Source organism: Pseudomonas entomophila, assembly GCF_029478665.1.
Lineage (GTDB): Bacteria > Pseudomonadota > Gammaproteobacteria > Pseudomonadales > Pseudomonadaceae > Aquipseudomonas > Aquipseudomonas entomophila_F.
The window spans coordinates 224098-279170 of record NZ_JARPQB010000001.1 but is presented as its reverse complement, the minus strand read 5'-3'; the positions used below and the strand labels follow the sequence as shown (position 1 = coordinate 279170).

The following is a 55073-nucleotide window of genomic DNA, read 5'->3' as shown; positions in this document are numbered from 1 at the left end:
ACAACCAGCGGTACAGCGCGTAGGCGACCACCACCGCCAACACCGGCCGCAGCACGCGGTAGGCCTTGGGGTTGGCGCGCTTGAACTGCTTGACGCGGGTGCTGATGACATTGCTGAAGCGTTTGCTCCAGGCGTAGGCCTGGTTGATCCCGCCGACGCGTTCGTCATCGGTGTTCTGCGGCGCGGTAGCGCGGCCGAGGAAGGCGCTGACCTTGCGGTTGATGCGGGTCATCAGCGGGCTGTTGAGCGGGCGCTCGACGTCGCAGAACAGGATCACGCGGGTGACCTCGGTCTCGTTCTTGACCCAATGCACGAACGTTTCGTCGAACATCACGTCCTCGCCGTCACGCCAGGCGTACGGCTGACCGTCGACGTAGATGCGGCAATTATCCGAGTTGGGGGTGGACAGGCCCAGGTGGTAGCGCAGCGAGCCTGCGAACGGGTCGCGATGCGGGTTCAGGTGGCTGCCACCGGGCAGCAGGGCGAACATCGCGCCCTTGACGTTGGGGATGCCGCTGACCAGTTCGACGGTCTTGGGGCAGAGCGCCTCCGCCGATGGTAGCGGCTTGTCGTACCACTTCAGGTAGAAACGCTTCCAGCCCTTCTTGAAGAAGGAGCCGAAACCGGCGTCGTTGTCTTTCTCCGCGGCGCGGATGTAACCCTCGTCGAACAGGCGCATGGCCTCCTCGCGGATCACCTCCCAGTTGTCCTTGAGCACGTCCAGCTCCGGGAAGCGCTGGCGGTCCAGGTAGGGTTTGGAGGGCACGCCGGAGAACAGGTACATCAGGCTGTTGTAGGGGGCGAACAGCGCCGAGTGGTTGACGAACTGGCGCAGCACCGGCAGGCGCGCCTTGCCGCGCAGGTGCACGAACAGCACACTGCCGAAGAACACCAGCAGGACACCTGCCTTGGCGACAAAGGAAAAGGTCATGCAACACTCCTTGGAGGGGAAATCTGGCCATCCCCGGATAGCCGGACATCATAAACCCATCCTGCCCGGGTAAAAACAACCGGGGCAGGATCGCAGTGTTAAGGATTGTGCAACAAAGGTCTGGATCCGGTATTGCGCCGGATCATCGGTGACGCGGAAATCCCAGGGGCGCCTTGCGCCCCTTTCGCGGCGCAAGGCCGCTCCTACAGGTGATCGCGACCTCCCTGTAGGAGAGGCCTTGTGCCGCGATGGGTTGCGCAGCAGCCCCAGGCTTACTGCTGGTTTTCCTGTTCGGTGAACAGGTCGCTGAACAACATGCTCGACAGGTAGCGCTCGCCCGAGTCCGGCAGGATCACCACGATGGTCTTGCCCTGCATCTCGGGCTTCTCGGCCAGGCGCACCGCCGCCGCCATGGCCGCGCCGCAGGAGATGCCGCAGAGGATGCCCTCCTCCTGCATCAGGCGGAGGGCCATGGCCTTGGACTCTTCCTCGGTGACGGTCTCGACCTGGTCGACGATCGACAGGTCGAGGTTCTTCGGCACGAAACCGGCACCGATGCCCTGGATCTTGTGCGGGCTGGGCTTGAGTTCCTCGCCGGCCAGGGTCTGGCTGATCAGCGGCGAGTTCACCGGCTCCACCGCCACCGACAGGATCGACTTGCCCTGGGTGTGCTTGATGTAGCGCGACACACCGGTGATGGTACCGCCAGTGCCGACACCGGCCACCAGCACGTCGACCGCGCCATCGGTGTCGTTCCAGATTTCCGGGCCGGTGGTCTTTTCGTGGATGGCGGGGTTGGCCGGGTTGTCGAACTGGCCTGGCAGGAAATGCTGGGCCGGGTCAGAGGCGACGATCTCGTTGGCCTTCTCGATGGCGCCTTTCATGCCCTTGGCCTTGTCCGTCAGGACCAGCTCGGCACCCAGCGCTTTCAATACCTTGCGTCGCTCCAGGCTCATCGAGTCCGGCATGGTCAGCACCAGCCGGTAGCCACGGGCGGCGGCGACGAAGGCCAGGCCGATGCCGGTGTTGCCCGAGGTGGGTTCGACGATGGTCATGCCCGGCTTGAGCTTGCCGCTGCTCTCGGCGTCCCAGATCATGCTGGCGCCGATCCGGCACTTGACCGAATAACCCGGGTTGCGCCCCTCGATCTTGGCCAGGATGGTCACCCCACGCGGGGCGATGCGGTTGATCTGCACCAGCGGCGTGTTGCCGATGGAGTGGGCATTGTCGGCGTAGATACGGCTCATGGCGGGGGTCCTTGAATGCTTGGGCGGACAGATGGACCTAAAAGGGTAAGCCTGACACGCGGGAGCGTAAAGCCCGTTCGAACTCGCCCGGCGCCGCCGTGGTCAACCGCACAACCCGCCCTGGAGCAGCGTCGATGAGAGCCCGCTACCGTTGGCCGTTGGTCATGCTGATCAGCTTGCTCACACTGCTGGTGGCCCTGCACCTGGCGCTGCCCTACCTGGTACGCGACTACCTCAACGACAAACTGGCCGACATGGGTGAATACCGCGGCCAGGTGGCCGACGTCGACCTGGCCTGGTGGCGTGGCGCCTACCAGATCAACGACCTGAAGATCGTCAAGGTCAGCGGCAAGGTGCCGGTACCCCTGCTCGATGCGCCGCTGATCGACCTGTCGGTGAGCTGGCATGCGCTGTGGTACGACCGTGCCGTGGTCGCCGAAGTGACCTTCGTGCGCCCCGAACTGAACTTCGTCGATGGCGGCAACAAGCAGAACTCGCAAACTGGCCGGGGTACCAACTGGCGTCAACAGCTGGAGAAACTGCTGCCCATCACCCTCAACGACGTACGCATCGAACAGGGCACTCTCTCTTTTCGCAACTTCAACGCCAAACCACCGGTCGACCTCAAGGCCACCCGGCTCGACGCCAGCATCCGCAACCTGACCAACGTGCGCGATGAAAAGGGCAGGCGCGACGCGCGCTTCGAAGGGACGGCGTTGCTGCTGGGCAACGCCAGGGTGGAGAGCCTCGCCACCTTCGACCCGTTCAGCGACTTCGATGATTTCCAGTTTCGCCTGCGCGCCACCGGCATCGAACTGCGCCGGCTCAACGACTTCGCCGGCGCCTATGGCAAGTTCGACTTCAATGCCGGGCACGGCGACCTGGTGATCGAGGCTGAAGCGCAGAAGGGTCGGCTGCACGGCTATATCAAGCCGCTGCTGCACGATGTCGACGTGTTCAGCTGGCAACAGGATGTGCAAGACAAGGATAAGGGCTTCCTGCGTTCGGTGTGGGAGGCGCTGGTTGGCGCCACCGAGACCGTTCTGAAGAACCAGCCGAAGAACCAGTTCGCCACCCGCGTGGAGATCAGCGGCAGCGTGCACCAGCAGGACATCAGCGCATTCGAGGCGTTCCTGCAGATCCTGCGCAACGGTTTCATCCAGGCGTTCAACGCACGCTACGAACAGCCGCCACCCAAATCCGACTGAGCGAGCGGTGACGGACCATTCAGGGACTGAATACCCAGTCTGCGTTTGCAGGCGCCGGGCGCGGGGTTATAGTCGCTGACAAATTACCAACATGTGTTGCCCGCACCGGTTCTTTCGCCGGCAAGCCGACTCCAGGTAGGAGCCGGCTTGCCGGCGAAAGGGCCCGCGCAGCCCCCGCAGAGGATCGGTTCATGAAGTTCGAAGGCACCCGCGACTACGTCGCCACAGACGACCTGAAGCTGGCGGTCAACGCGGCCATCACCCTGGAGCGCCCGCTGCTGGTCAAGGGCGAGCCGGGCACTGGCAAAACGATGCTCGCCGAGCAGCTTGCCGCCTCCTTCGGTGCGCGCCTGATCACCTGGCACATCAAGTCGACCACCAAGGCCCACCAGGGCCTGTACGAGTATGACGCGGTCAGCCGCCTGCGCGATTCGCAGTTGGGCGTGGACAAGGTCCACGACGTGCGCAACTACCTGAAGAAAGGCAAGCTGTGGGAAGCCTTCGAGGCCGACGAGCGGGTGATCCTGCTGATCGACGAGATCGACAAGGCCGACATCGAGTTCCCCAACGACCTGTTGCAAGAGCTCGACAAGATGGAGTTCTACGTCTACGAGATCGATGAAACCATCAAGGCCAAGCAGCGCCCGATCATCATCATCACCTCCAACAACGAGAAAGAACTGCCCGACGCCTTCCTGCGCCGCTGCTTCTTCCACTACATCGCCTTCCCCGACCGCGCCACGCTGCAGCAGATCGTCGACGTGCACTACCCGAACATCAGCCAGTCGCTGGTCAGCGAGGCGCTGGACGTGTTCTTCGACGTGCGCAAGGTCCCGGGCCTGAAGAAAAAGCCCTCCACCTCCGAGCTGGTCGACTGGCTCAAGCTGCTGATGGCCGACAACATCGGCGAGGCGGTGCTGCGCGAACGCGACCCGACCAAGGCCATCCCGCCGCTGGCCGGCGCCCTGGTCAAGAACGAGCAGGACGTGCAACTGCTCGAGCGCCTGGCCTTCATGAGCCGGCGCGGCAACCGCTGACAGGAGCCGGGCCATGCTGCTCAACCTGTTCAATGAAATGCGCGCGGCCAAGGTGCCGGTGTCGGTGCGCGAGCTGCTCGACCTGCACCATGCCCTGCAGAAGGGCGTGGTGTTCGCTGACATGGACGCGTTCTACTACCTCGCCCGGGCCATCCTGGTGAAGGACGAACGCCATTTCGACAAGTTCGACCGGGCGTTCGCCGCCTACTTCAAGGGCCTGGAGAACCTCGACCGGCATATCGAGGCCTTGATCCCCGACGAGTGGCTGCGCAAGGAGTTCGAACGCTCGCTGACCGACGAGGAGCGCGCGCAGATCCAATCCCTCGGTGGCCTGGACAAGCTGATCGAAGAGTTCAAGAAACGCCTTGAGGAGCAGAAGGAACGCCACGCTGGCGGCAACAAGTGGATCGGCACCGGTGGCACCAGCCCGTTCGGCTCCGGGGGTTTCAACCCCGAAGGCATCCGCGTCGGCGAGGCCGGCAAGCGCCAGGGCAAGGCCGTGAAGGTATGGGACCAGCGCGAGTACAAGAACCTCGACGACCAGGTCGAGCTGGGCACCCGCAACATCAAGCTGGCGCTGCGCCGCCTGCGCAAGTTTGCCCGCGAGGGTGCCGCCGAAGAGCTCGACATCGACGGCACCATCGACCACACCGCGCGCGATGCCGGGCTACTGAACATCCAGATGCGCCCCGAGCGGCGCAATACGGTGAAACTGCTGTTGCTGTTCGACATCGGCGGCTCGATGGATGCCCACATCAAGGTGTGCGAGGAGCTGTTCTCGGCCTGCAAGACCGAGTTCAAGCACCTGGAGTACTACTACTTCCACAACTTCATCTACGAGTCGGTGTGGAAGAACAACATGCGCCGCACCTCGGAGCGCTTCGCCACCTTCGACCTGCTGCACAAGTACGGCGACGACTACAAGGTGGTGTTCGTCGGCGACGCGGCCATGGCGCCCTACGAGATCACCCAGCCGGGTGGCAGCGTCGAGCACTGGAACGAAGAAGCCGGGTACGTGTGGATGCAGCGCTTCATGGAGAAGTTCAGGAAGATCATCTGGATCAACCCGTACCCGAAGCAGGCCTGGGACTATACCGCCTCGACCCACCTGGTGCGGGACCTGATCGAGGACAGGATGTTTCCACTGACCTTGCAGGGCCTGGAAGACGGGATGCGTTACCTGTCCAAGTGACAGTGCCTGTAATGGCCTCTTCGCCNCGCCAACGTTGCAGAAAGACCTGCTGCTCCCGCCACGCCGCCTCCTGCACCACCGCCCTGAACCGCACCACCGCCCCCGGCATGCACTGCGCCAGCCTAGCCAAGGCCAACGGCGTCAATGCTCCCAGCCGTGGATAGCCACCAATAGTCTGCCGGTCATTGAGCAATACGATCGGCTGCCCGTCTGGCGGCACCTGCACCGCCCCCAACGGGATGCCCTCGGAGATCATCGGCGCACCCTGGTACACCAGCCGTGGCCCGAGCAGGCGAATGCCCATGCGGTCGCCCCGGCTGTCCAGCGTCCAGTCACTGTTGAACGCCTCGAACAGGCTGGTGCCGCTGAAGTCGCCGATCTGCGCGCCCATCACCAGGTCCAGCAGTGGCTTGTCTGCATACACCGGGCGTAGCGCTTCAGGCACTTCCCGCAGCGCTGGCAAAGCTGCGCCGAAGGCCAGCACCTGCTCCTTGGCCAACGCCCTGCCCTGCCCATCGATGCCTCCCAGTTCTTCGCGTACCACCGTTGCGCAACTGCCCAGCACTGCCTCGCCCTGGAAGCCGCCCGGCGCCGCCAGGTAGGCGCGCACGCCGTGCCGTGGCTGGCGCAGGCTCAGGCATTGGCCCTTGCCCAGGCGGAAACTGCGCCATGGCGCCAGTGGCTGGTCATCGATGCGTGCGTCCAGGTCGGCACCGGCCAGCGCCAGCACACAATCCTGTTCGGCGATCACACTGAACCCACCCAGGGTGATTTCGACCACAGGGCAGCCCTGGTCGTTGCCCAGCAACCCATTGGCCCACCCCATCGCCACCCAATCCAGCGCGCCGCCCTGGGTCACTCCCAGGTGCCGCACACCAAAACGTCCGGCATCCTGCAACAGGCACAGCGCGGTGCTGGCCTGGATCCTCAACTGGCTCATGCCTGGGCCTCCAGCGGGCTGTCGTCACCGCCCAGGTTGATGAACTGCGCATGCTCGACCGCCACGAAACGCACCCGGTCGCCCGGCTGCAACAGGCTGTGCCCCTTCCTGTCGAACAGGCGCACCGGGGTACGGCCGATCAGGTTCCAGCCACCCGGCGACACTGCCGGGTAGGCGGCGGTCTGGCGCTCGGCAATACCAATGCTGCCCGCCGCCACGCGCTTGCGTGGCGTGCTCAGGCGCGGCGTGGCGAGGCGTTCGTCGACCAGGCCCATGAAGCCGAAACCAGGTGCGAAACCCAAGGCGAACACGGGGTAGTCACGCCCACTGTGCAGGCGGATCACCTCGGCTTCGCTCAGGCCTTCGCGGGCGGCCAGCAGCGGCAGTTCGGGGCCGACGCTGGCGTGGTACCACACCGGAATCTCATGCCGGCGCCCACCCTCGCCGGTATCCGGTCGCAAACCTTCAAGCGCTTGCAAGATCAATTGGCGCGCCTCACTCGGCGCCAGCTCGAACTGCACCATCAATGTGGTGTAGGACGGCACCAGGTCGATCAAGCGCTCGCCGAACACCGCCCGCAGGCGCTGGCTGGCGGCAAGGATCCACGGCATGTTGGCTTCGTCGATGGTGTCGAACAGCCGCACCATCACGCTGTCGATGGCGACCACTTCGAGGCGTGCTTTCATGGCTGCCCCAGGGCATCGAGCGCCTGGCGAATCTGGCGCACCGCGGCCACGGAGCTGTCGTTGTCACCGTGGACACACAACGTGCGAGCCTGCAGACGCACGGCACTGCCATCGTCGGCCACCAGCGTTTCGCCACGGGCCAGGCGCACGGCCTGCTCGACCACCAAGGCCGGGTCGTGATGCACCGCGCCGGGCAGACGCCGGGATACCAGGTGGCCGCTGGCGGTATAGGCACGGTCGGCGAACGCTTCGAACCACAGCGGTACTCCAATCTCGTCGCCCAGGGCCTGGGCCGCACGGTCATCGGCGGTGGCCATCAGCATCAACGGCAGGCTGGCATCGTAGGCCGCCACGGCCTCGAGCACCGTACGCAGCTTCTGCGGGTCGGCCATCATGTCGTTGTACAACGCGCCATGGGGCTTGATGTAGGCCACCCGGCTCCCGAGCACCTTGCAGATGCCGTCCAGCGCGCCGATCTGGTAGTGCAGCAGGTCGCGGATCTCGTCGTTGCTGCATGCCATGGAGCGGCGCCCGAAGCCGACCAGGTCCGGGTAGGCCGGGTGAGCGCCGATGGTCACGCCGTGCTCCAGCGCCAGGGCCACGGTGCGGCGCATGGTGCCGGGATCGCCGGCATGGTAGCCACAGGCGATGTTGGCGCAGTCGATGTAGGGCATCACCTCGGCATCCAGGCCCATGCGCCAGCTGCCGAAGCTTTCACCCATGTCGCAATTGAGTAGCAGGCGTTTCACCTGGCGGATTCCCCTATCGATGTTCATGTGGCCTACCTTAACGCGCCTGGAGTTCTTTGCCGCAGGTTTCCGGCAGGCTCAGCGCCGCCAGGATCACCACGCCGTAGGAGACTGCGGCAAACGCGCCGATACCCAGCCCCAGCGGCACTTTCTCGCCCATCAGGCCGATCAGCAGCGGGAACAGCGCCGCGATGACTTTGCCGATGTTGTAGCAGAAGCCCTGTCCCGAACCGCGGATGCGGGTGGGGAACAGTTCGGTGAGAAACGACCCCATGCCACTGAAGATGCCCGAGGCGAAGAAGCCCAACGGGAACCCCAGCCACAGCATCACGCCATCGCTGACCGGCACCTGCGTGTACAGCAGCACGATGACGAACGAGCCCACGGCGAACAGGATGAAATTCTTGCGCCGCCCCAGCAGGTCGCTGAGGTAGGCGCTGACCACATAGCCGATGTAGGAACCGACGATCACCATGGCCAAGTAGCCGCCGGTACCCAACACGCTCAGGCCACGCTCGTTCTTGAGGAAGGTGGGTAGCCACGAGGTGATGGCGTAGTAGCCGCCCAGCGCACCGGTGGTCAGCAGCGAGGCGCGCACGGTGATCCAGAGCATGCCCGGGGCGAAGATCTCGTAGAAGTGCGACGGGGTTTCGGCGGCCTTGGCTTCGCGGTAGACCTCCGGGTCCTTGACCAGGCGGCGGACGAAGATCACGAAGATCGCCGGCAGCAAGCCCAGCAGGAACAGCGCGCGCCAGGCCTGTTCGGCCGGCAGCCAGGAGAACAACAAGGCGTAGAGGATCGCCGTCAGGCCCCAACCGATAGCCCAGCCCGATTGCACCATGCCCACCGCCTTGCCACGGTCCTGGGCGCGGATCACCTCGCCGATCAGCACCGCGCCGGCGGTCCACTCGCCGCCGAAACCGAAGCCCATCAGGGTGCGGGCGATCAGCAGTTGTTCGTAGCTCTGGGCAAAACCGCAGAGGAAGGTGAAGAAGGCGAACCACAGCACCGTCAGCTGCAGGGTGCGCACCCGGCCAATGCGGTCGGAGAGGATACCGGCGACCCAGCCGCCCAGGGCCGAGGCGATCAGGGTGCTGGTGTGGATCAGCCCGGCCTCGGCGGTGGTGATGCCCCAGAGCATGATCAACGTGGGGATGACGAAGCTGAGCATCTGGGTGTCCATGCCGTCCAGGCCGTAGCCGATCTTGCAGCTCCAGAAGGTGCGTCGTTGCTGGGAGTCGATGTCGCGGTACCAGGCGAAGGGGCCGCTCGAAGAACGGGCGGGGGCCTGCTGCTGCACGCCGGTCGGGTTCATGGATGCCTCGGCTTGTTGGTATTGTTCTATGGGCGACGTCGGGCGTCGCGGCCTGCGTATCATGTTCGAAGGCCGCGCCACCTGCGTCCAACGAGAAAAACCGCCGGTCTGGAACAAGAAAAACTGATCATGAACCTACGTTTCCTCGAAACCTTCGTCTGGGTCGCCCGGCTCAAGAGCTTTCGCCTCACCGCCGAGAAGCTGTTCACCACCCAGGCCTCGGTGTCCAGCCGCATCGCCGCGCTGGAGGCCGACCTGGGGGTGAAACTGCTGCTGCGCGACTCGCGCGGGGTCAGCCTGACGCCCGAGGGCGGCAAAGTGCTGGAATACGCCGAGCGCATGCTGGAGACGGCCAAGGCGATGAAGCAGTCGCTGGACAGCGACCGGGCCAAGACCGGGCGCATCCGCCTGGGGGTGATGGACACGGTGATCCACACCTGGATGAGCGCCCTGGTGGCGGAGCTGACCGAGCGCTACCCGCAAGTGGAGATCGAACTGGTGGCCGACACCGCGCTGAACCTGCGCGAGCAGCTGCAGAAGGGCTTTCTCGACGTGATCCTGCAAACCGACCTGCTGCGCGAACAGTCCATCCGCAGCCTGGACCTGGCGCGCTACCCGATGGGCTGGATCGTCGCCGCTGGCTCGGCGCACCATCGCACTTACGCGTCGCTGGCGGAGTTGGCTCGCGAAAGGGTCGTCACTTTTTCCAAGAACTCGCGACCGCACCAGGAGGTGCTCAGCCTGTTGCAAGGCGCCGGGGCCGAGGCGCCGCGGTTGAACTGCGTGAACTCGGTGGCGGCCATCACCCGGCTGCTGCGTGACGGCTTTGGTATCGGCGCCCTGCCGCCGGCGCTGGTCGATGGCGAGTTGAACCGGGGCGAGCTGGTGTTGCTGGAAGGCTTGCAACCACCGCCGAGCCTGGAGCTGGTGGTGGCCTGGCAGACCGGGGTGGCGTTGGTGGACGAGGTGGTGGCGGTGTGCCGGCAGGTGCTGGAGCGCTATGCGCGGGATGTGGGTGGGCAACGGATCGTGCTGGTCTGAACGGCCCATTCGCCGGCAAAGCCGGCTCCTACAGGTTCGGCGCGGCCCTTGTAGGAGCCAGCCTTGCTGGCGAATGGGCGCGAAGCAGCCCCTAGCGCCAGCTCTCTTTCACCACCTTGCGCCGCCCACCGAGAATCACCCAGCCCACCAGCAACAACAAGCTCTCGACCACCAACGCCAACACGAACCCGGCACCGATCCCCCAGCCGATCGCCTCGGGCACCAGCAGGATCTGATAGCTGTAGCCCTTGAGCGTCTCCTCGCGCAGCGCAGGTTCCGGCTGCACCAGCACATGCCAGGTGCGGCTCACCCACGAGCCTTGCAGGGCCTGCCATTCATGCTCGAGCAGTTGGTTGCGGATCAGCAGGCTCTCGATGCTGTTGGCATCGCTGTTGAACACCGGATCGTCACTGCTGCGGTAGTGCCGCAGCAGTGCTTGCAGATCGCCATTGAAAAACCGTTGGGCGGTCTGGCGGAAACCGTCGAGCGCCTGGCGCGATTCGAACAGGTGTGCCTCGACGCGCTGGCTGTAGTCCTTGACCAGCCCCGGGACCTGGATCCCGGCCAGCAGCCCGAAAGTGAACAACAGCAGGCGCAAATAGCTTCTGAACATGCGGGGCGTCCTTAGCTCTGCCCGTGGTCGACGCACTCGCCGTGGCGCCACAGGGCCCATTGGCCCGGCTCGTAACGGTGCCAGGTCTCGTTTTCGGTGAGGGCCTCGGTGGCGATCACCGTGACCACATCGTTGGGGGTGGTCTCGGTGTGGAAGTCGACGATCAGGTCGACATCCTTCAACCGGGCGGCGCCGAACGGCGCGCGGCGGGTGATGTGCACCAGCTTGGTGGAGCAGAAGCAGAACAGCCAGTCGCCGTCGCTGAGCAGGCAGTTGAACACGCCCTTGCCGCGGTACTCGGCGCAGGCCTCGACCAGCACCGGCAGCAACTGTTCGATCTCGACCGGTTCGGGGAAGGTGGCGCGCACGCGGTTGAGCAAGTCGCAGAACGCCGCTTCGCTGTCGGTGTCGCCCACCGGCCAGTAGAACGTGCGCTGGCCGCTGAACTCACCCAGCTGGCCGTTGTGCGCGAAGCACCAGTTGCGCCCCCACAGTTCGCGCACGAATGGGTGGGTGTTGGACAGGCAGACCTTGCCGACGTTGGCCTGGCGGATATGGCCGATGACCACTTCGCTCTTGATCGGGTAGCGCTGCACCAGGTTCGCCACCTCCGACTCGCTGCTCGCGGCCGGGTCCTGGAACAGACGCAAGCCGCGCCCTTCGTAGAAGCCAATGCCCCAGCCGTCGCGGTGCGGACCGGTACGCCCGCCGCGCTGCATCAGGCCGGTGAAGCTGAAGACGATGTCGGTGGGGACGTTGGCGCTCATGCCCAGCAGTTCGCACATGTTCGCGGCTCCTGGCTTACAGACGGGGTTCTACGCGGCCCTGCCCCGGGCCGGAGCGGCGCACCGGCGCGGGGGCCGGGTCGTCGCGGTAACGGTCACGGCGATCGGCGGCCACCGGGGCCTCGACGCTCACCTCGTCATCCTCTTTCGCCTGACGCTGGGCGGCGGCCTCCTGGGCGGCGCGACGCTCGCGAGCGCGCTTCTCCAGTGGCCAGCGGATCAGCACGAAGACGATGTACAGGGCGAAGGCGAACATGCCGTACATGGCCAGGTCGGCGGCGGCGCGCAGTTCGTTGTTACCCACCTTGAACGCCACGTCCAGCGCGCCGATGGCGATGGCCGGGGCGAAGCTGTCCTTGACCGGGTCGACGATGGTGGGGGTGAACAGCAGGACGGCGACCAGCACCCGCAGCGGCTCGCGCAGCCAGCGCCACATCCAGCCGGTGAGCTTGAAGGCCACCAGCAGGCAGCCCAGGGCGGCAACGGCGTACAGGCCCCAGGCCAGCGTATAGTCGTGTTCGGTCATGGTGTTGGTGCATGCCAGGCAAAGAGACGCCTATGATAAACACTTTTACCGGCGCAGGCTGCCCCCGAGCGGCGCAGTGAGCCTGTCAGGGCCTCTATGCGGGCAAACCCGCTCCCACAGGGATATCGCTGCACCTGAATGGGTGCGGATTTATCCGCGAAAGAGGCCAGCAGCCCCAACCAAGAGATCTCCGATGCCCAACGCCCCCCGCCCCCCCATTGCCCGCCCGGCCGAAGGCGCCGACCCCTACGCCTGGCTGCAGGACCGCGACACCCCTGAAGTGCTGGCCTACCTGAACGAAGAAAACGCCTACCAGGAAGCCTGCCTGGCCGACCAGGCTCCGCTGCGCGAACAGCTGTTCGAAGAGATCAAGGGCCGCATCCAGGAAACCGACCTGTCGCTGCCTTCCCCTTGGGGCCCCTACCTCTACTACACCCGCACCACCGCCGGCGACGAATACCCGCGCCACTACCGCTGCCCACGCCCGGCTGACGACAGCAACACGGTCGACGAAAGCCGCGAAGAGCTGCTGCTCGACCCCAACGCCCTGGCCAACGGTGGTTTCCTCGCCCTCGGCGCGTTCAATGTCAGCCCCGACCACCGCCTGCTGGCCTACAGCCTCGACACCAGTGGCGACGAGGTCTACACCCTGTACGTCAAGGACCTGGCCAGCGGCGCGTTGACCACCCTGCCCTTCGACGACTGCGACGGCAGCATGACCTGGGCCAACGACAGCCAGACGCTGTTCTTCACCGAGCTGGACGATACCCACCGCCCTTGGCGCCTGCGCCGCCACACCTTGGGCGAACAGGGTGCAACGACCGTGTTCGAAGAACCCGACGGACGCTTCTTCCTGCACTGCTACCGCGCCAGCTCCGAGCGCCAGCTGGTGCTGCTGCTCAACAGCAAGACCACCAGCGAGGCCTGGGTGCTCGATGCCGCCACGCCGCAGGCCACGTTCACCTGCCTGGCGCCACGGGTCGAAGGCCATGAGTACTACCCCGACCACGGCCAACTTGACGGCCAATGGCGCTGGTTCATCCGCAGCAACCAGGACGGCATCAACTTCGCCCTGTTCCAGGCGCCAGCGGACAACGTGCCGACCCGCGAGCAATGGCAGGTGCTGGTGCCGCACCGCGACGACGTCATGCTCGAAGGCGTCAGCCTTAACGCTGCGGCGCTGTCCCTGAGCCTGCGCGAAGGTGGCCTGCCGATCATCGAAGTGCACCCGCAAGGGCTGCCGGCCTACCGCGTCGAGCTGCCGGACGCCGCCTACAGCCTGTATGTGCAGGACAGCCTGGAGTTCGTCAGCACGCGCATCCGCTTGCGCTACGAAGCGCTCAACCGTCCGGCCCAGGTGCGCCAGCTGGAACTGGCCACAGGCGCCCAACAGGTGCTCAAGCAGACCCCGGTGCTGGGCCCGTTCGACGCCGACGACTACGTCAGCCAGCGCCTCTGGGCGGTAGCCAAGGACGGCACGCGGGTGCCGATCAGCCTGGTGCGCCGTCGCGTCGACCTGGGCAAGACCATGCCGCTGTACCTGTACGGCTACGGCGCCTATGGCGAAAGCCTCGACCCATGGTTCTCCCACGCCCGCTTGAGCCTGCTGGAGCGCGGCGTGGCCTTCGCCATCGCCCATGTGCGCGGCGGTGGCGAACTGGGCGAGGCCTGGTACCGCGCCGGCAAGCAGGAGCACAAGCACAATAGTTTCGGCGATTTCATCGCCTGCGCCGAACACCTGATCGCCGAGGGCATCACCGCCCGCGAGCACCTGGCCATCAGCGGCGGCAGCGCCGGCGGCCTGCTGATGGGCGCGGTGCTCAACCTGCGCCCGGAGCTGTTCCGCTGCGCCATCGCCGAGGTACCGTTCGTCGACGTGCTCAACACCATGCTCGACCCGGACCTGCCGCTGACCGTCACCGAGTACGACGAATGGGGCAACCCGGAGGCGCCGGAGGTGTACGCGCGGATCAAGGCCTACGCCCCCTATGAGAACGTCCGCGCGCAAAACTACCCGGCCATGCTGGTGGTTGCCGGCTACAACGACAGCCGCGTGCAGTACTGGGAGGCGGCCAAGTGGGTGGCACGCCTGCGCACGCTCAAGACCGACCACAACCTGCTGCTGCTCAAGACCGAGATGGGCGCCGGTCACGGCGGCATGAGCGGGCGCTACCAGGGGCTGCGCGACGTGGCGCTGGAGTACGCGTTCGTCTTCAATGAACTGGGCGTGGTGTAAAACGCGTTTTTCGTTGTCATAGGGATCGGTGACCCAACCTGAAGGTGACGCGGTCCCTGCGGGAGAAACTGTGTTGCGTTGCCTGCACTGGCCGATTCGCCGGCAAGCCGGCTCCTACGGGTTCATCGCCATACCTGTAGGAGCCGGCTTGCCGGCGAATCGGCCAGTGCGGCCAGCACAAGACGCTCCCACAGGGTACGGCGGCGCTTTCCCGACATGCGAAGAAGAACAACACATGCCCGACACCCAGCACCTGAACGCCGAGATCCGCGACATGCTCATGGACTGCGGCCTGTTCGACACCCTGCAGCCCGGCGACTTTCTTGCCGCCGCCGGCTACTTCAGCCTCACCGCCATCGATGAAGGCCAGGCTATCTTCAACGAAGGTGATGCCGGCACCTTCATGTGCATCCTGCACCGTGGCGTGGTCTCGGTGCGCAAGCGCGACGCCAACGGCGTTCAGGTGGAAATCGCCACCCTGCGCAAGGGCCGGGCCTTCGGCGAGATGGCCGTGCTCGACGGCGAGCGGCGCTCGGCCACCTGCGTGGCGGCCAGCGACTGCCAGTTGCTGACCCTGGGCCGCGACTCGCTGGACAAGATGCTCAACGAAGCGCCGCGCATCGCCGCGCGCATCATCCGCGCCCTGGCCGTGGCCTTGTCCAGGCGCCTGCGCATGCAGGACGGCCAGCGCCTGGCGCAGCAGGTCTAGTCGTCGTTGTCCGGCACCTTCGGCGGCGTCGGCTGCAAGCCCGGCAAGGGTTGATCCTTGGGCGGCCCCGGCAGCGGCATGGGCGGCAACAGCGGCGCCCCCGGCTGATTGTCACCCGCCTTGGGCGGCGCGCTGGGCGTGATCTGCGGGTAGGGGGTGGGGGTCGGCGTGCCGGGCGCGCCCGGCACCGGCGTCAAGGGCCGCTGCTGCAGGCCGGCGGCGTCGACCGTGGGCACTGCGCCGAGCAGCAGTGCGGCGAAGATCGCATGCAACATCTGCAGCCTCCTGTCTGAACCTTCCTACAGACTAAGCCCAATGCCAGGTAATTGCCTGTCCGCCCGCCCCACAGGCGCGCTAGACTCGATGGCATAACCGTCATTCGCCTGAATCAGAAAAAGGTAACACCATGAGCTCCACCTCCGACGCCACCGCCCGCCTCGACCGCATCCTCGCCGACGCCAAGCGCGACAAGGAAATGGGCTACCGCGACAAGGCCCTGAAGATGTATCCCCATGTCTGCGGCCGCTGCGCCCGTGAGTTCTCTGGCAAGCGCCTGTCCGAGCTGACCGTGCACCACCGCGACCACAACCACGACAACAACCCCCAGGACGGTTCGAACTGGGAGTTGCTGTGCCTGTACTGCCACGACAACGAGCACTCGCGCTATACCGACCAGCAGTACTTCGGCGAAGGTTCGCTGAGCTCACCCAAGACCTCCGTGGCAACCCATAACCCGTTTGCCGGGCTGGGCGCGCTGATGAAGAAGGACTGACTGTCGATTCCCGCCCCCGCCACCTCGGTGAGCCCGTATAATCGCGCTCTTTTTTGCGAAGGGCCCCACAGGTGGCGAACAAACGGTACAGCTGCATTGGCTTGTTCAACCCCAAATCGGCGGAGAACGTCGGCTCGGTGATGCGCGCCGCAGGCTGCTATGGCGTCAACTCGGTGTTCTACACCGGCAAGCGCTACGAGCGCGCCCGCGACTTCGTCACCGACACCAAGCGGGTGCACTACGACATTCCGCTGATCGGCATCGACGACCTGCAGCGCATCATCCCCCTGGGTTGCACGCCAGTGGCCGTGGAACTGGTCGAAGGTGCCCGGCCGCTGCCGGAGTACACCCACCCCGACCGCGCCATCTACATCTTCGGCCCCGAGGACGGTTCGCTTGATGCCGACGTGCGCGCCTGGTGTGAAGAGACCATCTACATTCCCACCGAGGGCTGCATGAACCTGGCGGCGACGGTCAACGTGGTGCTCTATGACCGCATGGCCAAGGGCTTGAATACCCGTTCGGGGCCCAAGTTCAAGTAATTGGCGGGGGTGGCACCGGCTGCGCCGGTGTTCGCCGGCAAGCCGGCTCCTACGGGGTTGTGTGAAGCACTGAGTCAGTGCAGCAGCTTGCTCTGCAACACCTCGGACTGCCGCCCCAGCACGTTCTCGGCGATCTGCACGAACTCCTCGGTGCTGACACTGGACAGGCGCATCAGCGCCCGGGCGACATCGTCCAGCGAGCGCTTGTTCTGGCTATGAAGACGAATTTCGCGGTCCAGCGCCTGGAGCAGCAACACGCCCCGGGCGACCTGCGCGGCGTCGGCTTTGGCGCCCTTGAGCTGGGTGACCTTCGCCCCCTGCTTGTGCAGGCGGGCCTGCAACGCCTCGTAGCGGTCATCGCTGATGCCGCCAGCCCTGCGCAGCAACTCGGTGGCGTAATAGTCGGTGAGGCTTTCACCCAGCCAGTCGCTGCCCTCGCGGTCGTTGATCTGGGCGAACAACTGCACCAGCTCGCGCAATACCGGGCTGGTGCCATTCTCGTTGATCAACGGGCGGCCGCTGTGCAGGTACAGCGAGTTGTTGCCCCCCAGCGCGCCACGCCACATCTCGTCACGGGCACCGACCAGCAGCAGCTTGGGGGGATTGCGTGGGAACACCGCTTGCAGTTGCGGCCAGACGAAGGTGAGCAAGGTCAGCGTATCCATGCGCCGCATGCCCTGCCCTTGCGGCGCGGCGACAGTCACTTCGGTTTCGCCCAGACGCGCGCGGCGGCTGCCGAGGTTGCCGGCGAGCATCCAGCCGGTGGGGCGGTCGAACAGGCGCGAGACGTCGTCGATGCGAAACTTCTGCCGGCCGATCCGCGGCCAGGCCGTCTCGACACTCTTCCAGCCAGGCGGAAGGTCGAACGCCAGGCGCGCCACCAGTTCGGTTCCGTCGTGCTGATCGAGCCGCGCCGGTGGCACCAGCTGGTCACCACGGAACAAGGCCCAGTGCGGGGTGATGCGCGTTTCATGGGCCGCACCTCGGGGCTGCTGGTCGAGCAGCACCCGGTAGCTCAGGCTGGTCTTGCCCGCCGTCGGATGCCAGACGCCACGACCGCCCTGCACCTGCCACTGGCCGTCGGCCAGGAAATCACTGTAGGCACCGCCATTGCCCAGGTCGAAATCCAGGCTGCGCACCACCGCGCCATCCGCCAGGGTCAGGCGCACTTCGGCCTGGCCACTCTGCGGCAGCAGGCGAACCTGGTAATCGAGGTCGACTTTCTTCGCCCAGACCTGAGTACTGGCCAGCAGGCCAAGAACCAACAACAGCGGGTGACGCATACAGAAACTCCTTGTTCCCCAGAGGCGGATGGCGGCTAGGCTGGGCGCCTCAACCGGCGCGGAAAATCAGATGGTCTTCCCAGTCATCCTCATCCACATCGTTCTCGCTGAGCATGCGCCCCGAACGGGAGATCCGCTGCTCATGGACCTGCGAGCGGTCGCCGCTGACCAGGTGGTGCCAGGCCGGCAGGTCCTGCCCTTCGCTGACCAGGCGGTAGCCGCAGGTCGGCGGCAGCCATTTGAACTGGTCGGCCTTGCCCGGGGTGAGCTGGATGCAGTCGGGCACGTGCTTGAAGCGGTTGGGGTAGTCGCTGCACTGACAGGTCTGCAGGTCCAGCAGCTTGCAGGCGATGCTGGTGTAGTAGACGCTGTTGTCTTCTTCGTCCTCGAGCTTCTGCAGGCAGCACAGGCCGCAGCCATCGCAGAGCGATTCCCACTCCTTGCTGTCGAGCTGGTCGAGGGTCTTGCGCCGCCAGAAGGGCGCGGTGTCAGCGTTCATCACACATGTTCCTGCAGTCAACTTGAATCCGCGGCGCGCGGCGGCGCCAGTCTAGAGGCTGTCCGGCGGCAACGCCAGACCGCTTGTCAGTGCTCGCCGGACGCAGTAGCGTGCGGAGTTTCCCCCCGCCTCTCGCAGGAGCACCCATGAGCGCCAACCCTCGCATCGCCGACTACGCCATCAACGAGCAGTTCATCAACCGCTGGTCGCCACGCGCCTTCACCGGCGAGCCGATCAGCCAGGAGATCCTGCTGAGCTTCCTCGAGGCCGCACGCTGGGCGCCTTCGGCCTACAACTCGCAGCCCTGGCGCTTCCTCTACGCCCGCCGCGACACGCCGAACTGGGAGCGCCACCTGAGTATCCTCAACGAGTTCAACCGCAGCTGGGCGCAGCACGCTTCGGCGCTGGTGCTGATCATCTCCAAGACCACCTTTGCCGCCCCAGGCTCCGATGAGGAAAAGCCCGCTCTCTGGCACACCTTCGATACCGGCTCCGCCTGGGGCCACCTGGCGCTGCAAGCCAGCATCAGCGGCTGGCACACCCATGGCATGGCCGGTTTCGACCAGGAACTGGCACGCCGTGAGCTGAAGATCCCCGAAGGTTACGTGCTGCACGCGATGGTGGCGATCGGCAAGCTGGGCGACAAGGCGACCCTGGCCGAAGGGCTGCAGGCCCGTGAAGTACCGAGCCCGCGCCGACCACTGAGCGAGCTGGCCGCGGAAGGTGAGTTCAGCCTGTAACGAGGGGGTTCGCCGGCAAGCCGGTTCCTACCGGCTTGCGTAGGGGCCGGCTTGCCGGCGAACACTCAATACCCGCGCGCGAAATCCACCTCGCCACGCAATCCCTGCCCTGCCTGGTACGCCCGCACATTCTCGACGAACAAGCGCGCCATCGCCGCCGGCGAGGTCGGTGCCGAGCTGTGCCCGGTCAGCAGCAACCCCCAGGCGGTCCAGAACGGGTGGCGCTGGGGCAACGGCTCCTGGCGGCACACGTCGATCACCGCGCCGGCCAGGTGGCCTTGCTTGAGCGCCTCGACCAGGTCGGCATCGACCACCGCCACGCCACGCCCGGCGTTGATGAACAGTGCGCTGGGCTGGAAGCACTTGAACAGCGTCGCGTCATACAAGTCATGGGTGGATGGCGTATCGGGAAGCAGGTTGAGCACGTAGTCGGCCTGGCCGACCATGCGTGGCAACTGGTCCAGCCCCACCACCTCGACGAACGGCGCCTGCTCGCGGGCGCTGCTGGCCACGCCATGCAACGTCACGCCGAATGGCACGAGGAACTCGGCGACGCGCTGGCCAATGTCTCCGGTACCCACGATCAGCACCCGGCGCCCTTCCAGGGTACGACCCGGCCGGTCATCCCAGCGGCGCTCGACCTGGCTGACCAGGCGCGACAGCACCTCGCGCTCGTGCACCAGCATGTAGGTGAGCATGTACTCGGCCATCACCTGGCCGAAGATGCCCACCGCCCGGGTCAACCGATAATCGCGCGGCAGCCCTTTGGCCAGCAGCGGCGTGATACCGGCCCAGGTCGACTGCAGCCACTGCGGCTTGTGGCCCTGGCGCAACAGGCTCGCCAGCAGGTCCGGCTGGCCCAGCCACACCGGGCAGTCGCAGGCCAGGCGCGCCAGCTCGGCGGAATCGCCACTGGTCAGGACCTCCAGGTCCGGTGCCGCCTCGCCCAGCAGGCGAGCGTAGTTGGCATGATCCTGTTCAGCGATCAGAACACGCATGTGAAACACAACCTTGGCAGACAACGAAATGTGGCCCGGCAAGCGGGCCACGACAAAGAAAGGCGCTGCGGATCAGGCCGGGTCGTTGCGGCGCAGCAACTCTTCGGGCAGGTGCTCGATGTAGTCGTCGTCCGGCGGTGGCATCTGCAGGTGGTAGCCCTGGCTGTCGAGGTTCGACAGCACTTTCGCGATGTCTTCGCGGGCCAGCTTGCGCTCGGGGCTGAGCACCAGGTCGAAGGCATGCACCGGCGTGCCGAAGAACGGCAGCAGCCCCTCTGGCACGCGCTCCAGGCCATCGGCCTTGAGCACGTAGAGGTACATCTCGTTCTTGCGCGGGCTCTTGTAGATCGAACAGATTCGTTTCATTGCTTGTCTCCGGCGCCCGCCAGGTCGTCCAGCAGGGCCTGGCCCATGCGCTCGCGACGCCAGCCGCGCAGCGACTCGGGCAATTGATAGGGGCCATTGGGGAAGCCGCTCTTGAGCAGGGCTTCGAGGGTCTTCTTGCGCAGCATCAGCTCCGGGGCAATCTGCAGGCGCTCGCCTTCGGCCTGGCCGATGGCGCGCAGGCGCTTGAGGATGCCGGAGGCTTCGATCGGCAGCGGCTCGGGCAGCGGCGCCGGCCATTGATCCTGTGGCAGGGCGGCGGCGCGCTTGATCAGCTGGATGAGGAACTCGCCATCCTGGCGGATGGTGCGCGGGTGCATCTCGTCGATTCGACCCAGCGCCGGCAGGCTGTCGGGCTGGCTCTTGGCCATGGGCCACAACGAGTGCTCCTTGAGAATGCGGTTGCGCGGCACATCGCGGCTGCGGGCCTCGCGCTCGCGCCAGGCGCACAGCTCACGCAGTACGGCCAGTTGCTGGCGGCCGAGTTTCCAGGCCAGCTTGACGTCGCGGTACAGCGTCTCGGGCTCGACTTCGCGGCGCAGCGCGGCGACCAGTTCGGCGCCGTCATCCAGCACCCAGGCGTACTTGTCGTCCGACAGCCGCGGGCGCAAGGCGCTGAATAGCTCGGCCAGGTGCACGGCATCTTCCGCGGCATAGCTGACCTGGGTTTCCGACAGCGGGCGCTGCAACCAGTCGGAGCGCGTTTCGCCCTTCGGCAGCTCAAGGCCCAACACCTCTTGCACCAGGCGCGAGTAGCCCATCGAGAAACCGATGTTCAGGTAGCCGGCGGCCAATTGCGTGTCGAACAGCGGCTGGGGCAGCTTGCCGGTCAGGCGCAACAGCACTTCGAGGTCTTCGCTGCAGGCATGCAGCACCTTGACCACGCGGCTGTCGTCGAGCAGGTCGGCCAACGGCTGCCAGTCACTGATCAGCAACGGGTCGATGAGGAAAGCCTGATTACCGTCGCCGATCTGCACCAGGCCGGCTTTCGGGTAGAAGGTGTCGACCCGCATGAATTCGGTGTCGAGCGCGACAAAAGGCAGCTTGTGCCAGCGTTGGCAATGCTCGGCCAGGGTCTGGTCGTCACGGATCCAGTGAATTTCGATGGCCACGAGGCTCTCCCACTTACATTGGCGCGCAGTATATACGGCGCGGACGCTCTGGGTGAAACCTCGCAAGCCACGCCATCCTTGGTGCCGACCGTTGGTACGGTCAGCGGCCGGCTGCCAGCCATGGGCGGCAGCTGGCGAACATGTCCAGCGATTGCTGGTAGACCTCGGTATGCACCTGCAGCAGGCCGAGCATGGAATGGAACAGGTTGTCCTGCGACAGCGGTGCGTCGCGCAGCTTGGCCATGCAGTCGGTGTCCAGGCCGAAGTCCTGGGTGTAGCTGTCGGAGAACCAGGCCAGCAGCGGCACGTGCTTCTGTTGATCCGGCGCCATCACGTAGGGGGTGCCGTGCAGGAACAGGTTGTACTCGCCCAGTGACTCGCCATGGTCGGAAAGGTAGATCATCGCGGTGTCGACCTTGTCCTGCTTGCTGCGCAGGGTGTCGATCAGCGAGGACAGGACCTTGTCGGTGTAGGCCAGGGTGTTGTCGTAGCCGTTGATGATCTCTTCACGGCTGCACTGGTTCAGGGCATTGCTGCGGCACACCGGGGTGAACGGCTCGGCACCGCCGGGGTAGCGCTTGAAGTATTCCGGGCCGTGGCTGCCCATCTGGTGCAGCACCAGCACGGTGTCCTTGTCGAGGTTGTCGATCAGCTCGCCCAGGCCCTGCAGCAGGATCTCGTCATGGCATTCGCCATCGGCGCACAGGGCCGGGTCCTTGAGGTTGCTGACATCGATGAACTGCACGCGATCGCAGGTGCCCTTGCAGCCGGACTGGTTGTCGCGCCACTGCACGGCCAGGCCGGCGCGCTGGAGGATGTCGAGCAGGCCCTCGCGGTTCTTGGCCACGCTGGCGACGTAGTCCTTGCGCCCCATGCCGGAGAACATGCACGGCACCGACACGGCGGTCTCGGTGCCGCAGGAGTGGACATCGGTGAAGCTCAGCAGCCCCTGCTCCTTCGCCAGGCTGGGCGTGGTATCGCGGGCATAGCCAAGCAGGCCGAAGTTCTCCGCCCGAGCACTTTCGCCCACCACCAGCACGGTCAGCGACTTGCGCTCATGGTGCTGCCAGGCGGCGTCGCGCCGGGCATCCTCGCCATAGGCCTGGAACGGGTGCGCGGCCGTGCCGATCTGCTCGCGGACATAACCGATCGAGGCGCCGACGATATTGCTAGGGGTGAGCATCAGGCGCAGTTCGTGGTGATTGCGAAACAACGAGGACAGGCCCTGGTAGTTGACCAGCGCCACCGACCCCAGCGCCGCCACGCACGCGCCGCTGACCACCAGCTTGCCGAGCAGCTCACGGTGCCAGGGGCGGTAGGCAATGGGCGCTTTCCAGACCAGCAGGGAGGGTACGGCACCGAGCAACAGGATATACAGCGCAAACTTGATCGACAGCAGGTCGCGAACTTCCGCGACATTGGTTTCGGCGATATTGCGGAACATGCCCGCGTCGATAAGCACGCCATATTGATTCATGAAGTAAGCCACGCCCGCGCCGCTCATGAACAACAGGATCAATACCGGTTTCAATACATAACGGAAGGCCAACAACGTCAACACGAGGTTGAACGCGAACAACATCAGCACGGCGAACGCCAGGCTCAGCCACAGCCCCACCATGCCGGGCGGCACGATGGATTCGAGGTGTTCCCAGAGAAAGGTGTTCAGGCCGATCAACAGGTAAAGGCTGGCCAGCAGCGTGACCCATTCAGTCCGCAGGGATTTGAATTTCAGCATGGTGTTCGCAATGAGAGTTGTCAGCGGCCAGCGCACCGGGAAGGCACTCTGGGAAGTTGGCCGAACTCTAGAAAGCGTAGCATCAATTTTTTGTGAAAAAGACGCCAACAATTGGTGGGAAGGCGTCTTTTATCGATTAAACAAGTTTCATTCAGCGTTTGTTCAGCCAGCCAGGTGAAGCTTGGCGTAGGGCTCGCGATCGATGTCGAGCACCTCGACGCACAGCTGGATGTCCAGCCCGGCTTCGGCGGGAATGGCTTCGTGGAGTACCTCCAGCAGGCTGCCGGAGAGCTGCTTCTTGACCTGTTCCGAGCGCCCGCTGAGGATCGCCAGGCGCACATGGGCGAAAGCGCGTTCACCCGGCGCAGTGCCGACACGGTACTGGGCAAAGGCCTGGGCGCGGCTCTTGATGTCCAGCTCGTCGGCGAACTGGCCGCTGCCGACCAGGGCGTGGTTCAGGCGCAGGAGCAACTGATCGACATTCAGCTGGCGCAGGTTGTCGCTGTATTCCAGGTTAAGGTGAGGCATGGCGCGGGTTCCGGTCGCGGGAGGATGTGCGACAGCCTACCCCAGTCACGCAAAGTGGCAAAGGCGGCTATCCTCATGGTTCAGGCTCGTCTACCAACCCCTGAAAGAGGTGAACAAATGCCAGTTCCGCATGATTTGCTCGCAGACCTGCACGTGACCGCCGACCAGTTCCAGGCCCTCATCGACAAGAACCACGACCTGCACAAGCTGCACAAGGAATACAACGCCAAGGACAAGGAAGTGGTGGCCGCCGAAGGCAACGGCACCAACGACGACACCGTCAACCTGCTGCGCAAGGAGCGCCTGCTGCTCAAGGACAAGATCGAACGGATCGTCCATCCGCCCAAGTCCTGACCAAGACTCAGAACATTTGCCAGCCCCTTCGCGGGTTCACCTGCGAAGGGGCTGGCAGCCATCACACAGAAGCCGACGCCTTCAACCCCGTATCCAGGTCCTCGATCAGGTCGCGGTAGTCCTCGATCCCCATCGACAGCCGCACCAGGTTCTCGCTGATGCCCATCACGCCCTTCTGCTCCGGGCTGAGCGAGTTGTGCGACATGCTCCAGGAATGGTTGATCATGCTCTCCACGCCGCCCAGCGAGTCGGCCAGGACGAAGATCGACAGCGCCTCGACCAGGCGATTGACCGCCGCCCGGTCACCCTTGATGCGCATCGCCACCACCGCACCGCCGGTACGCATCTGGCGCTTGCTCAGCGCATGCTGCGGGTGGCTTTCCAGGCCGGGGTAGTACACCTGCTCGACCTGGGGGTGATGCTCGAGGAACTGCGCCACACGCAGGGCATTGGCGCTCTGGCGCTCCATGCGCACGTCGAGGGTCTTGAGCCCGCGCAAGGCCAGGTAGCAGTCGAACGGCCCCTGGATCGCGCCGACCGCCATGCTGATCTTGCGCAACCGCGCCAGCAGTTCATGGTTGGCCGCCACCACCACGCCACCGGTGAGGTCGGAGTGGCCGCCGATGTACTTGCTCGCCGAGTGCATCACCAGGTCCACGCCCAGGGTGATCGGCTGCTGGTTCCACGGCGAGCAGAAGGTGTTGTCGATGCACGTCATCACGCCACGGGCACGGGCCAGGTCGCACACCGCCTTGATATCCACCAGGTGCAGCAGCGGGTTGGTCGGCGACTCGATCCAGATCAGTTGCGTGTCGGGGCGGATCGCCGCGGCCACGGCGTCGATGTCGTTGAGGTCGACGTAGGTGGTGGTCAGGCCGGAGGTGCGCCCGCGGTAGTCTTCCAGCAGGCGGAAGGTGCCGCCGTAGACCCCGTTCATCACCACCACGTGGGCGTCCTTGGACAGTAGCTCCAGCACCGTGGCGGTGGCGCTGACGCCCGAGGCGCAGGCGACCGCGCCGACGCCCTCCTCGAGTGCGGCGACACAGGTTTCATAGGCGTGTCGGGTCGGGTTGCTGACGCGGCTGTAGGCGTACTCCGGGTTGTCGTCCAGGCCGCGCTTGATGAACGAACTGGAGGTGACGATGGCCGGGAAGATGGCATTGTCGGCAACGCTGGACTGCTCGCCAGCGTGGATGGTGCGGGTGGCGAAATTGCGCGGCTTGTCGGACATGGTCGGGTCCATTGACTGAAGGTGGAAAACCGCAACTATCTCATATCCGTGGCGGGCAAGCGCCGTTGAGAACGGTCATTTCTCCAAGGGCGACAGTCAGATTCCATTAACGCTGCGCAATCGCTAATCTCTGGAAACTTTTTCCCGATTCGAGCCCCGCCACGCCATGGACAGTTTCGACCAGCACATCCTCACCCTGCTGCAGCGCGACGCCTCGATCTCGCTCAAGGACCTGGCCGAGGCGGTCAACCTGTCGACCACCCCCTGCTGGAAGCGAGTCAAGCGCCTGGAAGAGGAAGGCTACATCCGTGGCCGTGTCGTCCTGCTCGACCCCGAGCGCCTGGGGCTGGGCCTGACCGTGTTCGTCCAGCTCAAGACCCAGCGCCACGACAGTGCCTGGCTGGAACAGTTCGCGGCGACGGTGACGGCGTTCGAGGAAGTGATGGAGGTGTACCGGATGTCCGGTGACTGGGACTACATGCTGCGGGTGGTGGTGGGCGACATCGCGGCATACGACCGCTTCTACAAGAAGCTGATCACCAGTACCGACGGGCTGTCGAACATCACCTCGAGCTTTGCCATGGAGCAGATGAAATACACCACGGCATATCCGGTGTATCGCTGATCCTGGTGATCGAATCATTCACCCTGACGTGTAGGAGCGGCTTCAGCCGCGATCACCCGCAAAGCGGGTGGCAGGCACCGCGGTGCCTGCATCGCGGCTAAAGCCGCTCCTACAGAGACGGCGATCAATCCGTGGATGACGCCTGGATCAGGTTGCCGGCCTTGGCCTTTTCCAGCTTGATCGCGACGAACTTCGAGGTCGGCGTGTAGGTCCCCTCGCCATAGCTCTCCAACGGCACCAGCGGGTTGGTCTCCGGGTAGTAGGCCGCCGCCTGCCCTTGCGGCACGTCATAGGCCACCAGGCGGAACCCCGACACCCGCCGCTCGCGGCCATCCTCCCACAGCGATACCAAGTCCACCTGCTCGCCCGGCTCGAAGCCCAGCCGGCGGATGTCCGCCTCGTTGACGAACACCACCTCGCGCAGGCCGAACACACCGCGATAGCGGTCATCCAGCCCGTACAACGTAGTGTTGTACTGGTCGTGGGAACGCAGGGTCTGCAGGATCAGGTCGGGTTTGTCGCCACGGGCCAGCACCTGGGCGTTGACCAGTTGCTCCGGCAACGGGCTGGGCGTGAAACGTGCCTTGCCGGTGGCGGTGCGGAAGTTGCGATCGGCGGCGTTGTTGCCCAGGTGGAAACCGCCGGGGTGTTGCAGGCGCTCGTTGAACTCGCTGAAGCCCGGAATGACGTCGGCGATCATGCTGCGGATGCGACCGTAGTCGGCAATGGCATATTCCCAGTCGATCGGTTTGTTGCCCAGGGTCGCCTTGGCCATGCCGGCGACGATCGCCGGCTCCGAACGCAGGTGCGCCGAGCGCGGTTTCAACTGGCCGTGGGAGATGTGCACCATGCTGAAGGTGTCCTCCACCGTCACGCCTTGCGGGCCTTCGCCCTGGATATCGATCTCGGTGCGCCCCAGGCACGGCAGGATCAGAGCATCTCGCCCAGTGACCAGGTGCGAACGGTTGAGCTTGGTGGAAATCTGCACGGTCAACTCACAGTTGCGCAGCGCCGCGTGGGTGCGCGGAGTATCCGGAGTGGCCTGGGCGAAGTTGCCGCCCAGCCCGATGAACACCTTGGCCCGCCCCTCCTCCATGGCCTTGATCGCCAGCACGGCGTTATGGCCATGCCCGCGCGGCACCTTGAACTGGAAACGCTTTTCGATGGCATCAAGCAGTTGTGTCCTGGGTTTCTCGTCGATGCCCATGGTGCGGTCGCCCTGCACGTTGCTGTGGCCACGCACCGGTGACAGGCCGGCACCCGGCTTGCCGACGTTGCCGCGCAGCAGTTGCAGGTTGACGATCTCCTGCACGGTCGGCACCGAGTGGCGATGCTGGGTGACGCCCATGGCCCAGCACATGATTACCCGCTCAGCCTTGCGGTACATGCGCGCGGCCAGCTCGATCTCGGCCTTGCTCAGGCCGGACTGCTCGACGATGTGTTCCCAGGGCGTGGCGTCGACCACGGCCAGGTAGGCCTCGACATCGCTGGTGTGTTCAGCGATGAAGGCGTGATCGAACACGGGCGGCTCATCGTTCAACTGTGCCTCGCGCTCCCATTGCAGGAGATACTTGGCGATCCCGCGCATGGCCGCCATGTCGCCGCCCAGGGCTGGGCGGAAGTAGGCGGTGTTGGTCGGTTCGGAGCCGTTGCTGAGCATCTCGAACGGGTGCTGCGGGTGCTGGAAACGCTCCAGGCCACGCTCCTTGAGCGGGTTGAAGCAGACCACCTGGGCACCGCGCTTGACCGCCTCGCGCAGCGGTTCGAGCATGCGTGGGTGGTTGGTGCCGGGGTTCTGGCCGATGACGAAGATCGCGTCGGCCAGTTCCAGGTCATGGAACACCACGGTGCCCTTGCCCACGCCCAGGGTCTCGGCCATGCCCACGCCACTGGCCTCATGGCACATGTTCGAGCAGTCGGGGAAGTTGTTGGTGCCGTAGGCACGCACGAACAGCTGGTAGAGGAACGCCGCCTCGTTGCTGGCCCGGCCAGAGGTGTAGAATTCGGCCTGGTCGGGCGACGCGAGGCCGTTCAGGTGTTTGGCGACCAGGGCGAAGGCCTCGTCCCAGCTGGTCTCGACGTAATGGTCGGTGGCCGCGTCGTAGCGCATCGGGTGGGTCAGGCGGCCCTGGTACTCCAGCCAGTAGTCGGTCTGCTCGAGCAGCGCGCTGACGCTGTACTTGGCGAAGAACGCCGGGTCCACCGAGCGCCCGGTGGCTTCCCAGTTGACCGCCTTGGCACCGTTCTCGCAGAACTTGACCATGTCGCTTTCCGGCGACTCGCCCCAGGCGCAGCCGGGGCAGTCGAAGCCGCCGTTCTGGTTGGTCTTGAGCATGGCCCGCAGGTTCTTGAAGGCGTTCTCGCTGCCCAGCCAGCTCTTGGTCACGCTCTTGAGCGCGCCCCAGCCGGCGGCCGGCCCCTTGTAGTCCCTGATGTGTTCGTCCTGGCTCATGTTCTGTATGTTCCGCGCGGTGTTTTTTCCAGCCTAAGAACCGGCCCCGGGTGCGTCCAATCGAAATAAGTGAAGGCGTGATAAACCGTCTCGATCATGGCGCCAAAGCCACGGCTTGCAGGGCCTGGGGCCGTGATAGAGGAGACTGATCGAATGGTCGGGGAAAGCAATTTGACGCCAGGGGACGCAAGTAATAGCTTGAACCTTGTCTGCGGCTTTTCGCCGCCCCAACTCCCTTCACAGCCGAGCGCGAACGTGGAAAAGAACCCCCAGGCCCTGGTCGACGGTTTCAACCGCAAAGTCGATTACCTGCGGATGTCGGTCACCGACCGCTGTGACTTCCGCTGCGTCTATTGCATGGCCGAGGACATGCAGTTCCTGCCGCGCCAGCAGATCCTCTCGCTCGAAGAGCTGTATCAGGTCGCCGAGCGTTTCGTGGCCCTGGGTACCCGCAAGATCCGCCTGACCGGTGGCGAGCCGCTGGTGCGCCAGGGCATCGTCGAGCTGTGCGGGCGTATCGCCGCCCTGCCCGGTCTGCGCGAACTGTGCCTGACCAGCAACGGCTCGCAACTGCCACGCCTGGCACAACCGCTGTTCGATGCCGGCGTCTCCAGGCTGAACATCAGCCTCGACAGCCTTGACCCCGACCGCTTCCGCGCCCTCACCCGCACCGGCGACCTCAAGCAGGTGATCGCCGGCATCGACGCCGCGCGTGCCGCCGGTTTCCGCCGCACCAAACTCAACGCGGTGGTGCTCAAGGGCCGCAACGACGACGAGATCGTCGACCTGGTGCGTTTCGCCATCGACCGTGAACTGGACATTTCTTTCATCGAGGAAATGCCACTGGGCGTGATCAGCGAGCATGAGCGTGGGGAATCCTTCTGCTCCAGCGACGATGTGCGCAACCGCCTGGCCGAGCACTTCACCCTGGTCGAGTCGGCCGAATCCTCCCAGGGCCCGGCCCGTTACTGGCGCCTGGCCGAAGCCCCCACCACCCGGGTCGGCTTCATTTCGCCCCACAGCCACAACTTCTGCGCCACCTGCAACCGCGTGCGCCTGACCGTCGAAGGCCGCCTGCTGCTGTGCCTGGGCAACGAGCATTCCGTGGACCTCAAGCAGGTCCTGCGCCAGCACCCCGGCGACACTGCGCGCCTGGAAAAGGCCATCCGCGACGCCATGCAGCTCAAGCCCTACCGCCACCATTTCGAAGTGGGCGGCGAGGTGCAGATCCTGCGTTTCATGAACATGACCGGCGGCTGATCGGCCGCCTCTGGAACCGCCTTGATCGTCCACCCACGCCCCGACATGCTGCGTGTGCTGTTCACCCTCAAAGGTTCGATCGTCCAGCGCATTGCCTTGCGCTGCCTGGGGGTGACCCTGCTGGCGGCACTGATCGTGCTCATCGAGCGCCACTACCCGGCGTTGTTCTATCCGGTCAGCGCCACCCCCTTCACCCTGCTCGGGCTGTCGCTGTCAATCTTCATGAGCTTTCGCAACAACGCCTGCTACGACCGCTGGTGGGAGGGGCGCAAGGCCTGGGGCAGGATGATCATCGAGGTGCGCTCGTTCGTACGCGAGAGCGTGGTGATCGAGGACGAACAGTTGCGCGCGCGGATGTTGCGCAGCCTGTGTGGCTTTGCCCATGCCCTCAACGCCCGGCTGCGCAACGAGGAAGAACTGCCCCTGGCCCGCACCTGGCTGGCTGAAGAGGCACAGGTCACGGCGCACAATGTCTGCGATGGCATCCTGCGCGAAATCGGCGCGCAATGTTCAGGGCTGGCAAAGGAGGGCGCGATCAGCGAGTTCCGCTACACCGTGCTGGAACAGCGCCTGACCGGCCTGTCGGAGGTCCAGGCCACCTGCGAGCGGATCAAGGGCACGCCGCTGCCGTTCCCCTATACCCTGCTGCTGCACCGCACCATCTACATCTTCTGCCTGCTGCTGCCGTTCGCCCTGGCCGAGCCGCTGGGCTGGTTGGCACCGCTGTTCACCACCATCGTCAGCTACACGTTCTTCGGCCTGGATGCGATCGGCAACGAACTGGAAGACCCGTTCGGGCGCGATGAGAACGACCTGCCGACCGACGCCATGGTGCGCACCATCGAGCGCGATGTGCTGGCGGCGCTGGGGCATGAGCCGCTGCCACCGGCGCTGGAGCCGGTGGATCATGTGCTGAGTTGATGCAGCCAGGCCTTGGCAGGCCTCTGTAGGAGCGGCTTCAGCCGCGATCACCCGCGACGCGGGTGCCACACGCTGCGGTGTCTGCATCGCGGCTAAAGCCGCTCCTACAGAGGTCAGCCGCGGCTCTCGCAGGCCGCGATCGGCTTCAGGTGCGCCACGAAATTGCACGGCCGGTGCCGCGCATCCAGCTGCTCGGCCAGGATCCCCTCCCAGGCCGTGCGACAAGCGCCGGTCGAACCCGGCAGGCAGCACACCAGGGTGCCGTTGGCCAACCCAGCCAACGCCCGGCTCTGCACGGTCGAAGTGCCGATATCAAGAATCGACAGCGCGCGGAACAGCTCGCCAAAGCCATCGATACGCTTGTCCAGCAGGCAACCCACCGCCTCGGGCGTGCTGTCGCGCCCGGTAAAGCCGGTGCCGCCGGTGATCAGCACCACCTGCACCTGCTCGTCGGCGATCCAGGTGGCGACCTGGGCGCGGATCTTGTACAGGTCGTCCTTGAGCAGCACCCGGTCGACCAGGCGGTGGCCGATCTGCACTGAACGCGTGGCCAGCAGCTCGCCGGAAGTGTCGTTGTCAAACGTGCGGGTATCGCTGACGGTCAGCACGGCAATGTTGAGCGGCACGAACACCGCATCCGGTTTCACACTCATGGGTCTGCTCCAGGATGGTCAACGCACCACGTTAGAACCAAGCCCCGGCAGCGTCCAATCGATAGGACGAACCACATGATCAAGGGGCTCTATCACCGCATGATCAACGCCCTCTATCAAGCGGTCACCATTAAAGATTGGCCAGCCCGCGCGGAGTTGGTTAAGGTCGCGGAACCCGCCCACCCCGCTCGCCAGGCCGCCCCATGGACATCAAGCAGCTCAAGTTCCTCATCGCCCTCGACCAGACCCGCCACTTCGGCCAGGCCGCGGCGCTGTGCCACATCACCCAGCCCACGCTGTCCATGCGCCTGCGCAACCTGGAGGATGAGCTCGACCTGGTGCTGGTCAAGCGCGGCCAGCGCTTCGAGGGCTTCACCGAAGCCGGCGAACGTATCCTGGCCTGGGCCCGCACCCTGCTCGCCGCCCATGACGGGCTGCAGGCCGAGGCCGCCAGCTGCCGCGGCCAGGTGGTCGGCAGCCTGCGCCTGGGCACCGTGCCGCTGGCCAGCTTCAACCCCATGCAACTGCTGATGCCCCTGCGCGCAAAATACCCCGAGCTGAACTTCCAGCTCTCGTCGCTGAGCTCCGAACAGATCATCGACGGCCTGAGCCGCAACCAGCTCGACCTGGGCATCTGCTACCTCGACCAGGTCAATGCCAGCTTCTTCGAAGTGATCGAGTTGAGCACCACCACCATGGGCCTGCTGCACGACACCCGGCACTTCGGTTTCGACACCGACACGCTGCGCTGGGATGAACTCGGCGAGATCCCGCTGGGCCTGCTGAGCAAGGGCATGCACTACCGCCAGTCCCTGGACCTGAGTTTCCGCAGCCGCGGCCTGGAGCCCAACGCAGTGCTGGAAAGCGACTCGACCTTCCAACTGATCCAGGCCATCAACGCCGGCGTGTGCTGCGCGATCATGCCACTGGATTGCGGGCTGGAAGCGCTCAGCGCGCACATGCGTATCATCCCCGTGGCCGACGCCAGCATCCACAGCCCGGTCGGCCTGTTGCTGCGCCGCAGCGAACCTCGGTCGGCGATTGCCGAGCAGTGCTTCGACGAAGCTCGCGCACTCTTTCAGGCTTCCTGACCTGTCGTGGCCTGCCGGTACTGCCTGGGGGTGAAGCCGGTCAGTTGCTTGAACTGTCGGCTGAACGCGCTGTGGTCGGTATAGCCGCAACGCAGCGCCACTTCGATGATCGGCAAGTCGCTGTGCAGCAGTTGGTGGGCGTGTTCCAGGCGAGCCTTGTGGATCATCTGCCGGGGCGTGAGGTGGAAAACCCGCTTGCAGTAGCGCTCCAACTGCGCCACCGAGATCCCGGCGAGACGGGTCAACTCGCCCATGCTGATCGGCTGGTGGAAGTGCGCGCGGATATGCGCATCCACGGCGGCCAGGCGCTGGTAGGCGGGGTGAGTGTCGGCGGCTGATTGCAGGTCTAGGGAAATGCCCACCAATCCAATGATCCTGCCGCTCGGGTCATGCAACGGGCGTTTGTGGGTCAGGCACCAGCCCGGCTCGCGGCTGCCGTACAAGTGCAGTTCCAGTTGATCCTCCAGCACCAGGCCCTGCTCCAGCACTCGACGATCCTGCTCGGTGTAGCCAGGGCCCAGCCGTGCCGGGAACACCTCGGCGCTGGTCTTGCCCAGCAAGGGTTGCAACTGCTTGAGGCCGCAGCGCTGGACCAGCGTGCGGTTGGCCAGCACGTAGCGGGCCTGGTCATCCTTGATGAAGATCGCCGCGTTGGTGATCACATCGAGCATCGGCAACAGCCAGACCACACCATTGAGCAAAGCCTCCAGGGATTCGGGGCGGTGCTGGTCGAGGGTCTGGTACAGGGTTGCCAGTGAGTCGCGTGACATTGAATCGGTTCTCCGGTGACGGTACCGGCCTATTCGCGGGGCGAGCCCGCTCCTACAGGGATCGCGGCGATCTCGAGGCAAGCGCCGCACCTGTAGGAGCGGGCTTGCCCCGCGAAAGGGCCAGCGCTGCCACTGCATCTCTCCAGCCCTTGCCGGGCATGCAATCCAGCCTATCCAGCCGCCCCCCCAATCCGCCAGCCTTTTCTTCAACTGTGCCGATTTCGTCACTCTCTCTGCAGAAAACCATCAAGAACCAACGCCCCGATCAGCCCACTCTATGCCCCACGCAAGCCGCCCCATGACCTACAAGAGCGCGGCCGACCAAGCCGCATCGTGACATCAGACCTGCCTATCCAAAACCTACAAAAAGGCGACCCCATGTCAGGCAAATTCAAGAAACAGCTGTCATTGCTGGACCTCACCTTCATCGGCCTCGGCGCCATCTTCGGCTCCGGCTGGCTCTTCGCCGCCAGCCACGTCTCGGCCATCGCCGGCCCGGCCGGCATCCTCTCCTGGTTCCTCGGCGGCTTCGCCGTGCTGTTGCTGGGTATCGTCTACTGCGAACTGGGCGCCGCCCTGCCCCGCGCCGGTGGCGTGGTGCGCTACCCGGTGTACTCCCACGGCCCGCTGCTGGGCTACCTGATGGGTTTCATCACCCTTATCGCCTTCTCCAGCCTGATCGCCATCGAAGTGGTCGCCTCGCGCCAATACGCCGCGGCCTGGTTTCCCGGGCTGACCAAGGCCGGCTCCAGCGACCCGACAGTGCTCGGCTGGCTGGTGCAGTTCGCCCTGCTGTTGCTGTTCTTCGTGCTCAACTACCGCAGCGTGAAGACCTTCGCCAAGGCCAACAACCTGGTCAGCGTGTTCAAGTTCATCGTGCCGTTGCTGGTGATCGGCGTGCTGTTCAGCTTCTTCAAACCGGAGAACTTCTCGGTCCAGGGCTTCGCCCCGTTCGGCCTGTCCGGCGTGGAAATGGCCGTGTCGGCCGGCGGTATCATCTTCGCCTACCTGGGGCTCACGCCGATCATCTCGGTGGCCAGCGAAGTGAAGAACCCGCAGCGCACCATCCCCATCGCGCTGATCCTCTCGGTGCTGTTGTCCACCGCCATCTACGCGCTGCTGCAACTGGCCTTCCTCGGTAGCATCCCGACCGAAATGCTGGCAAACGGCTGGGCCGGGGTGACCAAGGAACTGGCCCTGCCCTACCGCGACATCGCGCTGGCCCTGGGTGTCGGCTGGCTGGCCTACCTGGTGGTGGCGGACGCGGTGATCTCGCCCAGCGGCTGCGGCAACATCTATATGAACGCCACCCCGCGCGTGGTCTATGGCTGGGCGCAGACCGGCACCTTCTTCAAGTACTTCACCCGCATCGACGAGCAGTCCGGCATCCCACGCCCGGCGCTGTGGCTGACCTTTGGCCTGGCGGTGTTCTGGACCTTGCCGTTCCCGTCCTGGGAAGCCCTGATCAATGTGGTGTCGGCCGCCCTGGTGCTGAGCTACGCCGTGGCCCCGGTGTCGGTCGCCGCCCTGCGGCGCAGCGCCCCGAACATGCCTCGGCCGTTCCGGGTCAAGGGCATGGGTGTGCTCGGGCCACTGTCGTTCATCATCGCCGCGCTGATCGTCTACTGGTCGGGCTGGAACACCGTGTCCTGGCTGCTGGCCCTGCAGATCGTGATGTTCGTGCTGTACCTGCTGTGCCGCCGGTTCGTGCCCACCGAGCACTTGTCGCTGGGCCAGCAGGTGCGCTCGTCGGCCTGGCTGATCGGCTTCTACGCCGTGACCATTTTCCTGTCCTGGCTGGGCAGCTTCGGTGGCCTGGGGGTGATCGGGCACCCGTTCGACACCTTGGTCGTGGCTGCCAGCGCGCTGGGGATCTACTACTGGGGCGCGGCCACTGGCGTGCCAGCGCGGCTGGTGCGGCTGGATGGCGAGGATGAGAGCGAGGCCAGTACACAGCCTCAAGCAGCCCATCGCCCCGCAGCCATTGCTTCTTGAAACGTGTCGGCCCTGTTCGCCTGTAGGAGCGGCTTTAGCCGCGAAAGGGCCCGAACAGACAGCACAAGACATTGCTCAACTCCAAATGGACACACTCATGAAACAGGTTCATGTCATCGACTCCCACACCGGCGGCGAACCCACCCGCCTGGTGATGAAAGGGTTCCCGGCCCTCACCGGCCGCAGCATGGCCGAGCAGCGCGACGAGTTGCGCGAACTGCACGACCACTGGCGCCGCGCCTGCCTGCTGGAGCCGCGCGGCAACGATGTGCTGGTCGGCGCGCTGTACTGCCCGCCGGTCTCGGCCGACGCCACCTGTGGGGTGATCTTCTTCAACAACGCCGGCTACCTGAACATGTGCGGCCACGGCACCATCGGGCTGGTCGCCTCGCTCCGGCACCTGGGGCTGATCGAGCCCGGCGCGCACAAGATCGACACGCCGGTCGGCCAGGTCAGCGCCACCCTGCATGACGATGGCGCAGTGACCGTCGGCAACGTGCCGTCCTACCGCTACCGCCGGCAGGTGGCGGTGGACGTACCGGAGCATGGCCTGGTGCGCGGCGACATCGCCTGGGGCGGCAACTGGTTCTTCCTGGTTTCCGACCACGACCAGCGCATCGAGCTGGACAACCGCGAAGCCCTCACCGACTACACCTGGGCCCTGCTCAAGGCCCTCGAGGCCCAGGGCATCACTGGTGAACACGGCGCCCCGATCGACCATGTCGAACTGTTCGCCGACGACGCCCATGCCGACAGCCGCAACTTCGTCATGTGCCCCGGCAAGGCCTACGACCGCTCGCCCTGCGGCACCGGCACCAGCGCCAAGCTGGCGTGCCTGGCCGCCGACGGCAAGCTCGCCGAAGGACAGGTCTGGACCCAGGCCAGCATCACCGGCAGCCAGTTCCAGGGCCGTTACGAACGCGAGGGCGATCACATCCGCCCGTTCATCACCGGCCGCGCCTACATGACCGCCGACAGCACCCTGCTGATCGACGAGCAGGATCCGTTCGCCTGGGGCATCTGACCCCGTTCATTTCCCACTGAATACCGCCTGGAGTGACAACAATGACCGACAACATCTTCACCGGCACCATGCCCGCCCTGATGACCCCCTGCACCGCCGAGCGCAAGCCGGACTTCGACGCCCTGGTACGCAAGGGCCGCGAACTGATCGACGCCGGCATGAGCGCGGTGGTGTATTGCGGCTCGATGGGCGACTGGCCGCTGCTGACCGAGGCCGAGCGCCAGGAAGGGGTCGCGCGCCTGGTGGCCGCCGGTATCCCAACCATCGTCGGCACCGGCGCGGTGAACACCCGTGAAGCGGTGTCCCATGCCGCCCACGCCGCCAAGGTCGGCGCCGCCGGCCTGATGGTCATCCCCCGGGTGCTGTCGCGCGGCGCCTCGCTGATCGCCCAGAAGCATCATTTCTCGGCAATCCTCGCGGCCGCGCCGAAGCTGCCGGCAGTGATCTACAACAGCCCCTACTACGGTTTCGCCACCCGCGCCGACCTGTTCTTCGAACTGCGTCGCGCCTACCCCAACCTGATCGGCTTCAAGGAGTTCGGCGGCGGCGCCGACCTGCGCTACGCCGCCGAGCACATCACCTCCCAGGATGACGCCGTGACCCTGATGGTCGGCGTCGACACCCAGGTAGTGCACGGTTTCGTCAACTGCAACGCCACCGGCGCCATCACCGGCATCGGCAACGCCCTGCCCCGCGAAGTGCTGCAACTGGTCAGCCTGAGCAAGCGCGCCGCCAAGGGTGACGCCAAGGCCCGGCGCCTGGCCCGGGAGCTGGAGTCGGCGCTGGCGGTACTGTCGTCGTTCGATGAGGGCTGCGACCTGGTGCTGTACTACAAGCATCTGATGGTGCTCAACGGCGACCGCGAGTACAGCCTGCATTTCAACGAAACCGACGCCCTGACCGATGCCCAGCGCCACTACGCCGAGCAGCAGTACGCGCTGTTCCGCACCTGGTACGCCAGCTGGTCGGCCGAGCAGAACCTGGCCTGACGCATACCCCATTGATTTGGCGTGCCCCCTGTAGGAGCGGCTTCAGCCGCGATCACCCGCGACGCGGGTGCCACACACCGCGGTGCCTGCATCGCGGCTAAAGCCGCTCCTACAAGCGCCACAACGCATCCACGAAACTGCGAAGGAAGCCCCCATGACCCTGACAGGCAACCTGCTGATCGGCCAGACCCGCGTCCCCGGTAGCCATGAAGCAGTCCGCGCCATCGACCCGGCCACCAACCAGGCACTCGAACCCGCCTATGCTGGCGCCACCCATGAACACGTGACTCTGGCCTGTACCCTGGCCTGGGCAGCGTTCGATGAATATCGCGAAACCTCGCTCGAACAACGCGCTCGCTTTCTCGAAACGATCGCCGAGCAGATCGAAGCCCTGGGCGACCTGCTGATCGACCGCGCCAACGCCGAAACCGGCCTGCCCAAGGCTCGCCTGCAAGGCGAGCGCGCCCGCACCTGCACTCAGCTGCGCACCTTCGCCCGCGTGGTGCGAGCCGGCGAATGGCTCGATGTGCGCGTCGACCACGCTCTGCCCGAGCGCCAACCGCTGCCACGCCCGGACCTGCGCCAGCGCCAGGTGGCCCTTGGCCCGGTAGCGGTGTTCGGCGCCAGCAACTTCCCACTGGCCTTCTCGGTGGCCGGCGGCGACACCGCCTCGGCACTGGCCGCCGGCTGCCCGGTGGTGGTCAAGGCCCATGGCGCCCACCCCGGCACCAGCGAACTGGTCGGCCAGGCCGTGGCCCGGGCGGCCAAGCTGTGCGAACTGCCCGAAGGCGTGTTCTCCCTGCTGTACGGCGCCGGCCGCGAAATCGGCATCGCCCTGGTCAGCGACCCACGCATCAAGGCAGTCGGTTTCACCGGGTCGCGCAGTGGCGGCATCGCCCTGTGCCAGGCGGCCCAGGCACGTCCCGAGCCGATCCCGGTGTATGCCGAAATGAGCTCGATCAACCCGGTGTTCCTCTTCGACGCCGCCTTGCAGGCCCGCGTCGAGGCATTGGCCCAGGGCTTCGTCACTTCGCTGACCCAGGGGGCCGGCCAGTTCTGTACCAACCCGGGGCTGGTGATCGCCCGCCAAGGGCCCGCGCTTGAACGGTTCATCACCGCCACCGGCGATCACATTCAACCCGTGGCGGCGCAAACCATGCTCACCCCCGGCATCGCCAGCGCCTATGCAAACGGTGTCGCGGCGCTGAGTGAAAACGGCAATGCCCATGCCGTTGCCAGCGGCCTGCCCCAGCAAGGCCCGAACCAATGCCAGGCTTACGTTTTCGTCACCCAAGCTCAAGCGTTTCTTGCGGACCCGGCGCTGCAAGCCGAAGTGTTCGGCGCCGCCTCGCTGGTGGTGGCCTGCGACAGCGACGAGGAAATACGCCAGGTCGCCGAGCACCTGGAGGGCCAGTTGACGGCCACGCTGCACCTGGACGCCGCCGACCTGCCCAACGCACGCCAACTGCTGCCCACCCTCGAACGCAAGGCCGGGCGCATCCTGGTCAACGGTTGGCCGACCGGGGTCGAGGTGTGCGATGCGATGGTCCACGGTGGGCCGTTCCCGGCCACGTCCGATACCCGCGGCACTTCGGTGGGCACTGCGGCGATCCTGCGTTTCCTGCGCCCGGTGTGCTACCAGGACTTTCCCGACGCGCTGCTGCCCGAGGCCTTGAAACACGATAACCCCCTGCACCTGCGCCGGTTGCTCGACGGCAAGCGGGAAGGCGCATGAGCAGCACCGATACCGACATCGCCGTGATCGGCGCCGGCATCATCGGCGTCGCCTGCGCCCTGCAGCTGGCCCGCCAAGGTAAGCGAGTGCTGCTGATCGACCGCCAAGCCCCCGGCCACGGCGCCTCCTATGGCAACGCCGGGCACCTGGCCAGCGAGCAGGTTTTCCCCATCGCCGACCTGTCGATCCTCAAGCGCCTGCCGGCCATGCTGATGGACCCGATGGGGCCGTTGCGCCTGGACTGGAAGTACCTGCCCCAGGCCATCCCTTGGTTCACCCGGCTGCTGCTCAACCTGCGCCCGACGCCGTTCCAGCGTAGCGTGGCAGGCCTGCGCGCCCTGAACGAGGCCAGCCTCGGCGCCTGGCAGCGCCTGCTTGGCAGCCTCGGGCACGGCAACCTGCTCCGGGAGGACGGCTCGCTGCTGGTATTCGAACGCCCGGCGTCACGCCCGGCACTCGAGGCCTTGCAGGCGCGCCTGCAACAGCAGGCAGTGCCGGTCGACTTCTGGGCGGCCCGGGCGGTGCGGCATGCGGCGCCGCAGTTGAGCACACAGATCCAGGGTGGCCTGTTCTTCCCCCGCACCGGACACTTCATCGATCCGTACCAAGTGGTCAACACGTTGTTCGATGCAGCACAGGCGGCGGGCGTACGCTTCGCCAACCGGGACATTCACGGCGGTCGGCTGCACAGTGATGGCATCGCCCTGCACAGCAGCCAAGGCGAGCTACAGGCCCGACAGGTGCTGATCGCCTGTGGTGCCCATTCGGCAAAACTGGTTGAAGGCCTGACCGGCACCCGGGTGCCCCTGGATACCGAGCGCGGCTACCACCTGATGCTGCCCAACGAACCGCAGCGGCTGCCGTTCGCGGTCACCTCCCTGGAGCGCAAGTTCATCATGACGCCCATGGCCGATGGCCTGCGCCTGGCCGGCACGGTGGAGTTCGCGGGGCTGGACGCGCCGCCGAGCATGCAGCGGGCGTGGCAGTTGCACCGTTTGAGCCAAGGCTTGTTCCAGCGTGACCTGGATGCCGAAGGGGCGACGCCATGGATGGGCTTCAGGCCATCGCTACCTGATTCCCTGCCGGTGATCGACCGGGTGGCGAATGGCCGGGTGCTGTTGGCGTTCGGGCATCAGCACCTGGGGTTGACCCAGGCGGCGGTGACGGCGGAATGGATTGGGCGGTTGGCGCAGGGCCCTCGGGATGCGCATCTGGACGCGTACAAGGTGGACCGGTTTTGACAGCCGGCTCCTACGAGGGCGACATTTTTCCCGTAGGAGCGGCTTTAGCCGCGATGCAGGCCGCGTGGTCTCTGGCACCCGCATTGCGGGTGATCGCGGCTGAAGCCGCTCCTACAGAGGTTGTGCCAAATCATCAGGCCACGAACAGATCACTCAGCGATAACGCTCAAGCCAGTGCGCGTAAGGCGCCGGCAAGGTCCAGGACGCTTTGTCCACCCCCAATGCCTTGGCGGCAAAGTACGGCCAGTGCGGATCGGCCAGGTGCGCACGCCCCACCGACACCAGGTCGAGCTGGTCGGCCTTCAGGGCAGCTTCGGCCAGCTCCGGCGTGCCGAAGCCCCATGCCGAGGTCACTGGAATGCCAGCCTCACGCCGCACGCGCTCGGCGATCGGCCCCATGAACGCCGGACCCCACGGGATATTGGTCTGCGGAACGGTGAAACCAACGCTGACGCTCAGCAGGTCCAGGCCACCGGCCTTGAACATGCGCGCCAGCTCGATGGACTCGTCGAGGGTCTGCTCATCGCGCCCGTCATATTCCAGCACACCGAAACGCGCCGTCAGCGGCAGGTTCTCCGGCCACACCTCACGCACGGCGGCCAGGGTTTCCATCAGGAAGCGGGTGCGGTTCTCGAAGCTGCCACCGTAGGCGTCGGTACGCTTGTTGGAATGCTCGGAGAAGAAGCTCTGCCCCAGGTAACCGTGGGCGAAATGCAGTTCAATCCACTCGAAACCCGCGTCCCGCGCACGGCGTGCGGCATCGACGAAGTCCTGTTTGACCCGGGCGATGTCGTCCAGGGTCATTTCGCGCGGCATTTTCGGCAAATGGGCGCCAAAGGCGATGGCCGATGGGGCGATGGTGTCCCAGCCACGGGCGTCGTCGGCTGCGATGTGATCGTCACCTTCCCACGGGCGGTTGGCGCTGGCCTTGCGCCCGGCGTGGGCAATCTGGATACCGGGCACCGAACCCGCGGCTTTGATGGCCTTCACCACCGGCACGAAGGCCTGGGCATGGGCGTCGCTCCAGATGCCCGCGCAACCGGGGGTAATGCGCCCTTCCGGCGCCACGGCAGTGGCCTCGACCACCAGCAGGCCGGCACCACCACGGGCCATGCTCGCATAATGCACCTGATGCCAATCGTTGAGCACGCCGTCCTCGGCCATGTACTGGCACATCGGCGGAATGGCGATGCGGTTGCGTAGGGTAACGTCCTTGAGGGTGTAAGGCTGGAACAGTGCAGACATGGCAATTCTCCGGGGAGATTCAATTACGGTAGTTCGATCATATTCGAACTATGGCAATTTATGAAACCCCCGTTATCATGTCGAGCATGCGAGCCTACTCCCACCCCAACCCCGAAGACCTCACCCTCGAGCGCCTGCTCTACGCCCTGAGCGACCCTGTGCGCATGGAAATCGTCCGCCACCTGGCCAGCGTGCCTGAAGCCAGTTGCGGCGAACTCGACGGCGGTCGGCCGAAGTCCAGCATGTCCCACCACTTCCGCGTGCTGCGTGAGGCGGGGCTGGTGTATACCCGCAACATCGGCACCACGCATATGAATTCGTTGCGTGGCGAAGAGCTGGAGACGCGCTTTCCTGGTTTGCTTGGCAGCATTCTAGGGCAGCGCTGAGGCACACCCGGCCACACCAATCTCAAGCCTTGCGCGATCCCTGTAGGAGCGGCCTTGCGCCGCGAAAGGGCCGCATTGCGGCCCCGGCGATCGTTGCTCAACATCGAAATGCTGGGGCCGCTACGCAGCCCTTTCGCGGCGCAAGGCCGCTCCTACAGGGGTAGGCGTAAATCCCTTGCCCGATTCTCGGGCATAAAAAAACCACGAGGCCGCCAGGGGCGACGCTCGTGGTGGGTGTTGCCGGGCAGGCCCGGCAAACCGTCTGGCCTTACAGCGCCATGTCGTTCGCAGGCTTGCTCTCGACCGGGGCGCTTGGCACAACGGTGGTGCCCACGCTCTGGTCGATCACCGGCGGTTTTTCCAGCTGCAGTACTTCGGCAGTGTAGTTCCACTCTTTCTGGGTGGCGGCGGCCGAATCGTTCAGCTTGGTACCGTAGCTTGGGACGATCTCCTTGATCTTGGCCTGCCACTCAGGGGTGGCGACCTTCTCCTTGAACACGGTTTCCAGCACGTTGAGCATGATCGGCGCGGCGGTCGAGGCACCTGGCGAGGCGCCCAGCAGGCCGGCGATGGTGCGGTCCTGGGAAGCGACGACTTCGGTGCCCAGCTTCAGCACGCCGCCCTTCTCTTCGTCACGCTTGATGATCTGCACGCGCTGGCCGGCCTGCCACAGTTTCCAGTCTTCCTTCTTGGCGTTCGGGAAGTAGGTCTGCAGGGCAGCGAAACGGTCGTCGTCAGACTGCATCAGCTGGCCGGCGAGGTACTCCACCAGCGGGTACTGGTCGATACCGACGCGCGCCATCGGCCACATGTTGTGGGTGGTGGTGCTGCTCAGCAGGTCCAGGTACGAGCCGTTCTTGAGGAACTTGGTCGAGAAGGTGGCGAATGGCCCGAACAGGATCACGCGCTTGCCATCGAGCACGCGGGTGTCCAGGTGCGGAACCGACATGGGTGGCGCGCCGGTCGAGGCGATGCCGTAGGCCTTGGCCATGTGCTGCATGGCCACGGTCGGGTTCTCGGTTACCAGGAACGAGCCGCCTACCGGGAAGCCTGCGTACTCTTTAGCTTCCGGGATGCCCGACTTCTGCAGCAGCTTCAGCGCGCCGCCGCCGGCACCGATGAACAGGAACTTGGCGTCGGTGGCCGATTCGGTACCGTCCTTCAGGTTCTTGTACTCGACGTGCCAGGAGCCGTCTTCGTTGCGGGTGATGTCCTGCACTTCGCTGGACAGCTTCAGGTCGAAGTTCTCTTTGGTCTTCAGGTGACCCACGAACTGGCGGGTGATCTCACCGAAGTTGACGTCGGTGCCGATCGGGGTCCAGGTCACGGCCAGCTTCTGGCTCGGGTCGCGCCCTTCCATCATCAGCGGTACCCACTTGGCGATCTGCGCGTGGTCTTCCGAGTACTGCATCGAACGGAACAGCGGGCTGGCCTGCAGGGCCTCGTAGCGCTGCTTCAGGAACTTGATGTTGTCATCGCCCCAGACGAAGCTCATGTGCGGGGTGGTGTTGATGAACGAGTGCGGGTTCTGCAGCACGCCCTGGCGTACCTGCCAGGCCCAGAACTGGCGGGAGATCTGGAACGACTCGTTGATCTCGATGGCCTTGGTGATGTTGACCTTGCCGTCTTTGTCCAGCGGGGTGTAGTTGAGCTCGGCCAGCGCGGAGTGGCCGGTACCGGCGTTGTTCCAGCCGTTGGAGCTTTCTTCGGCGACGCCGTCCATGCGCTCGACCATTTCCATCGACCAGCTTGGTTCCAGCTCGTTGAGCCAGACAGCCAGGGTGGAACTCATGATGCCGCCGCCGACCAGCAGCACGTCGACTTTCTTGGTGTCTGCGGCGTGCGCTTGCATGAAGCTCGCCGCGACTGCCAGACCCAGCAAGGTCTTGCCAGCTTTCTTGAACATTGATCGATTCCAGTCAGTAGAACGGAGGGTGGGCCTGTGGCTGGCCCTGGTTTCCATGTTCTTCAGCGCAGGCTTGTTGTGATCATTGTTCAGCAGCCAGAGAGACATTGGACGCGGCAGCCTTTGGTCGGATTGACCGACAAGGCTGAAACGATTTACGGATTGTAACCGAATTGCCAGCACAAACAAACGCGGGCCGGGGCGTCAATACGACAGGTTGCCACGCGACAAGCCGCCACGCAGGCCGATGACGAATCCCGTCGCCAGAAAACAAAAACCCCCGGCCAAGTCCTTGGCCGGGGGTCTTGGATCAAGCCACCTATGGCCTGATCAGGGGTATCCCAGGATTACTGCTGCTGAGGCAGTTTATCGATCGGGCCGCAGCCGCCGATCATCTTGGAGATGGAAACCGATGGGTGGAACAGGTAGTCGTACGAGCAGTTCTTCGGCTGGTTGTAGACTTGGCCAGTGCAACCGGACAGCAGGGCAACGCCCGAAACAACAGCGACAGCAACAGTAGCTTTGATCAGCTTTTTCATAAAAATCCTTTAAGTCCATGATCCACCATCATGCTGATGGCGCGCGAATCATACGGGAAAAGGGCGGGAGTGTGAACGCCGCTAGTACACGTGCACTAGTTGCCGACCGGAAGCCCATCCATTTTTGGAGCCACGACTAAGCTTGCTAAATCGTTACAGGCAATCTTGTTCAGCATGATTCGGTGCTACTCGCCCTCCTGTAGGAGCGGATTTATCCGCGAAGCAGACACCGCAAATTTTTGATGCCTGTCGAGGCATATGGAGAGCAACTAAACCGACCACTCCTCCACATTCCTACAAGTCTCACATCAGACTTTCCTGATTCCATGTAGTCCATTTCCGAAGCACACTTTTACCCCTTTCAAGCCATTGCAGCCGCACGATGCGCGGCCTTGTCTCAGTCCGTCGTTGCCCACTCAACGACCGGCTTTGACAGGCCGAATCTCAGAACGCAATGGCTGCTTTATGGCAGCTGTGCGTGGGGCACATTCGTGTGTGCCGGGATCCTGAGCCTCGGTCTGTCAACCTACGTACAGCTGCCTCCATTGGTTTGACAGCTGGTGGTGGACGCCCTAATAGTGAATCGCCCCTGATCCACCGAAGAACGCCCCCACATTATTGGCCGCCGCACACTATCTCACCGGCATGGCCAAAACACTGTCGCAAGATTTCTCCCACGCAGTTACGAACAACCCCGCTATTTAATGTGCCCCCGGTATTGAAGTCGTTTCGAACTTCATTGCATGCATTTTTTCGAGCAAAAGGGGCGATCTCTTCAAGGCGCGACAGACACACAAGTAATAGCATCTGGCCATATCAACACCTTGCCTAATAACCGGTAGTCCATTTCCGAATCGAGCGTTCAGGCCCGCCAATGTATTGCCGCTGGCTGGGTGCTGCTCTAGGCTCTCCCTCGTCGAAGCCCTGGACGAACAGATCATGGTGCTTCAGGAGCTATTCGTAGTGGAGGCCGCAGATGGCTAAAAAAGACACACCAGGCGGTGGGCCGCGAAAACCTTGGGTCAACCATCTTCAGCGGCTTCATGCAGCAGGCTTGGGCTTGGGTGGACGTGACATGCCAGCAGAGCGGGTTGATGCTGCAACCATAAATGACCTGAGCCGCGAAGAACTCAATGCCAAGTTCGAGACCATCGAGATCAAGATGGATGCTCGGGTAGAAGCCATCGCTTCGAAAATCGACGGCTTTCTCGGCGCACAGACAGAGCGCGACAAGCGTCTGGATGACTCGATCGCAGATGTGCGTCGAGACATTGTTCGACTAGGGAACCTGAAGCTGAATATCTGGGGCGCCACGCTGACCGCTGTTGCACTTGGTGTAGCGGTGGCAGCATTGAGCGTGACGCTCTATCAAACAGGTAAAGGCGACATCGCCATCCTGCCCCAGTCGTCACCCACGATACAGCCCCCCGCCTTGGGCCACGCTACACCCGACGCGTAGAAACACGTCGCAGCGAGCTTCTCCCTGAGCTTACCCGCCTCCATAACGACGAAGCCCCCGAAAACTCAACGTTTTCGGGGGCTTCGACTACTTCGCGTATGGCGGAGAGATAGGGATTTGAACCCTAGGTACTGTTGCCAGTACAACGGATTTCGAATCCGTCCCGTTCGACCACTCCGGCATCTCTCCAATGGCGCGCATCATACCAGCGTTTTCGTTTCTGGCAAACCTTTTTTGAAAAAAATTCGCGTGGTATCAGGCGCTTGCGTGAACGCGCCGCTTACAGCGGCACGCCCAGGCGTTTGGCAACTTCTTCATAGGCTTCGATCACGTCGCCCAGGCCCTGGCGGAAGCGGTCCTTGTCCATCTTCTTGCGGGTCTCTTTGTCCCACAGGCGGCAGCCGTCCGGGCTGAATTCGTCACCCAGGACGATCTGGCCGTGGAACACGCCGAACTCCAGCTTGAAGTCGACCAGCAGCAGGCCAGCGTCGTCGAACAGCTTGCTCAGCACTTCGTTGACCTTCAGCGACAGCTTCTTCATCTCGACCAGTTGCTCGGCGGTGCCCCAGCCGAAAGCGACGACGTGGGATTCGTTGATGAAGGGGTCGCCCTTCTCGTCGTTCTTCAGGAACAGCTCGAAGGTGGACGGCTCCAGCTTGATGCCCTCCTCCACGCCCAGGCGCTTGACCAGGCTGCCGGCGGCATAGTTACGCACCACGCATTCGACCGGGATCATGTCGAGCTTCTTCACCAGGCACTCGTTGTCGCCCAGCAGCTTGTCGAACTGTGTCGGCACGCCGGCCTCTTCGAGCTTCTGCATGATGAAGGCGTTGAACTTGTTGTTCACCATGCCCTTGCGGTCCAGCTGCTCGATGCGCTTGCCGTCGAACGCCGAGGTGTCGTTACGGAACAGCAGGATCAAGCGGTCGGCGTCGTCGGTCTTGTAAACCGATTTGGCCTTGCCGCGGTAGAGTTCGTCGCGTTTTTCCATGATGGGCTCCGCTTGCTTGAGTAGGTGGGCTAGGCGATCTGGCGCCAGTCGAGCCCATGGTCCTGGTTGGCCACCTGGAGCCAGTCCGGGTCGCACCCGAGGGTGTCGACAAAGCACTGGCGGGCCAGATGTGGCAGGTTGTTCTTGCTGCTGAGATGGGCCAGCACCAGGTGCTGCAGGTGCTGCCAGCCCAGCTCGGCCACCAGGCTGGCGGCCTGGTGGTTGTTCAAATGTCCCTGGCTGCCGCCGACCCGTAGCTTGAGAAAGTTCGGGTAATGACCGCGGGCCAGCAGGTCACGGCAATGGTTGGCCTCGATCAGCAGTGCATCCAGCCCTTGATAGCGCGACAACAGGTGGTAGTCGTAGCTGCCCAGGTCGGTGAGCATGCCGAAACGCCGACGGCCATCGCTGATCACATACTGCAACGGTTCGTAGGCGTCGTGCTCGACCCGGGTGGCGCTGACCTGCAGGTCACCGACCGGCAGCACATCGCCACAACCGAGGAAACCGGCCACGTCCACCGGCTTGCGCAGGCCGCGCAATGTGCCTTGGCTCATGTAGACCGGTACATTGTAGCGGCGTGACAGCAACCCTACCCCATGCACGTGGTCGGCATGTTCGTGGGTCACCAGCACCGCGCTCAGCTGCGAGGCCGACACCCCGAGCAGCGCCAGGCGCCGCTCGGTTTCCCGTAGCGAGAAGCCGCAGTCGACCAGGATGAACGTGTCACCACTGGCGATCAGCGTGCCGTTTCCCTGGCTACCGCTTCCAAGAACCGCGAAGCGCACTTAGCCCAGGTGATCCTGGATCGCGCTCAGCACGCGGCGGGCGACATCAGCCGGGGCTACGGTGTTGATGTTCTTCTCGACAGTCACCTGGACGTTCTCACCCACCTTGCTCAGGCGCACCTGGTAACGCTCGGCACGGGCTTCACGCTCTTCCTTGCTTGGTTCGCTGCCGAACAGGCGGCTGAAGAAGCCAGGCTCCTTCTGCTTGTCGTCGGGCTTCTCGGACAGGTTGATGTAGTACAGGCCCAGGCTGCGGTTGATGTCCTCGACACGCCACTCGCCCTGCTCCAGTGCACGGCCCACGCCGGACCAGGCACGGTCGAGGTCGGAGCCCAGGTACAGCACCGGGTTGCCGCTGCCGTCCTCGCTCAGGCTGACCTGGCTCGGGGCGTCGAAGTCGCGCGCGGCGAGCAGCGACACCGAACCGCCTTTCTCGGCGTTGCGGTTCATGCTGGCAAGCATTTCGTCGACCAGCAGCGCGTCGGCGCCGGTATTGCTGGAGGTGGACGGGAAGCTTGGTTCAGCGGTGCTGCCGGCCGGGCGCTCGACGCTGACCACATACACTTCGGAGGTGTTGCGCTGCACGCCCGGCTCCATGCGCACACGCACACGGACTTCGCTGTCCGAGCTGCTGGAGGCGCTGGCCAGACGCTGGCCGAGGGAAGCGGACAGTTCGTCGAAACGCTGCCAGGTGGTGCTGAACTCACCGGTCTGCGGACGCTCTTCGGCAATGCGGAAGCCGTTGTCCTCGAAGAACTGGCGGGTCACGGGCCAGACTTCGGCCGGCGAGCGCTGGGCCAGCACCCAACGGCTGCTGCCGCTGCGCTGCAGGCTGAAATCGCTGACCTCGGCGGTGGCCGACAGCGGTTGTGGGCGCGGCACTTCGAACTCGCCGGTGGCGCGATCGTCGGCAACGTTGCGCGGGATCGGCAGCAGCGGGTCCATGCGTTTGACGTTGCTGGCGTCCGGTGGCAGCTGCATTGGCGCGGTGGGGTGCGCCTGCAGGTAATCGCTGCCGCGGTCGCGGAAATAGCCATCCTCACCCCACAGCCAGCCACACCCACTGGTGCTGGAAATGATCAGGGCGAGCGTGGAAAGACCAGCCAGTCGCTTCATGCGGTGTACTTCCTCGATTAAACCAGTACGCCGGACTGGCGCAAGGCAGTACGGACTTTTTCGTGACAGCCTTCGCTCAGCCAGGTCAGCGGCAGGCGGATACCCTTGTGCATCAGGCCCATTTCCACGAGCGCCCATTTCACCGGGATCGGGTTGGCCTCGCAGAACAGGTCCTTGTGCAGCGGCATGAGTTTTTCGTTGATTGCGCGGGCCTTCTCGGCATTGCCCGCAAGGGCGGCATCGCACAGGTCGGCCATTTCGCGCGGGGCGACGTTGGCCGTGACGGAGATATTGCCCTTGCCGCCCATCAGAATGAGCTCGACGGCAGTCGGATCGTCGCCGGACAGGACGATGAAGTCCTTGTCGACGCCTTCCAGGATGGCCTTGGCACGCTGCAGGTCGCCAGTGGCTTCCTTGATACCGATGATGTTCTTGACCTTCGACAGGCGAATCACGGTGTCGGCCTGCATGTCGCAGGAGGTGCGGCCGGGCACGTTATAGAGGATCTGCGGGATGTCGACGGCTTCGGCAATGTGCTTGAAGTGCTGGTACAGGCCTTCTTGCGTCGGCTTGTTGTAGTACGGCACGACCAGCAGGCAGGCGTCGGCGCCGGCATTCTTGGCGTTCTTGGTCAGGTGCACGGCTTCGGCGGTGGAGTTGGCACCGGTACCGGCGATCACCGGGATCCGCTTGTTGCTGTGCTTGACGCGCTCGACCACGTGCTTGATGACCAGGATGTGCTCTTCGACATCCAGCGTGGCGGACTCGCCGGTGGTGCCAACAGCTACGATCGCGTGGGTGCCGTTTTCCAGGTGGAAGTCTACAAGTTTGTCGAGGCTGTCCCAATCAAGACGCCCTTGTGCATCCATGGGTGTGACCAACGCCACCATACTGCCCGCAATCATGTAATTGCTCCTGCCGGAAAAAGAGAGCGGTAATGGTACTGGCGCCATCGGCCTTGCACAAGCGAAGCAGGCGGGCGGAGCATTCCCCTTCGCGCCGCTTTTCGCTACCCTTGATCCTTTGATCGTTGCAGCGCGGCCCGCCGGGCCGTCGACAGTGCGCCTCGCCTGCGTCCACCGCCCGTAAATCCGGCCGGGGCCCGCTGATACTGGAGGCTTGCCCCCGTCCTGCATCGACCGCTCATCGCTTTAGGAATGCTGCATGTCCACCCCCACCGTTCGCGAACAATTCCTCGTCATCAGCGCCCTGGGCCCCAACCCCATGGAGCTGGCCAACGTCCTGAGCCGCGCTGCCTTCGACAACCGCTGCGCGGTGGTCACCTCGCGCCTGACCCGTCACGGCGAAACCAGCGCCCTGGTACTGCAGGTCGGCGGCAGCTGGGATGCCCTGGCGCGCCTGGAGGCCACCCTGCCCGGCCTGGGCAAGAAGCACGGCCTCACACTGGACGTGGTGCGCAGCGCCGACCAGGAGGTACGCCCGCAGGCCCTGCCGTACGTCGCCTACGTCAGCGCCGCCTATCGCCCGGACATCATCAACGAGCTGTGCCAGTTCTTCCTCGACCACCGCGTCGAGCTGGAAGCGATGACCTGCGATACCTACCTCGCCCCGCAGACCGGCAGCAGCATGCTCAACGCCCAGTTCACCGTGATCCTGCCGGCCGGCACCCAGATCAGCTGGCTGCGCGACCAGTTCCTCGATTTCGCCGACGCCCTGAACCTGGATGCGCTGATCGAACCGTGGCGCCCACAGAACCCCGTGTAAGGAAGCTCCCATGGCCGTAGCACTCGACCAACCCGTTGCCGATTTCCAGGCCCAGGCCACCAGCGGCCAGGCCGTCAGCCTCGCCGGCCTCAAGGGCCAGCAGGTGGTGCTGTACTTCTATCCCAAGGACAGCACCCCGGGCTGCACCACCGAGGGCCAGGGTTTCCGCGACCAGCACGCGGCGTTCCAGGCGGCCAACACCGTGGTATTCGGTGTGTCGCGCGATGGCATCAAGTCGCACGAGAACTTCAAGGCCAAGCAGGCCTTCCCCTTCGAGCTGATCAGCGACAAGGACGAGGCGCTGTGCCAGCTGTTCGACGTGATCAAGCTGAAGAAGCTGTATGGCAAGGAGTACATGGGCGTCGACCGCAGCACCTTCCTGATCGACAAGAACGGCGTGCTGCGCCAGGAATGGCGCGGGGTGAAGGTGCCCGGGCATGTGGATGCCGTGCTGGCGGCGGCCGAGGCCCTGAACAAGGCCTGAGGCAGTCCATTCGCCGGCAAGCCGGCTCCTACAGGTTCAAGATCACCGCGATCAAGGTAGGAGCCGGCTTGCCGGCGAAAGCCTCACAACATCGGCGCGACTGACGTTTCCTGCCGCGGCCAGGCATCCAGCACGGCCTTGAACAGCGTCGCCAGCGGGATCGCGAAGAAGATCCCCCAGAAGCCCCACAACCCACCAAACAAAAGTACTGCGCAAATGATCGCCACCGGGTGCAGGCTCACCGCCTCGGAGAACAGCAACGGCACCAGCACGTTGCCGTCGAGCGCCTGGATGATTGCGTACACCGCCATCAGGTAGATGAACTGGTCGCCCCAGCCCCACTGGAACAGCGCGATCAGCGTCACCGGCACGGTCACCACTACCGCCCCCACGTAGGGCACCACCACCGACAACCCCACCAGCAGCGCCAGCAAGGCCGCATAGTTGAGCCCCAGGCTGATGAAGGCGATGTAGGTGGCGATGCCACAGATCAGGATCTCGATGCCCTTGCCACGGATGTAGTTGGCGATCTGCCGGTTCATTTCCACCCCCACCCGATTGAGCAGCGTGCGCTGGCGCGGCAGGTAGCCACTGACCCAGCGGCCGATCAACTCGCGGTCTTTGAGGAAGAAGAACACCAGGATCGGCACCAGCACCAGGTAGATCATGGCGTTGACCAGCAGCGGCAGGCTCGACAACGAGAAGGTCAGCGCCCACTGGCCGAATTTGCCGATTTCGCCACGCACTGACTCGATGGCCCGCAGCACCTGCTCGTCGGACACCAGGTGCGGGTAGCGCTCCGGCAGCAACAGCAACAGCGACTGCCATTTGCCGAGCATGCCCGGCAGCTCGTTGAACAATGTGATCAACTGATGCCAGAGCAGCGGCACCAGCACCAGCATGAACACCGCCAGGGCGCCCATGAACAGGGTGAACACCAGCCAAACCGCCAACCGGCTCGGCACCTTCAGCCGCTCCAGGGCGTTGACCAGCCCTTGCATCAGGAACGCCAGCACCATGCCCGCCAGCACCGGCGCAAGCATGCCGCCCAGCGTCAGCACCACGGTGAAGGCCAGGAACAGCAGGACCGCCAGCACCACCGCCTCCTCATCGGAGAAGTAGCGCTGCATCCAGTCGCGTAGCACTTTGAACATTGACGATCCTTGGAAAAAAGACTCAGGCCTTGCGTAGCCAGTAGGTGTAGACCCCGGCTTCGGCCGTTTCACGCAGCAGCGTATGACCGGCAAGCTGGGCGAAAGTGCGGAAGTCGCGCTGCGAGCCGGCATCGGTGGCGATCACCTTGAGCACCGCGCCGCTGGCCAGGCGGTTGAGCTCCATCTTGGCCTTGAGCAGCGGCAAGGGGCAGTTCAGCCCGCTGGCGTCGAGTTCGGCGTCGCAGGTCGGGGTGTCGCTCATCAGGTACATCTCCAGGGCGGTGCGGAAAAGTCCCGTAGGATAGCGCCACTGGTCGGCATCGCGCGACCCGGCTACAGTAAGCCTTTTGATCGACGCGAGCTTCTGCATGAATCTACTGCGCCCCACCCTGTTGACGCTGGCCTGCCTGATGGCCCTGCCCGGCCACGCCGACGACCTGCCGTCACTGGGCGATGCCAGCTCCGCGATCGTTTCGCCGCAGCAGGAACACCAGCTCGGCCGCGCCTGGCTGAGCCTGTTGCGGGGCCAGGTCAACCAGTTGAACGACCCGCAGCTCAAGGACTACGTCGAAACCACCGTGTACAAGCTGGCCGAAACCAGCCAGGTACAGGACCGCCGCCTCGAGTTCATCCTTATCGACAGCAAGGAACTCAACGCCTTCGCCGCGCCCGGCGGCATCATCGGGGTCAACGGCGGCCTGTTCCTCAACGCCCAGACCGAGGGCGAATATGCCTCGGTACTGGCCCACGAACTGGCGCACTTGTCGCAACGCCACTTCGCCCGGGGTGTCGAAGCCCAGCAACGCATGCAACTACCCATGATGGCCGCGCTGCTGGCCGGCATCGTGCTGGCCGCGGGCGGCGGTGGCGATGCCGGTATCGGCGTGATCGCAGGCACCCAGGCTGCGGCGATCCAGGAACAACGGCGCTTCTCCCGGCAGAACGAACAGGAGGCCGACCGCATCGGCATCCTCAACCTGGAGAAGGCAGGCTACGATCCGCGCAACATGCCCAACATGTTCGAGCGCCTGGCCCGCCAGTACCGCTATGACGCCAAGCCGCCGGAATTCCTGCTGACCCACCCGGTCACCGAATCGCGTATCGCCGACACCCGCAACCGCGCCGAACAAGCCCGCAAGGATGGCACCGAGGACACCTTGCGCTACCAGTTGATCCGCGCTCGCGTGGCACTGACGTATGAAGGCACCCCGGGCCTTGCCGCCAAGCGCTTCCGCGCCCAGCTTGACGAGAACCCGCAGATGGACGCCGCGCGCTATGGCCTGGCCCTGGCGCAGATCAAGGGCGGCCAACTCAACGAAGCGCGGGAAAACCTCAAGCCGCTGCTGGTAAAGGCGCCCAACGACATCACTTACAACCTGGCGCAGATCGACCTGGACATCACCAACAACCGCCTGGCCGACGCCCAGCAGCGCGCCCAGCGCCTGCAGGGGCTGTATCCGGGCAACTATCCGTTGAAACAGGTACGCGCCGACCTGCTGATCAAGCAGGGCAAGCCGGCCGAGGCGGAAAAGGTGCTGGACGACCTGGTCAAGAGCCGGCCGGACGATCCGGATGTGTGGTACGACGTGGCTGAAGTGCGTGGCCTGTCGGGCAACACCATCGGCCTGCACCGCGCCCGTGCCGAGTACTTCACCCTGGTCGGCGACTTCGACCAGGCGATCCAGCAGCTTGACTACGCCAAACGCCGCGCAGGCAACAACTTCCCGCTGGCCTCGCAGATCGACCAGCGCCAGCGCGAGATCATGGAGCAGCAGCGGATGGTCAAGGAGATGATGGGGCGCTAGGTTCCGGCACCGAGCGTCCTGTAGGAGCGGCTTCAGCCGCGGTCACCAACAGACACCACGGTGCCTGCATCGCGGCTAAAGCCGCTCCTACGGAAGCAACAGTCCAGCGAGCGCCGGCAAATCTCGTCAGGCGTTACCGGACAACTTCAGACGCGCCGCCTGGGTGAAATCCAGCATGCGGTTCAGCGGCTTGATCGCCTTGGGAATCAGCGCCGGCTCGACGAAAATCTCGTTGCTGCCCTGGCGCAGGCAATCCAGCACCCGCTCCAGCGTATTCATGGCCATCCACGGGCAGTGCGCACAGCTACGGCATGCCGCGCCGTTGCCGGCGGTGGGGGCTTCGACGAATTCCTTGTCCGGGCACAGCTGCTGCATCTTGTAGAAGATGCCGCGGTCGGTGGCGACGATGAAGGTCTTGTTAGGAAGCGTTTGCGCCGCCTTGATCAACTGGCTGGTGGAGCCCACCGCATCGGCCAGGTCGATCACCGCTTCCGGCGACTCCGGGTGAACCAGGATCGCCGCGTCCGGGTACAGCGCCTTCATGTCGGCCAGTTGGCGCGACTTGAACTCTTCGTGGACGATGCAGGCACCGTCCCACAACAGCATGTCGGCACCGGTCTGCTTCTGGATGTAGCGGCCCAGGTGCTGGTCCGGGCCCCAGATGATGGTCTCGCCGTTGTCCATCAGGCTTTCGACGATCTCCAGCGCGCAACTGGAGGTCACCACCCAGTCGGCCCGTGCCTTCACCGCGGCGGAGGTGTTGGCGTAGACCACCACGGTGCGCTCGGGGTGCTGGTCGCAGAAGGCGGAGAAGGCTTCCACCGGGCAGCCCAGGTCGAGGGAGCAGGTCGCCTCGAGGGTGGGCATCAGCACGCGCTTTTCCGGGGTGAGGATCTTCGCGGTCTCGCCCATGAAACGCACACCGGCCACCACCACGATTTCGGCCGGATGGTTCTTGCCGAAACGGGCCATTTCCAGCGAGTCGGACACGCAGCCGCCCGTTTCCTCGGCCAGCGCCTGGATCACCGGATCGCAGTAGTAGTGGGCGACCAGCACGGCATTCTGCCGTTTCAGTTCCGCGGCGATGGCCGAGCGGTACTCGGCTTCCTGCTCTGGCGTCAGCGGATTGGGCTGTTTGGCATCAAGATGGGCCTGAACCAACAGGCGTTCGGAAATCTGGGTCATGATCGCTGGACCTGCGGGGCGCGTGGGCGCGTCAGTCGAGTGTATCACCCGGCCCTGGCAGATCGGCTAATGGTGCCGGACGGCCAGCGTCACGGCCCCTCTGCGGGCGCGGATTATTATCGGACGCGAAGGCTACAG

The 55073-nt window shown here is 64.7% G+C and carries 54 protein-coding genes, 1 tRNA gene and 1 pseudogene (1 of these 56 running past the window's edge); 24 read left to right on the top strand and 32 right to left on the bottom strand.

The features are described from left to right. Together P5705_RS01390 and cysK are read right to left on the bottom strand one after the other, a co-directional pair. On the bottom strand, nucleotides 1–931 hold the 5' portion of the coding sequence (locus tag P5705_RS01390) for an aspartyl/asparaginyl beta-hydroxylase domain-containing protein (protein ID WP_011535083.1). Its footprint begins 5 nt before the window's first position; the window shows 931 of its 936 coding nt (coding positions 1–931); it begins with the start codon at nucleotides 929–931; its stop codon lies beyond the left edge, outside the window. Nucleotides 932–1203: 272 nt separating this feature from the next. After that, entirely contained in the window at nucleotides 1204–2178 is a 975-nt protein-coding gene (gene cysK, locus P5705_RS01385; RefSeq protein WP_277459167.1) for a cysteine synthase A, read from the bottom strand. Between the two features lie 134 nt (nucleotides 2179–2312). Between cysK and P5705_RS01380 the strand changes: the two genes are divergently transcribed. The 3 genes from P5705_RS01380 to P5705_RS01370 all read left to right on the top strand — a co-directional run bounded on the left by P5705_RS01380 (nucleotide 2313) and on the right by P5705_RS01370 (nucleotide 5615). Continuing rightward, the gene (locus P5705_RS01380; RefSeq protein WP_277459166.1) at nucleotides 2313–3386 is read left to right on the top strand and encodes a DUF748 domain-containing protein; all 1074 of its coding nucleotides are present in this window, start codon (nucleotides 2313–2315) and stop codon (nucleotides 3384–3386) included. 191 nt (nucleotides 3387–3577) lie between these two features. Further along, on the top strand, nucleotides 3578–4423 hold the full coding sequence (locus P5705_RS01375) for an AAA family ATPase (RefSeq protein WP_011535085.1): 846 nt from the start codon (nucleotides 3578–3580) through the stop codon (nucleotides 4421–4423). Nucleotides 4424–4436: 13 nt separating this feature from the next. Further along, the gene (locus tag P5705_RS01370; RefSeq protein ID WP_277459164.1) at nucleotides 4437–5615 is read left to right on the top strand and encodes a vWA domain-containing protein; all 1179 of its coding nucleotides are present in this window, start codon (nucleotides 4437–4439) and stop codon (nucleotides 5613–5615) included. Nucleotides 5616–5641: 26 nt separating this feature from the next. On the opposite strand, the pseudogene P5705_RS01365 reads toward P5705_RS01370, so the two are convergent. From P5705_RS01365 to P5705_RS01350, 4 genes and pseudogenes are all read right to left on the bottom strand, one after another. Beyond that, nucleotides 5642–6555: pseudogene (locus P5705_RS01365) on the bottom strand (biotin-dependent carboxyltransferase family protein); the annotation flags it as partial. Continuing rightward, nucleotides 6552–7241 carry a 5-oxoprolinase subunit PxpB gene (pxpB, locus tag P5705_RS01360; RefSeq protein ID WP_277459162.1) on the bottom strand — a complete coding sequence of 230 codons (690 nt, stop codon included), beginning with the start codon at nucleotides 7239–7241 and terminating at the stop codon, nucleotides 6552–6554. The pseudogene P5705_RS01365 and the gene pxpB, both read right to left, overlap by 4 nt. Further along, nucleotides 7238–8017, bottom strand: coding sequence for a 5-oxoprolinase subunit PxpA (locus P5705_RS01355; protein WP_277459160.1), 780 nt, complete (start codon nucleotides 8015–8017; stop codon nucleotides 7238–7240). Before P5705_RS01355 ends, pxpB begins: the two co-directional genes overlap by 4 nt. 10 nt (nucleotides 8018–8027) lie before the next feature. After that, nucleotides 8028–9305, bottom strand: a complete 1278-nt coding sequence (locus P5705_RS01350; RefSeq protein ID WP_277459158.1) for an MFS transporter — start codon at nucleotides 9303–9305, stop codon at nucleotides 8028–8030. A 129-nt stretch (nucleotides 9306–9434) separates the two neighbouring features. Between P5705_RS01350 and P5705_RS01345 the strand changes: the two genes are divergently transcribed. Beyond that, nucleotides 9435–10346, top strand: coding sequence for a LysR family transcriptional regulator (locus tag P5705_RS01345; RefSeq protein ID WP_277459156.1), 912 nt, complete (start codon nucleotides 9435–9437; stop codon nucleotides 10344–10346). Between the two features lie 91 nt (nucleotides 10347–10437). Here P5705_RS01345 and P5705_RS01340 read toward each other — a convergent pair whose 3' ends face one another. Genes P5705_RS01340 through P5705_RS01330 form a run of 3 tightly spaced genes read right to left on the bottom strand, consistent with a single transcriptional unit; the run spans nucleotide 10438 to nucleotide 12270 of the window. Then, entirely contained in the window at nucleotides 10438–10959 is a 522-nt protein-coding gene (locus P5705_RS01340) for a DUF2937 family protein (protein WP_277459155.1), read from the bottom strand. Nucleotides 10960–10970: 11 nt separating this feature from the next. Next, nucleotides 10971–11744, bottom strand: coding sequence for a class II glutamine amidotransferase (locus tag P5705_RS01335; RefSeq protein WP_277459154.1), 774 nt, complete (start codon nucleotides 11742–11744; stop codon nucleotides 10971–10973). 16 nt (nucleotides 11745–11760) lie between these two features. Further along, nucleotides 11761–12270, bottom strand: a complete 510-nt coding sequence (locus P5705_RS01330; RefSeq protein WP_277459153.1) for an MFS transporter — start codon at nucleotides 12268–12270, stop codon at nucleotides 11761–11763. A gap of 193 nt (nucleotides 12271–12463) precedes the next feature. Between P5705_RS01330 and P5705_RS01325 the strand changes: the two genes are divergently transcribed. Both P5705_RS01325 and P5705_RS01320 read left to right on the top strand, forming a co-directional pair. Next, entirely contained in the window at nucleotides 12464–14506 is a 2043-nt protein-coding gene (locus P5705_RS01325; RefSeq protein ID WP_277459151.1) for a S9 family peptidase, read from the top strand. Between the two features lie 235 nt (nucleotides 14507–14741). Next, the gene (locus P5705_RS01320) at nucleotides 14742–15215 is read left to right on the top strand and encodes a cyclic nucleotide-binding domain-containing protein (protein ID WP_277459150.1); all 474 of its coding nucleotides are present in this window, start codon (nucleotides 14742–14744) and stop codon (nucleotides 15213–15215) included. On the opposite strand, the gene P5705_RS01315 is transcribed toward P5705_RS01320, so the two are convergent. Beyond that, nucleotides 15212–15490, bottom strand: a complete 279-nt coding sequence (locus P5705_RS01315; protein WP_277459148.1) for a hypothetical protein — start codon at nucleotides 15488–15490, stop codon at nucleotides 15212–15214. The genes P5705_RS01320 and P5705_RS01315 overlap by 4 nt on opposite strands. A gap of 131 nt (nucleotides 15491–15621) precedes the next feature. On the opposite strand from P5705_RS01315, the gene P5705_RS01310 reads away from it, so the two are divergent. Further along, on the top strand, nucleotides 15622–15987 hold the full coding sequence (locus P5705_RS01310) for a YajD family HNH nuclease (protein WP_240063682.1): 366 nt from the start codon (nucleotides 15622–15624) through the stop codon (nucleotides 15985–15987). A 71-nt stretch (nucleotides 15988–16058) separates the two neighbouring features. After that, nucleotides 16059–16529: an RNA methyltransferase gene (locus P5705_RS01305; RefSeq protein WP_044488345.1), complete on the top strand. Its 471-nt coding sequence runs from the start codon at nucleotides 16059–16061 to the stop codon at nucleotides 16527–16529. 74 nt (nucleotides 16530–16603) lie between these two features. Here P5705_RS01305 and P5705_RS01300 read toward each other — a convergent pair whose 3' ends face one another. Both P5705_RS01300 and P5705_RS01295 read right to left on the bottom strand, forming a co-directional pair. Further along, nucleotides 16604–17812 carry a hypothetical protein gene (locus tag P5705_RS01300; RefSeq protein WP_277459147.1) on the bottom strand — a complete coding sequence of 403 codons (1209 nt, stop codon included), beginning with the start codon at nucleotides 17810–17812 and terminating at the stop codon, nucleotides 16604–16606. Between the two features lie 49 nt (nucleotides 17813–17861). Further along, nucleotides 17862–18311, bottom strand: coding sequence for a YcgN family cysteine cluster protein (locus P5705_RS01295; protein ID WP_277459145.1), 450 nt, complete (start codon nucleotides 18309–18311; stop codon nucleotides 17862–17864). Nucleotides 18312–18457: 146 nt separating this feature from the next. Here P5705_RS01295 and P5705_RS01290 point away from each other — a divergent pair, with 146 nt between their 5' ends. Then, nucleotides 18458–19051 carry a nitroreductase family protein gene (locus tag P5705_RS01290; protein WP_277459144.1) on the top strand — a complete coding sequence of 198 codons (594 nt, stop codon included), beginning with the start codon at nucleotides 18458–18460 and terminating at the stop codon, nucleotides 19049–19051. A 65-nt stretch (nucleotides 19052–19116) separates the two neighbouring features. Here P5705_RS01290 and P5705_RS01285 read toward each other — a convergent pair whose 3' ends face one another. The 5 genes from P5705_RS01285 to P5705_RS01265 form a co-directional block, all read right to left on the bottom strand. Beyond that, entirely contained in the window at nucleotides 19117–20049 is a 933-nt protein-coding gene (locus P5705_RS01285; protein WP_277459143.1) for a D-2-hydroxyacid dehydrogenase, read from the bottom strand. A gap of 72 nt (nucleotides 20050–20121) precedes the next feature. Beyond that, complete coding sequence (locus P5705_RS01280; RefSeq protein ID WP_277459141.1) at nucleotides 20122–20415, bottom strand: YcgL domain-containing protein; 294 nt, start codon at nucleotides 20413–20415, stop codon at nucleotides 20122–20124. Then, nucleotides 20412–21545 carry a ribonuclease D gene (gene rnd, locus P5705_RS01275; protein ID WP_277459139.1) on the bottom strand — a complete coding sequence of 378 codons (1134 nt, stop codon included), beginning with the start codon at nucleotides 21543–21545 and terminating at the stop codon, nucleotides 20412–20414. Before rnd ends, P5705_RS01280 begins: the two co-directional genes overlap by 4 nt. A gap of 100 nt (nucleotides 21546–21645) precedes the next feature. Then, on the bottom strand, nucleotides 21646–23283 hold the full coding sequence (locus P5705_RS01270; protein ID WP_277459137.1) for a phosphoethanolamine transferase: 1638 nt from the start codon (nucleotides 23281–23283) through the stop codon (nucleotides 21646–21648). Between the two features lie 162 nt (nucleotides 23284–23445). Continuing rightward, a complete protein-coding gene (locus P5705_RS01265) occupies nucleotides 23446–23811 on the bottom strand; it encodes a 5-carboxymethyl-2-hydroxymuconate Delta-isomerase (RefSeq protein WP_277459136.1) in 366 nt (121 codons plus the stop codon). Between the two features lie 117 nt (nucleotides 23812–23928). Here P5705_RS01265 and P5705_RS01260 point away from each other — a divergent pair, with 117 nt between their 5' ends. Next, the gene (locus P5705_RS01260) at nucleotides 23929–24165 is read left to right on the top strand and encodes a DUF465 domain-containing protein (RefSeq protein WP_240063690.1); all 237 of its coding nucleotides are present in this window, start codon (nucleotides 23929–23931) and stop codon (nucleotides 24163–24165) included. Between the two features lie 61 nt (nucleotides 24166–24226). On the opposite strand, the gene P5705_RS01255 is transcribed toward P5705_RS01260, so the two are convergent. Further along, the gene (locus tag P5705_RS01255) at nucleotides 24227–25408 is read right to left on the bottom strand and encodes a trans-sulfuration enzyme family protein (protein ID WP_277459134.1); all 1182 of its coding nucleotides are present in this window, start codon (nucleotides 25406–25408) and stop codon (nucleotides 24227–24229) included. Between the two features lie 154 nt (nucleotides 25409–25562). Here P5705_RS01255 and P5705_RS01250 point away from each other — a divergent pair, with 154 nt between their 5' ends. Beyond that, nucleotides 25563–26021: an Lrp/AsnC family transcriptional regulator gene (locus P5705_RS01250; protein WP_277459133.1), complete on the top strand. Its 459-nt coding sequence runs from the start codon at nucleotides 25563–25565 to the stop codon at nucleotides 26019–26021. A 124-nt stretch (nucleotides 26022–26145) separates the two neighbouring features. Here P5705_RS01250 and P5705_RS01245 read toward each other — a convergent pair whose 3' ends face one another. Then, entirely contained in the window at nucleotides 26146–28473 is a 2328-nt protein-coding gene (locus tag P5705_RS01245; RefSeq protein ID WP_277459132.1) for an FdhF/YdeP family oxidoreductase, read from the bottom strand. A 255-nt stretch (nucleotides 28474–28728) separates the two neighbouring features. On the opposite strand from P5705_RS01245, the gene moaA reads away from it, so the two are divergent. Together moaA and P5705_RS01235 are read left to right on the top strand one after the other, a co-directional pair. Beyond that, on the top strand, nucleotides 28729–29733 hold the full coding sequence (moaA, locus tag P5705_RS01240) for a GTP 3',8-cyclase MoaA (protein ID WP_277459131.1): 1005 nt from the start codon (nucleotides 28729–28731) through the stop codon (nucleotides 29731–29733). Nucleotides 29734–29754: 21 nt separating this feature from the next. Further along, on the top strand, nucleotides 29755–30654 hold the full coding sequence (locus P5705_RS01235) for a bestrophin family protein (RefSeq protein WP_277459130.1): 900 nt from the start codon (nucleotides 29755–29757) through the stop codon (nucleotides 30652–30654). Between the two features lie 113 nt (nucleotides 30655–30767). On the opposite strand, the gene moaB is transcribed toward P5705_RS01235, so the two are convergent. Next, nucleotides 30768–31307: a molybdenum cofactor biosynthesis protein B gene (gene moaB / locus P5705_RS01230; RefSeq protein WP_277459127.1), complete on the bottom strand. Its 540-nt coding sequence runs from the start codon at nucleotides 31305–31307 to the stop codon at nucleotides 30768–30770. 203 nt (nucleotides 31308–31510) lie between these two features. On the opposite strand from moaB, the gene P5705_RS01225 reads away from it, so the two are divergent. Beyond that, the gene (locus P5705_RS01225; protein ID WP_277459126.1) at nucleotides 31511–32398 is read left to right on the top strand and encodes a LysR family transcriptional regulator; all 888 of its coding nucleotides are present in this window, start codon (nucleotides 31511–31513) and stop codon (nucleotides 32396–32398) included. Here the strand turns inward: P5705_RS01225 and P5705_RS01220 are convergent. Next, nucleotides 32386–33168, bottom strand: coding sequence for an AraC family transcriptional regulator (locus P5705_RS01220; protein ID WP_277459125.1), 783 nt, complete (start codon nucleotides 33166–33168; stop codon nucleotides 32386–32388). The two genes, P5705_RS01225 and P5705_RS01220, sit on opposite strands and share 13 nt — an antisense overlap. 378 nt (nucleotides 33169–33546) lie before the next feature. Between P5705_RS01220 and P5705_RS01215 the strand changes: the two genes are divergently transcribed. From P5705_RS01215 to P5705_RS01195, 5 genes are all read left to right on the top strand, one after another. Beyond that, nucleotides 33547–35163, top strand: coding sequence for an APC family permease (locus tag P5705_RS01215; protein WP_277459124.1), 1617 nt, complete (start codon nucleotides 33547–33549; stop codon nucleotides 35161–35163). A gap of 97 nt (nucleotides 35164–35260) precedes the next feature. Further along, entirely contained in the window at nucleotides 35261–36187 is a 927-nt protein-coding gene (locus tag P5705_RS01210) for a 4-hydroxyproline epimerase (protein ID WP_277459121.1), read from the top strand. Between the two features lie 41 nt (nucleotides 36188–36228). Further along, nucleotides 36229–37176, top strand: coding sequence for a dihydrodipicolinate synthase family protein (locus tag P5705_RS01205; RefSeq protein ID WP_277459119.1), 948 nt, complete (start codon nucleotides 36229–36231; stop codon nucleotides 37174–37176). A 154-nt stretch (nucleotides 37177–37330) separates the two neighbouring features. Next, a complete protein-coding gene (locus tag P5705_RS01200) occupies nucleotides 37331–38911 on the top strand; it encodes an aldehyde dehydrogenase (NADP(+)) (protein ID WP_277459117.1) in 1581 nt (526 codons plus the stop codon). Then, a complete protein-coding gene (locus P5705_RS01195; RefSeq protein ID WP_277459116.1) occupies nucleotides 38908–40152 on the top strand; it encodes an FAD-dependent oxidoreductase in 1245 nt (414 codons plus the stop codon). The genes P5705_RS01200 and P5705_RS01195 overlap by 4 nt, the downstream gene beginning before the upstream one ends. A gap of 153 nt (nucleotides 40153–40305) precedes the next feature. On the opposite strand, the gene P5705_RS01190 is transcribed toward P5705_RS01195, so the two are convergent. Then, a complete protein-coding gene (locus P5705_RS01190; protein WP_277459115.1) occupies nucleotides 40306–41397 on the bottom strand; it encodes an NADH:flavin oxidoreductase/NADH oxidase in 1092 nt (363 codons plus the stop codon). 50 nt (nucleotides 41398–41447) lie between these two features. Here P5705_RS01190 and P5705_RS01185 point away from each other — a divergent pair, with 50 nt between their 5' ends. Further along, nucleotides 41448–41783, top strand: coding sequence for an ArsR/SmtB family transcription factor (locus P5705_RS01185; RefSeq protein WP_277459113.1), 336 nt, complete (start codon nucleotides 41448–41450; stop codon nucleotides 41781–41783). A 268-nt stretch (nucleotides 41784–42051) separates the two neighbouring features. Here the strand turns inward: P5705_RS01185 and mqo are convergent, their stop codons facing one another. Next, the gene (gene mqo / locus P5705_RS01180; protein WP_277459112.1) at nucleotides 42052–43689 is read right to left on the bottom strand and encodes a malate dehydrogenase (quinone); all 1638 of its coding nucleotides are present in this window, start codon (nucleotides 43687–43689) and stop codon (nucleotides 42052–42054) included. A 347-nt stretch (nucleotides 43690–44036) separates the two neighbouring features. Then, a complete protein-coding gene (locus tag P5705_RS01175; protein ID WP_011535125.1) occupies nucleotides 44037–44228 on the bottom strand; it encodes a DUF4223 family protein in 192 nt (63 codons plus the stop codon). Nucleotides 44229–45204: 976 nt separating this feature from the next. Between P5705_RS01175 and P5705_RS01170 the strand changes: the two genes are divergently transcribed. Continuing rightward, nucleotides 45205–45687 carry a hypothetical protein gene (locus tag P5705_RS01170; RefSeq protein ID WP_277459110.1) on the top strand — a complete coding sequence of 161 codons (483 nt, stop codon included), beginning with the start codon at nucleotides 45205–45207 and terminating at the stop codon, nucleotides 45685–45687. A 99-nt stretch (nucleotides 45688–45786) separates the two neighbouring features. Here the strand turns inward: P5705_RS01170 and P5705_RS01165 are convergent. The 5 genes from P5705_RS01165 to dapA form a co-directional block, all read right to left on the bottom strand. Beyond that, a tRNA-Ser gene (locus tag P5705_RS01165) sits at nucleotides 45787–45876 on the bottom strand. A 91-nt stretch (nucleotides 45877–45967) separates the two neighbouring features. Next, entirely contained in the window at nucleotides 45968–46678 is a 711-nt protein-coding gene (gene purC / locus P5705_RS01160; protein ID WP_011535129.1) for a phosphoribosylaminoimidazolesuccinocarboxamide synthase, read from the bottom strand. A 29-nt stretch (nucleotides 46679–46707) separates the two neighbouring features. Then, complete coding sequence (locus tag P5705_RS01155) at nucleotides 46708–47466, bottom strand: MBL fold metallo-hydrolase (protein WP_277459107.1); 759 nt, start codon at nucleotides 47464–47466, stop codon at nucleotides 46708–46710. Then, on the bottom strand, nucleotides 47467–48582 hold the full coding sequence (gene bamC / locus P5705_RS01150) for an outer membrane protein assembly factor BamC (RefSeq protein ID WP_252091389.1): 1116 nt from the start codon (nucleotides 48580–48582) through the stop codon (nucleotides 47467–47469). A gap of 17 nt (nucleotides 48583–48599) precedes the next feature. After that, nucleotides 48600–49487, bottom strand: a complete 888-nt coding sequence (dapA, locus tag P5705_RS01145) for a 4-hydroxy-tetrahydrodipicolinate synthase (protein ID WP_277459106.1) — start codon at nucleotides 49485–49487, stop codon at nucleotides 48600–48602. A 259-nt stretch (nucleotides 49488–49746) separates the two neighbouring features. On the opposite strand from dapA, the gene P5705_RS01140 reads away from it, so the two are divergent. Next, nucleotides 49747–50307, top strand: a complete 561-nt coding sequence (locus P5705_RS01140; RefSeq protein WP_011535133.1) for a glycine cleavage system protein R — start codon at nucleotides 49747–49749, stop codon at nucleotides 50305–50307. A gap of 10 nt (nucleotides 50308–50317) precedes the next feature. Then, complete coding sequence (locus P5705_RS01135; RefSeq protein WP_277459105.1) at nucleotides 50318–50791, top strand: peroxiredoxin; 474 nt, start codon at nucleotides 50318–50320, stop codon at nucleotides 50789–50791. 83 nt (nucleotides 50792–50874) lie between these two features. Here P5705_RS01135 and P5705_RS01130 read toward each other — a convergent pair whose 3' ends face one another. Then, nucleotides 50875–51945 carry an AI-2E family transporter gene (locus tag P5705_RS01130; protein WP_277459104.1) on the bottom strand — a complete coding sequence of 357 codons (1071 nt, stop codon included), beginning with the start codon at nucleotides 51943–51945 and terminating at the stop codon, nucleotides 50875–50877. 22 nt (nucleotides 51946–51967) lie between these two features. After that, a complete protein-coding gene (locus tag P5705_RS01125) occupies nucleotides 51968–52207 on the bottom strand; it encodes a sulfurtransferase TusA family protein (RefSeq protein WP_011535136.1) in 240 nt (79 codons plus the stop codon). A gap of 106 nt (nucleotides 52208–52313) precedes the next feature. Here P5705_RS01125 and P5705_RS01120 point away from each other — a divergent pair, with 106 nt between their 5' ends. Further along, nucleotides 52314–53750 (top strand): M48 family metalloprotease, encoded by a 1437-nt coding sequence (locus P5705_RS01120; RefSeq protein ID WP_277459102.1) that lies wholly within the window; start codon nucleotides 52314–52316, stop codon nucleotides 53748–53750. A gap of 126 nt (nucleotides 53751–53876) precedes the next feature. Here P5705_RS01120 and nadA read toward each other — a convergent pair whose 3' ends face one another. Next, a complete protein-coding gene (nadA, locus tag P5705_RS01115; RefSeq protein WP_277459101.1) occupies nucleotides 53877–54935 on the bottom strand; it encodes a quinolinate synthase NadA in 1059 nt (352 codons plus the stop codon). Nucleotides 54936–55073 lie beyond the last annotated feature (138 nt).

Bases quoted from the DNA above. Each gene is read 5' to 3' on its own strand.
- cysK (WP_277459167.1), bottom strand. From the start codon at position 2,178: ATGAGCCGTATCTACGCCGACAATGCCCACTCCATCGGCAACACGCCG.
- P5705_RS01380 (WP_277459166.1), top strand. From the start codon at position 2,313: ATGAGAGCCCGCTACCGTTGGCCGTTGGTCATGCTGATCAGCTTGCTC.
- P5705_RS01375 (WP_011535085.1), top strand. From the start codon at position 3,578: ATGAAGTTCGAAGGCACCCGCGACTACGTCGCCACAGACGACCTGAAG.
- P5705_RS01370 (WP_277459164.1), top strand. From the start codon at position 4,437: ATGCTGCTCAACCTGTTCAATGAAATGCGCGCGGCCAAGGTGCCGGTG.
- pxpB (WP_277459162.1), bottom strand. From the start codon at position 7,241: ATGAAAGCACGCCTCGAAGTGGTCGCCATCGACAGCGTGATGGTGCGG.
- P5705_RS01355 (WP_277459160.1), bottom strand. From the start codon at position 8,017: ATGAACATCGATAGGGGAATCCGCCAGGTGAAACGCCTGCTACTCAAT.
- P5705_RS01350 (WP_277459158.1), bottom strand. From the start codon at position 9,305: ATGAACCCGACCGGCGTGCAGCAGCAGGCCCCCGCCCGTTCTTCGAGC.
- P5705_RS01345 (WP_277459156.1), top strand. From the start codon at position 9,435: ATGAACCTACGTTTCCTCGAAACCTTCGTCTGGGTCGCCCGGCTCAAG.
- P5705_RS01340 (WP_277459155.1), bottom strand. From the start codon at position 10,959: ATGTTCAGAAGCTATTTGCGCCTGCTGTTGTTCACTTTCGGGCTGCTG.
- P5705_RS01335 (WP_277459154.1), bottom strand. From the start codon at position 11,744: ATGTGCGAACTGCTGGGCATGAGCGCCAACGTCCCCACCGACATCGTC.
- P5705_RS01330 (WP_277459153.1), bottom strand. From the start codon at position 12,270: ATGACCGAACACGACTATACGCTGGCCTGGGGCCTGTACGCCGTTGCC.
- P5705_RS01325 (WP_277459151.1), top strand. From the start codon at position 12,464: ATGCCCAACGCCCCCCGCCCCCCCATTGCCCGCCCGGCCGAAGGCGCC.
- P5705_RS01320 (WP_277459150.1), top strand. From the start codon at position 14,742: ATGCCCGACACCCAGCACCTGAACGCCGAGATCCGCGACATGCTCATG.
- P5705_RS01315 (WP_277459148.1), bottom strand. From the start codon at position 15,490: ATGTTGCATGCGATCTTCGCCGCACTGCTGCTCGGCGCAGTGCCCACG.
- P5705_RS01310 (WP_240063682.1), top strand. From the start codon at position 15,622: ATGAGCTCCACCTCCGACGCCACCGCCCGCCTCGACCGCATCCTCGCC.
- P5705_RS01300 (WP_277459147.1), bottom strand. From the start codon at position 17,812: ATGCGTCACCCGCTGTTGTTGGTTCTTGGCCTGCTGGCCAGTACTCAG.
- P5705_RS01295 (WP_277459145.1), bottom strand. From the start codon at position 18,311: ATGAACGCTGACACCGCGCCCTTCTGGCGGCGCAAGACCCTCGACCAG.
- P5705_RS01290 (WP_277459144.1), top strand. From the start codon at position 18,458: ATGAGCGCCAACCCTCGCATCGCCGACTACGCCATCAACGAGCAGTTC.
- P5705_RS01285 (WP_277459143.1), bottom strand. From the start codon at position 20,049: ATGCGTGTTCTGATCGCTGAACAGGATCATGCCAACTACGCTCGCCTG.
- P5705_RS01280 (WP_277459141.1), bottom strand. From the start codon at position 20,415: ATGAAACGAATCTGTTCGATCTACAAGAGCCCGCGCAAGAACGAGATG.
- P5705_RS01270 (WP_277459137.1), bottom strand. From the start codon at position 23,283: ATGCTGAAATTCAAATCCCTGCGGACTGAATGGGTCACGCTGCTGGCC.
- P5705_RS01265 (WP_277459136.1), bottom strand. From the start codon at position 23,811: ATGCCTCACCTTAACCTGGAATACAGCGACAACCTGCGCCAGCTGAAT.
- P5705_RS01260 (WP_240063690.1), top strand. From the start codon at position 23,929: ATGCCAGTTCCGCATGATTTGCTCGCAGACCTGCACGTGACCGCCGAC.
- P5705_RS01255 (WP_277459134.1), bottom strand. From the start codon at position 25,408: ATGGACCCGACCATGTCCGACAAGCCGCGCAATTTCGCCACCCGCACC.
- P5705_RS01250 (WP_277459133.1), top strand. From the start codon at position 25,563: ATGGACAGTTTCGACCAGCACATCCTCACCCTGCTGCAGCGCGACGCC.
- P5705_RS01245 (WP_277459132.1), bottom strand. From the start codon at position 28,473: ATGAGCCAGGACGAACACATCAGGGACTACAAGGGGCCGGCCGCCGGC.
- moaB (WP_277459127.1), bottom strand. From the start codon at position 31,307: ATGAGTGTGAAACCGGATGCGGTGTTCGTGCCGCTCAACATTGCCGTG.
- P5705_RS01225 (WP_277459126.1), top strand. From the start codon at position 31,511: ATGGACATCAAGCAGCTCAAGTTCCTCATCGCCCTCGACCAGACCCGC.
- P5705_RS01220 (WP_277459125.1), bottom strand. From the start codon at position 33,168: ATGTCACGCGACTCACTGGCAACCCTGTACCAGACCCTCGACCAGCAC.
- P5705_RS01215 (WP_277459124.1), top strand. From the start codon at position 33,547: ATGTCAGGCAAATTCAAGAAACAGCTGTCATTGCTGGACCTCACCTTC.
- P5705_RS01210 (WP_277459121.1), top strand. From the start codon at position 35,261: ATGAAACAGGTTCATGTCATCGACTCCCACACCGGCGGCGAACCCACC.
- P5705_RS01205 (WP_277459119.1), top strand. From the start codon at position 36,229: ATGACCGACAACATCTTCACCGGCACCATGCCCGCCCTGATGACCCCC.
- P5705_RS01200 (WP_277459117.1), top strand. From the start codon at position 37,331: ATGACCCTGACAGGCAACCTGCTGATCGGCCAGACCCGCGTCCCCGGT.
- P5705_RS01195 (WP_277459116.1), top strand. From the start codon at position 38,908: ATGAGCAGCACCGATACCGACATCGCCGTGATCGGCGCCGGCATCATC.
- P5705_RS01190 (WP_277459115.1), bottom strand. From the start codon at position 41,397: ATGTCTGCACTGTTCCAGCCTTACACCCTCAAGGACGTTACCCTACGC.
- P5705_RS01185 (WP_277459113.1), top strand. From the start codon at position 41,448: ATGGCAATTTATGAAACCCCCGTTATCATGTCGAGCATGCGAGCCTAC.
- mqo (WP_277459112.1), bottom strand. From the start codon at position 43,689: ATGTTCAAGAAAGCTGGCAAGACCTTGCTGGGTCTGGCAGTCGCGGCG.
- P5705_RS01175 (WP_011535125.1), bottom strand. From the start codon at position 44,228: ATGAAAAAGCTGATCAAAGCTACTGTTGCTGTCGCTGTTGTTTCGGGC.
- P5705_RS01170 (WP_277459110.1), top strand. From the start codon at position 45,205: ATGGCTAAAAAAGACACACCAGGCGGTGGGCCGCGAAAACCTTGGGTC.
- purC (WP_011535129.1), bottom strand. From the start codon at position 46,678: ATGGAAAAACGCGACGAACTCTACCGCGGCAAGGCCAAATCGGTTTAC.
- bamC (WP_252091389.1), bottom strand. From the start codon at position 48,582: ATGAAGCGACTGGCTGGTCTTTCCACGCTCGCCCTGATCATTTCCAGC.
- dapA (WP_277459106.1), bottom strand. From the start codon at position 49,487: ATGATTGCGGGCAGTATGGTGGCGTTGGTCACACCCATGGATGCACAA.
- P5705_RS01140 (WP_011535133.1), top strand. From the start codon at position 49,747: ATGTCCACCCCCACCGTTCGCGAACAATTCCTCGTCATCAGCGCCCTG.
- P5705_RS01135 (WP_277459105.1), top strand. From the start codon at position 50,318: ATGGCCGTAGCACTCGACCAACCCGTTGCCGATTTCCAGGCCCAGGCC.
- P5705_RS01130 (WP_277459104.1), bottom strand. From the start codon at position 51,945: ATGTTCAAAGTGCTACGCGACTGGATGCAGCGCTACTTCTCCGATGAG.
- P5705_RS01125 (WP_011535136.1), bottom strand. From the start codon at position 52,207: ATGAGCGACACCCCGACCTGCGACGCCGAACTCGACGCCAGCGGGCTG.
- P5705_RS01120 (WP_277459102.1), top strand. From the start codon at position 52,314: ATGAATCTACTGCGCCCCACCCTGTTGACGCTGGCCTGCCTGATGGCC.
- nadA (WP_277459101.1), bottom strand. From the start codon at position 54,935: ATGACCCAGATTTCCGAACGCCTGTTGGTTCAGGCCCATCTTGATGCC.